Source organism: Anabaena sp. 90, assembly GCF_000312705.1.
Classification (GTDB): Bacteria; Cyanobacteriota; Cyanobacteriia; order Cyanobacteriales; family Nostocaceae; genus Dolichospermum; species Dolichospermum lemmermannii.
Window position 1 is genome coordinate 1,266,943 of sequence record NC_019427.1, and the last position, 45,558, is coordinate 1,312,500.

The following is a 45,558-nucleotide window of genomic DNA, read 5'->3' on the forward strand; positions in this document are numbered from 1 at the left end:
AACGACAATGATTAATTTTTCATTGGGACTAAGTTTTGCGGTAGCTTCGGTAAGTAATGTTGATAAATCAGCATTTTCAACATTTGTTAATTCATAGCGGTTAATCAGTTGTTGACGAATGCTTTCCAGAAATAATTCAGGACTATTACGATTTTCTTGTAAGTTGTTGAAATAACAAATTGTTTTATGTTCAAAAACGTATTTTGCAGCGATGGTACTTTTGCCCATTCCCGCATCACCAATAACTGTAAAATAGCCTTTTTTATTGTCGTTGATGAAGTTTTCAAAGGCATCAAATACAAATTTGCGACCGCAGAATAATTTGATTTTTTCGGTGATTAGTGATTGAAATTCTGGTGGATATGTAAATGAATCTGTGTTTTTGTTTTGATTACGAAGTAATTCGTCTAACTTTTGACTGATTTCCTCAATTTTTTGAATACTGTATGATTCTAATGGCTTACCACTTTTTTTTACTAATTCTATAAAAATATCTTTAAATTTCTCTAACTCTTGATTCCAGTCAATATTTAATTCTTGTATTTTCTGTCGTAGAGTATTCCAATCTTGTTCTTCCCACACAACACAAGCATCTATTTCTCCTTTAACAATTTCATAATTTTGTGTGTGAAAACTCTTGTCGAAAGCTTTTTTAATTACATCTTTTAGAAAAAGTTCTGCTAGTATGTCTGAGTCATTCCATTGATCTTCAGTTTTAGATTGGTCATATTTAATAACAGCACAAGCATAAATAATATCAAAATTCTGTTGTGGATGTTCTGTTTGATCAAAGTTAAAATCCTTTAACATCCTGATAATAGCAGGATTGCTTCTAATCTTATTAACAGCAATAGGAGCAGCAGCGCCAAAAATACGAGCAATTGCGGTCACAAAAGGTTGACTAGGGTTAAAGTTCATACTATTTCTTTAATCTATATTCAACTAGACATGATTATACTTTATCATCCTGTAAACATTACCCTTTATTTTTAAACATTTATTAAGTATTTATCAAGATCCTTCATGCAAAATTGGTAAGGGTTTAGCATTGCTAAACCCCTACGACAACACAATATTTTTTATCTCGTATATCTCGTTCCCAGGTCTCTGACTGGGAATGAATAAGATAAGGCTCTGCCTTCAATGAGATAAGATGGAGGCAGAGCCTCATCAACTGCATTCCTAGTCAGAGACTAGGAACGAGATAAAGATTTATTATTTTCAGTTATTATTTGGTATATACCCTATAGAATTATGTGTTCCCCGCACTGTTATGGAAAATCAACTGGGATTTTTGCTGAAGCTGCTATTATTTTCGACTTTGCTATCAGTATTAATTAAATATGCTTGTCCGTTTTTAGGGATTCCAGCAACGGTGACAAATGTGCTGATTATGATTTTATCACCAACTATAATTATGGCCACTGTTCTCCTGTGGCGAATACCAAGACAAAAGCAAAATTAATCAAAAAAATATAGGTAATGTTGCTAAAATCAGCTAATCTAACTGCATTGTCATCAAAAAGCATTTTACCAAGCTGGGAGTCTTGCTTGTGAATCTTGGTCAATGGATAGGCTTAATTGCTTTAGTTATATCTTTATATATATTGTGGCAACTTAGGGACGTTCTGCTACTAATATTTGCTGCTGTTGTTTTAGCGACGACTTTAAATCGTCTCGCGCGACGCTTTCAAAGTTTAGGAATAAAACGAGGATTATCAGTTTTATTAGCTGTAGGGATTTTCTTTGCGGGTGTTGTCTGTTTTTTCTGGTTAATTGTCCCACCTTTTGTCCAGCAATTTCATGAACTTACTTATCGAGTTCCCCAAGGATTTGGGCGTTTTAATAGTTGGATTGATGTCCAAAGAACTCATATTCCTGCACAATTATTACCTTATATACCGGATCTGAATAGTTTAATTGAACAAGCTCAACCACTATTTAATCGCCTATTAGGTAATTCTTTTGCTTTTGTTTCTGGATCTTTAGAAGTTGTTCTCAAAATTTTATTAGTCCTGGTGTTAACAGGAATGTTTTTAGTTAATCCTGATGCTTATCAAAAAGTATTTGTTCGCATATTTCCCTCTTTTTATCGGCGACGGGTGGTGGGAATTGTAGAACAGTGCGAAGTTTCTTTAGAGGGATGGGTGACTGGTGCTTCTATTGGTGTTTTTGTAGTTGGGTTGATGAGTTTGGTGGGTTTATCAATTTTAAGGGTGAAGGCTGCATTGGCTTTGGGTGTGTTAGCCGGATTTATGAATTTAATTCCTAATTTGGGTCCGACTATGAGTGTAGTACCGGCAATGGCGATCGCTCTTTTAGATAATCCCTGGAAAGCTGTTGCTGTTTTTGTTCTCTACTTTTTTATTCAACAGGCTGAGAGCAATTTTATCACACCTGTAGTTATGGCACATCAAGTATCTTTACTACCAGCAGTTACTTTAATTTCTCAGTTATTTTTTGTGACATTTTTTGGATTTTTAGGATTATTTTTAGCACTTCCTTTAACGGTTGTTGTCAGAATTTGGGTGCAAGAAATATTGGTTAAAGACGTGTTAGATAAATGGGGTAATTATGCAGAAGATAATACCGAATTAGTGATAGTGGAGAAGTATTCAGATATCAATGATGAAGTGGAATAGTTTAGGAGGGTACTTTTGTATAAATAAATTCATAAATACAGTTACTTCTGATCAGATTTTCAATTTTTGAATATTTTATACTTATTAAAAGTATAAATAAAATTATAATTGTAGTATTATAAACTTCATTTTTTCTCAGAAATAGCTTAAAAAACACCCTCTAAGGAATGATTTATTTTTTAATTTTAATTTCATCTATATTTGTGCTGTTAATTACGACATCAATTATTTTTCAGATATAAAATGTGTTTCTACGCAATTTGTAGGCACATACAGCGGTTTCCGCTCTTATGAGGTACAAAGTTGAATCATGAAACTCTTGTAGTGCGGGCATCTTGCCCGCTAGATATGTACCTCATAACACCGGGAAGTGCTGTATATTTTTAATGATTGTGTAGCTACCGTTTCAAAAGTAACTCTCAAAAGTATTTTTTACCATTTTAGGTATTGATAATGACTTACAACTCAGAGGAAATGCAGCAGATTCTTGAAGTAGCTTTTAGACGAAAGCAACAGGGAGAATATACAAGAGAACAAATTATAGAAATAGCCTCAGAATTAGGTGTTTCTTCAGAGTCGCTACAAGCTGCGGAACAAGAATGGTTAAAAAATAATATAGAAGTGAAACAAGAGCAAATGTCTAATAGTCAACAACGGAAAGGATTCAAATCACACCTATTTGCTTTTCTGGCAATTAATGGTTTTTTGGTGCTGTTAAATCTGGTGGTAAGTCCTGGATATTTTTGGGCAATTTATCCCATATTAGGATGGGGATTAGGTTTATTATTGCATGGAATCAAGGTTTATATCAGTAATACCTAAAAGAGATCCCCGAATTCTTGAAGAATTCGGGGATCTTATCCCCTTTTAATTTAAGATTTACTACAGCGTCTTTTTGGGCTTGATAATTACTCAACTATATTCACTATTTCAGAATTAGCTAATGTTGGTGCGGTGAAAATTTGCGAATACAAATTTGTAGGTTGTTGACGAGCAACAATTGGTAAGACTTGACGAGCATGAGCCGCAACTTCCACTGTTTTCACATCATAAGCTTGTGTGATCATCTTAGGATAAAAACCAATACCAATGATGGGAATTAACAAGCAAGCGGTGATAAACAATTCACGAGGCTTAATATCAAGAACTACAGCATCTAAATGTAGGTCTTGATGTTGATTACCGTAGAAAACTTGACGCAACATGGAAAGTAAATAAATGGGTGTCAAAATCACGCCAACTGCTGATAGAAAGATGACTACAATTTTGAAGCTGGAACTGTAAACATCGCTAGTAGCAAAACCTAAGAACACCATCAATTCACCGACAAAACCACTCATACCGGGTAAAGCCAGAGAAGCCATTGAACCTATAGTAAAGAGAGCGAAAGTTCTGGGCATTACTTTAGCTATACCGCCCATTTTATCCATTACTAAGGTGTGGGTACGTTCGTAAGTTACACCAGAAAGGAAGAATAAACTAGCAGCAATTAAACCGTGAGAAACCATTTGTAATACAGCACCGCTAATCCCGATTTCTGTATAAGATGCAATGCCAATTAACACAAACCCCATGTGGGCAATTGAAGAGTAGGCCAAACGGCGTTTGAGATTGGTTTGAGCAAAGGCACAACAAGCGCCGTAAACAATATTAACTACACCTAAAATCGCTAAAACTGGCGCAAAGGCAACATGAGCATCAGTTAACATTTCTACGTTGAAGCGAATTAGGGCATAACCACCCATCTTTAACAAGACACCGGCTAAAATCATTGAACCGGGTGCAGATGCTTCACCATGAGCATCAGGCAACCATGTATGTAACGGGAAAATTGGTAGTTTGACACCGTAAGCGATTAAGAAACCTGCATATAGTGCTAGTTCTAAAGCTTTGGGATATTCTTTCATTCCCAATTCGGTCATGTTGAAGGTGAAGTTATCACCATAGAAAGCCATTGCAAAACCAGCTACCAGTATAAATATAGAGGCTGCGGCGGTATAGATAATAAATTTGGTAGCTGCATAACGGCGGTTTGCGCCTCCCCAGATGGCAATTAGCAAGTAAACGGGTACTAACTCTACTTCCCACATCAAGAAGAACATTAACAAGTCCTGGGAGAGGAATACACCTAACTGAGCGCTGTACATAATCAACATCAACGCATAAAATAAACGCGGCTTGGTGGTTACTTTCCAAGCCGCGAATACTGCGAGTGTGTTAATGAAGCCCGTTAGAAGTATCAGGGGCATTGATAAACCATCAATGCCTAGCGACCAGTTCAAGCCAAGTTGGGGTATCCAAGGATAGCTTTCTGTCATTTGCAGGGCTGAACTTTGAAAGTCGTAACTCTGCCACAGGGCAAAAGTCATGAATGCAAAGTCTAATAGTGCCACTCCCAAGCCGTACCAGCGGACGGTTTTACCCTCTTTATCGGGAATGATGGGAATTGCGAGGGCTGCCACTAAAGGCAGGAAGATTATGGCTGATAACCAAGGAATTTCTATGGCATTCATCACTGTTGACAATATGTTTTTGGTTTTGCTTTTGTTTACATTATATTAAGGAATCGTTACGTCTGTAAACGATTTCTTATGAAGATTTCCAATTTGGAGGACAGATAGTCATAAATACTTACTAAATTATGCCGCGAGTCCATTCTAAATGTAAATTTTTGCAACGTCAACAAAAAAACAGCGACTAATATCGCTGTCTTTAGTTATAGTGAACAGCTTGAGGATAAATTAAATTTTTATCAAAGTTATCTCTGTTTCTTAGACAATACGGTTGACAATCATCCACACTTCTCCATCTGATCTTACGAAAGGGACAGAAATGGTCTTAAAGCCTGTAATGAAAGGTTTGTAGTAAACTTGCCAATACATGGGACTAAGTTCATCAGCACAGGTTTTGAGGAGTTTAATTTCCTTTGCTAGTTCCCAAGCTAGTTCATTAACTCGTTCAGCATGAATTTGAGCAATTTTTTTGGCTTCTTCTAGCTGTTCTTGCTGTTGGGATATGCGAATAGACATAGGTAAATATCTATTGAGATGGGCTTTCTTTTGTTGTATTTGCTTTTCTAGGTAATATAAGGCATCGTCTATGCCTTTAAGTTCGGCGGACAATTGAACGTTTTCCCTAGCTTGACGACGGTAAGCTTCCACTATGGCTAGGGGTGAATCATTTTCCGGCGTTACATGATGATTAGTCAGTGCAGCGCGTTCTTGTTGGAGTGCTTGAATTTGAGATTTCAGTGCTGCTATTTCTGACTGGATTTTTTCCATATCCATATATATATGATGATTGGGGGTAAGTGAAAAAGCTGTTACTTCTTCTGGGCGATCGCTTGACAATCAAAATAGTCACGGCAAGAACAGCACTCTGCTTGCAGCAGTGCTACGCGATCGCATTAAGTTGTTGGCTGAATTTGTTTGTTAGCTTTTGATATTTCTTGCTTCTCAATTTCATGTAACTTTTTGCCGGAAGAATCCATTCCTTCAATCCGTTTGCACTACGCCCCATTATTACATTTGCTGCTGCTGATGGGCTACTAAACAACCAATCGGATTTAAAAACAAGTTTGTCATCTACTTGAACAATAATTTCATTCTTGATAAGTTCATTCCTTAGTTTGTCAAGTCCTCTTTCACGATAAGACTCTACCGTTTCAGTCGCAATCTCAGAGTTACGAAAAACAACAAATCCATCTGATGTTCTTTTACCTTTTGCGTTAGCACCACTAGCTGCATTTATGTATAGGTTCTCATCATCATTGTTATTGACTGGCTCTTGCTTTATAAGAGGATCAAAAACTTTAAAGCCCATCGTATTTATGAGAATTTTGATATACTCAATAAACTCTTCCATTTCTGCTTTGTCAGATTCAGAAATAGAACTTTTTGTTGGAGTATTGCTGTTTTGTACATCATATCTAGATGCCATATTCGCCATTTCAAACAATCTGGACTCCAGGTATTTTATATGTGCTTTATTAAGGTTATCATCCTTACTAATAAATACGACTGCTTCATTCCAAAATTCTTTTTTTGATACATGGTCAACAAGTCTAGAATAAGCATTTTCAGCCTCACCAATGTATACTTTAGCCTTATCAGTCAATGTCTCAGGTTTTCCAAACAATAAGTAAACTGTAGTGCTTCTAAGGTCTTCTCTGTCAGAGCAATCTTTTACTTTGCCTCTAGGAATTCTGTAAGCTTTTCCTGTCCAATTAGATAGTTCACAGGCTATTCTTCCATCTGGATCTGAATCCATCAAGAAAAGTTTTATTGTTTTTCCATATTTACTTGTATACATAAGATTTACTCGAAAAAGCTAAACAGTTGAATTAAGCGATAAGCGATTCTTACGAAGTGCTGGCACTATTGCATCTAATAATATCACGGTTTTATCCGCTCTAATGATATTTTATACATTAATTACTTGTCAATTAGTTGTGTGTGACAATCGCTTCACACTCCATAGACATCACACAAACAATGACTTAATCAATTAGGTAAATAATGAATATCAAGAACTTCCTCCAAAGAATAAGGACATTCTGCGGGAAAATTTACAGTAAAACCTGTTTTTTCTTGAACATAACCCAAAGCGTCCTCATAAATAGTTGTAAAAATAGAATTCAAATAATTATATAAATTAGATGTTAATCTATCTTTTAACTGTACTCGAAAACTTCTAATTTCTGAACGCCAATAATTTTTATTTCTGTCATATTCTTGTGTCCAAAACTGCAATAATAAAAGATGTCTAATTACTTGTTCTAGTAGGCTTTTAACTTGATGCTTATCTCTTTTTGCCAATGATTCCAACTCCTCAATTAAATTTTCTAAATCTAACTCATCAAAACGACTTTGTTTTAATAATTTAATAGTTTCTAATAACCATAAATGGTCATCTATTTCATAGATCTGCTGCAAATTAGTAATAACTGTCATAACTTCACCTTTTGTTATTTATAAATTACACATACAATCAATATATATTGTAAGGTGCATCGGACTCGATAATTTAATGTTAATCAACAAAATGAAATGTTTAAAGTAGGGGAACACTTCTGTTCCCTTCCCATGACTTAAGTCACACTACGTTATCACCGATACGTTCTCAACTCAAATAGGATTGCTATAGATGTTTGGTGTTGCTGCATTTGTAATTATCTATTACAAAATAACCGCCCCTTGCCGATCCAGGGTAAGCGATCGCACAACTGAGTTCAGACCCATTGCAGTCCAGGCATTTGCCATTGCTGTTTCTACGGATTTGGCATAACTTATATCTACTAAAGCCAAAAGTGTGGGGCCTGCACCACTAATTACCATGCCATAAGCACCAGCAGCCACAGCAGCCGCATTCACAGTATCATAACCAGGAATTAAAGCTTGGCGATAAGGTTGATGTAATTTATCTTGCAAGGCGGCTATTAACCATTCTTCTCGATTAGTTGCTAAACCGCGCAACAATAAACCCAAATGAGAAATATTGAAAATTGCATCAGCACGACTGACTTCTGTGGGGACAACTTTTCGCGCTTCTGAGGTTGATAACTCAAAATCAGGAATTGCTACGACTGCAACTATATCTCGATGCCAGAGAATATCACAAATTTCCCAACCTTTTTTGCTGGTAGCAGCCAGACGACAACCACCTAATAACGCTGGTACTACATTATCAGGATGTCCTTCCATGGCGATCGCTAATTCCATCATCTGTAACTCAGACAACGGTGAACCAGCCAACTCATTGGCAGCAACTAACCCCCCGACAATAGCAGTCGCAGAACTACCCAAACCTCGCGCTAAAGGTACACCCAAGTTAATTTCTATTTTCACCGCTGGTGGTGTTTTTTCTATATATTGGTATAATTTGACAAACGCCTGATATAAAAGATTACTCTCATCAGTTTGTACCTTTGCGGCTTCCGAACCAGAAACTTGAATAATTAACTCACCTGCATCAACAATAGTAAACTTAAATTCGTTATACAGCTTTAAAGCTGCACCTATACAATCAAACCCTGGACCCAAATTCGCCGTCGTCGCGGGAACTTTAACAGTAATGCTAGAAACTACAGACATTGAAGTTAATTTAAAATTCCAATATGAACTACCCCATTTTACTTCCTTATACCAAATTAAGATATGGAATAAGATATCAAGAATTATTAAACGCAGATGAACGCAAATAAACGCAGATAAATTCGGATGAATTGATGGATTGGATGATTCTGTGCAGCTTCACATAAAAATCACAATAACCTAAAGTCTTTGTCTAATTTTCATAAAAGCCGCACCCGTCACTAAAGCCGCAAATTGTCCCCAATAACTCACACTAGAGAAGGAACTACCACCCGTCATATTTAAACTCCCTATGCCATAAAATGACTGCTGGATAAACCACCAAAATAAATATAAAATAGCTGGAACTTCCACAGGGATATACAAAACCAATAAAGTCAAAACCGAATATATTTTTGCCTGGGGAAACTTGATCAGATATGCACCTAAAATAGATGCAATAGCTCCATTAGCACCGATAATTGGTATTGTTAAATCGGAGGATAAAATAATTTGGACTATACCAGAAAAAAAGCCAGCAGTTAAATAAAGTAGTAAATATTGTTTATGTCCTAAAATACTTTCCACCGTTTTTCCAAATACCCACAGAAACAGCATATTTCCTAAGATTTGGCTAAAACTGCCATGGAGAAACAGGGATACAGGTAAAGAAAGTAGCCGCCAAAATACAATTACCCAAGCCGCAGAATTGTAAAAAAAAGCGTTAGCAATCGAGATATTTATTTGAGATGGAATAATTCCCCAATTATTAATTAGATTTCCTAATTCATTACTCCACTCTAATTTTATTTCCCAGAGAAATATGACTACATTAATGCCAATCAACCAATAATTAATAATAGGCTTTTGCCAACTGCGAATATTATCATCTATAGGAATCATCTTAATTTTAACATTTGAATTACTAATTTTTAACTACTAATTAATATTTTTTTCCATCTCCTCATTTTTGTGTGGCAAGATTATCATAATGTAACACAATATTCAAATAGGCTCAGGAAATGCTAGGAAACACCCTTGTAGGCAGATACCAAATCACCAATTACCTGGGAGGTGGCGGATTTGGTGAAACTTATGTTGCTAATGATACTCAATTGCCAGGCTCACCCCAGTGTGTAGTCAAGAAACTCAAACCTCAATCTACTGATATTACCACTTTAGAAATAGCTCGGAGGTTATTTGACACAGAAGCCCAAGTTTTATATAAATTAGGAAATCATGATCGCATTCCGCAACTTTTAGCCTACTTTGAAGAAAATGCCGAATTTTATCTGGTTCAGGAACTAATTATTGGTAATGATCTCAGTCAAGAATTAAAATCTGGTGTCATCTTTACTCAAAATCAGGTAATGTCTTTATTACAAGAAATTTTAGAAATTTTGGACTTTGTCCATCAACAAAAGGTAATTCATCGTGATGTCAATCCTCGGAATATTCTCAGACGAGAACAAGATAATAAATTAATTTTAATTGATTTTGGTGCAGTCAAACAAATTACGACAAAATTAGTAAATTCTCCAGACATTACCAAATCTACTGTTGCTATTGGTACACCCGGTTATACTCCTGGAGAACAAGCACAAGGAACACCAAAATTTAGCAGTGATATCTATGCTTTGGGAATTATTGCTATTCAAGCTTTAACAGGATTATCACCAGATCAATTAGAGAAAGATGTTGAAACTAATGAAATTATTTGGCAAAATTTCGCCACTGTATCTCCAGAATTTGCCCAATTTTTAAATCAAATGATCTGTTATGATTTTCGCCAACGTTATGCTTCAGCAACAATAGCATTACAAGCTTTGCAAGAATTAAATAAAAATACATCGGGAACAATAATTATTTCCCCTGCTACTTTACCAAATCAAGTAAAAAATCCCCAAAAGACAAAAGGGATATTTTGGAAATTGCTATTAGGAATATTTGGATTGGGTATTAGTAGTTTCGGCGCAATATTTATGCTCAATCGCCTGAATAATAAAAATGCTATAGAATTATATAATCAGGGTAATACTCTCATTCAATTACAACGCTATCAAGAAGCTTTAGCAACTTACGAAAAAGCCATAGATATCAAACCTGATTATCCTCAAGCTTTATATGGACAAGGTAAAGCATTATTTCAATTAAAGAAATATCAAGAATCTTTAATAGCTTATGATCAAGCCATTCAAATTCAACCCAATTATTTAGAAGCTTGGACTAATCGAGGTTTTGTTTTAGTCAGACTCAAACGTTATTCAGAAGCAATTGCCACTGTAGATAAAGCTTTACAACTAAAAAATGATGACCCCCAAATTTGGCAACTTAAAGGTGATATTTTTATAAAAATCAGCCAATATAATGATGCAATTAAAGCTTATGAACAAGCAATTAATTTCCAAGCTGATAATCCTGAATTATGGTACAAAAAAGGATTAGCATTCCAAAATCTTAAACAATATGAAGAAGCAATTACAGCTTATAAAAAAACTGTAGAATTAAAACCTGATCATGAATCAGCTTGGTACAATTTAGGTAATTGCTTGGTTAATTTAAATCGTTATGAATTTGCTTTACAAGCTTATGATCAAGCCGTGCAGTATAATCAAAATAACTCCGCAGCTTGGTTATCAAGAAGTAATATATTAATGACATTACGCAGATACTCAGAAGCAATTGATTCCTTTACCCAAGTAATTAAAACCAATCCTCAACAATATCAAGCTTGGTATAATCGAGGTTGGGCATTACATCAAGTTAAACGCTATGGAGAAGCAATAGAATCTTACAAAAAAGCTATTAGTTTAAAAAGCAATGATTATTTAGTATGGTATAATTTAGGGAATACACAATATAACTTACAAAAATATCAAGAAGCGATCGCCTCCTATAATAAAGCCACCCGTTATAAACCCAATCATTATGAAAGTTGGTACAGTAAAGGCAACGCTTGGTTAAATTTGCAACAATACCAACAAGCGATCGCCTCCTACGACAAAGCCATAGAATATAAACCAGACTACCAACAAGCCATACAAGCTCGCACAAAAGCCCAAAATACTCCAAAATTCCCCATCAACTTCTGATCCCTGATTTCGGATAAAATGATTCCATTCCGAAAACTCCTTCTCTTTGCGCCTCTGCGTGTTAGCGAAGCGGGGCGAAGCCTGAAAAAAATTATCTTAATTAATCAGCAACACCACTTATGGACGTATTAGAACTAAAACGCGAAATCGAAACATTGTCTAGCCGCCTGGGTAAAACCCAGGACTATCTTTGACGTACCCGCACTCAAAGCCAAAATTCACGACTTAGAACAAATATCCGCCCAAACAGAATTTTGGGAAGACCAAACCCAGGCACAAAACACCCTGCAAGAACTCAATGATCTAAAATCCCATTTAGATCAATATTACAAATGGCACGCCAACTTAGACGATACCAGAGTAGTAGTTGAGTTATTAGAACTAGAAACCGACACAGCACTATTGGAAGAAGCGGAATCTACCATTAGCAAACTCAATCATGACCTAGACCAATGGGAACTACAACAACTCCTTTCCGGCACTTACGACGATAAAGGCGCAGTCCTGACAATTAACGCCGGTGCTGGTGGCACAGACGCACAAGACTGGGCATTTATGCTCATGCGGATGTATACCCGGTGGGCAGAAGATCATAGTTATAAAGTCACCCTAGCCGAAGAATCAAAAGGTGAAGAAGCGGGAATCAAATCAGTCACCCTAGAAATCACCGGACGCTATGCCTATGGTTACTTGCGTTCCGAAATGGGGACTCACCGTCTCGTGAGAATTTCCCCCTTCAACGCTAACGGCAAACGGCAAACCAGCTTTGCCGGCATCGAAGTCATGCCGCAAATAGATAACACCGTCAAATTAGACATACCAGAGAAAGATTTAGATATTAGCACCACCCGTTCTGGCGGTAAAGGTGGGCAAAACGTCAACAAAGTAGAAACCGCAGTCCGCATAGTTCACCTCCCCACCGGTCTAGCAGTCCGGTGTACAGAAGAACGTTCCCAACTACAAAACAAAGAAAAAGCGCTCGCCCGTCTCAAAGCCAAACTGTTAATCATTGCCAAAGAACAACGCGCCCAAGAAATTGCCGAAATTCGCGGTGATATGGTCGAAGCTTCCTGGGGTAATCAAATCCGTAACTATGTATTTCATCCTTACCAAATGGTGAAAGACCTGCGGACAAACATCGAAACCACAGCCATTACCGATGTCATGAATGGAGAACTTGATATGTTCATTCAGGCTTATCTCAGACAAGAAAACCAGATAGTTGACGCATAATCAAAAATGAAGGGAGAAATTTTCTCCTTTCTTCCTTTCTTCCTTTGCGTCTTTGCTCCTTTGCGTCTTTGCGCGAAACAAAATTAAGAAGTGTAACTCCCATTCCTCCACAATCGGTTACAGTGATAAAAGAAATGATAATCAATGAATTATGGACAAATCTCCTGCCACAGAACCTCAACCCAGCTATGTCAAACTCGCCATGCGAAACATGGTCAGAAAAGGCGGCACTTCCCTCAAACACTTTGCCTTAACTGCTGTAGGACTATTATCTGTCCTCGTGGGTTTAGCATATCTTACCCGCTAAGAGAGGAAAACTCGTGTCTCTACAGGTAGAGTTATATTTAGAAAATTGCTTTGATGACTCTTCCCCAATTCCTTCCGCAACTTGGGAAAATTGGTTTGAGCAATGGTTAGAAATTCTTGAAGATTATTTACCAACTGCACCTAGTTACGAAGTCAGTTTGCGGTTGACAACCGATACAGAAATTCAAACTCTCAATTGCCAATATCGTCAACAGGATAAACCCACAGATGTCTTAGCCTTTGCATCTCTAGAAGCCGATTTACCACAAAGCGAAGAAATGCTGGTTTCTATGCCTTTGTATTTAGGTGATATAATTGTCTCTATAGACACGGCACAACGTCAGGCAGAACAGCAGGAACATAGCTTATCTACAGAGTTGGCTTGGTTAACGGCGCATGGTTTACTACACTTGTTAGGTTGGGATCATCCTGACGAAGAGAGTTTGATGGAAATGTTAACCGAACAAGTTGTATTACTGAAGAAAATAGGTATTATTATTAACTTAGAGTCGTAAATGTATGGTGACAATTGCGAATTTTGGTAATAACTTTATAGTTGAGATATTTAAAATAGCCTACAATGCCCTCACAGTTGATCTAGGTGGGGGAGGTAGAGGGAGTAGGGGAGGTAGAGGGAGTAGGGGAGGTAGAGGGAGTAGGGGAGGTAGAGGGAGTAGGGGAGGTAGAGGGAGTAGGGGAGGTAGAGGGAGTAGGGGAGGTAGAGGGAGTAGGGAGTGAAGAGTAAAAGAGTAAAGGAGGTGAGAAAGAAGATGATTGGTAACTTAGACGAATCAAACTCAATATCAATGGTTAAATTTCATAGAGATTTGGGAATTTATCAAATTGCTTTTGAAGCAGCAATGAAAATTTTTGAGTTATCAAAAAAATTTCCTGTTGAAGAAAGATATTCTCTAACAGATCAAATTCGTCGTTCTTCTCGTTCTGTTTGTGCGAATATGGCAGAAGCTTGGCGGAAACGTCGTTATGAGGCTGCTTTTGTTGCTAAATTAAATGATTGTGAGGCTGAATCTGCTGAAACTCAAACATGGATAGAATTTACAGTTAAGTGTAATTATTTAGATATTGAAACAGGACGTAAACTTTATGGTAATTATAATCAAGTTTTATCTGGTTTAGTGACTATGATCAATAACCCATCACGCTGGTTAATGAATCATAAAAACCATAAATAAACACCGTAAATATTAATCTTCCCCAACTCCCCCACATCCCCAACTCCCCCACATCCCCCACATCCCCTACATTCTTTTGTCTATGTCCCCAAAAGTTTCGTCATCACCAACCAATAATAGCTTACCAACGCTTGTGTCCAAAGATAGGGAACTTTCCTGGCAAATTGCCTCTAATTTATTTGTTAGTTTTAAGTATGCTTGGGCTGGAATTACTTACGCTTTTCAGACTCAACGGAATTTTCGGATTCATGTAGCCGTCTGCGCTTTAGCGATTGGTTTAAGTGTATTTTTACGGTTAGAGACAGTGAAAGTATCCATAATTGCTGTTACCAGCGGTTTAGTTTTAACCTTAGAGTTAGTCAATACTGCTATTGAGTCAATTGTAGATTTAACGGTAAAACAGTCTTATCATGAGTTGGCAAAAGTTGCTAAAGACTGCGCTGCTGGTGCTGTACTTGTCTCAGCTTTAGTCGCATTATTGATTGCCTCTACACTAATATTGCCTCCTTTAGCAACATTAATTCTGTCTACTTTCTAAATGGTAGATTGTGAATAGTAGAGACGTTTTCAGGGAACATCTTTGATATTTTTAAATGAAATTAGGTAAAAATTGTGATATTAGTCATTGATAATTACGATAGCTTTACGTATAACTTAGTACAATATCTGGGAGAATTAGCAGTAGATTTCCCAGTTGCTAATGACCTGCAAGTGGTGCGAAACGATAAGATTACTATAGATGAGATTAGGACATTAAACCCCGATGCAGTGGTGATTTCACCAGGTCCTGGTCGTCCAGATGATGCGGGAGTTTCCCTGAATGCGATCGCCCAATTAGGAGATAAACTCCCAATTCTAGGCGTGTGCTTAGGACATCAAAGTATTGGTCAGGTTTTCGGAGGTAAAATTGTTTCCGCCCCAGAATTGATGCACGGAAAAACCTCTTTGGTATCGCACACAGGCATAGGAATTTTTCAAGGTTTAGAAAATCCTTTAACCGCTACCAGATATCATAGTTTAGTTATTGAGCGCGAAACTTGCCCAGAAGTATTGGAAATTACGGCTTGGGTAGAAGATGGCACAATTATGGGCGTGAGACACCGGAACTATCCTCACATTCAAGGAGTCCAATTTCATCCGGAGAGTGTCCTAACTGCTTTGGGTAAGGAATTACTGAGAAATTTTCTGCGAACTTTGTAAAGCGAGTATTTTTATGAAACGACGACAATTGATAGGCTACGCTGGGGCGGGTTTAGTGACGGCTGTAGTGACTAATTTGGTTGATCCAGTTCCAGTAAATGCTCAATCTAGTGGTGTATCAATTCAGTGGTTAGGACATACTTGCTTTTTATTAACCAATGGTAATGTCAAAATTCTCATCAATCCCTTTAGTAATTTGGGCTGTACAGCTAAATATCGTCCCCCAAAGGTTGCATCAGATTTGGTATTAATTAGTAGTCAATTGTTAGATGAAGGGGCAATAGACAAAATACCAGGAAATCCTAAATTAGTTTATCAGCCCGGTGTTTATGAGTTTCGCGGCGTTAAGTTTCAGGGAATTACCACAGACCATGATCGTAAAAATGGACAACAATTTGGGAAAAATATAGCTTGGAAATTGAACCAAGGTGGAATTAATCTGCTGCACTTAGGGGGTTCTGCTGCACCAATTACCCTAGAACAAAAAATTCTCATGGGTCGTCCTGATGTGTTATTTATTCCCGTGGGAGGCAGTGATAAAGCTTACAATGCCCAAGAAGCAAAGGACGCTATTGCAGTATTAAATCCTAAGTTAGTCATTCCCACCCATTACCGCACTCAAGCCGCTGATGCTAAAGAGTGTGATATTACCCCAGTAGATGATTTTCTGACTTTGATGCAGGGTGTTAATGTTCGCCGGAGTAATAATGATTCTGTAGCGATTAATTCTAAGAGTTTGCCGGAAAATACGGAAATTCAGGTTTTGACTTATAAGTTTTGATATCAATTCTAACCCGCTACTAAAAAGCGATCGCTATCTTTGATTTCTAGGAAAGCGATCGCTGAATATAAATTCAGAAAGTCTTAGTAAATTGATAATAGACCAATTACCAATTACCAAATCAACCTGTATACCATTCTGGAGTCAGCTTATCTGCATCAGAAACAGGAGTTTCAGTTGCTAAAGTTCCATTCATAGTCCAGATTTTATCTGCGGATGTTTGTTGATCTCTCCAGTAAATATCAGTCTTACCATCACCATTGAAATCACCTAAAGATGCTGTCAAACCAGGAGTATTGCTAGGTAGGAAAGCTTCAGAACTGACCGCTGTACCATCCATCAACCAAGCTGTATTTGCCCCACTAGCCGCATTGTGCCAGAAGATGTCAGTTTTACCATCGCCATTGAAATCGCCAATTCTCGCACTCCAATCTGTACCCAATGTGCTAACAACACCTTCAGTCACAAAAACGCCATTCATTGTCCAAATCTTATTCTCGCCTGTAGCGGTATTGCGCCATAAAACATCAGTTTTGAAGTCGCCGTTAAAATCACCAAGAGTAGAAGTCCAAGAAGCATCTTGAGATTGAAGATCATACTTGGTGGCTTGGCTGCCATCCATAAACCAAGCGGTATTTGCACCTGTGGTAGGATTGCGCCAGAAGATGTCACTCTTACCATTACCATCAAAATCAACAATGGTTGCAGTCAATCCTGGTGCTGTAGTTTCTAAAACAGTTGCACTAACTACTGTTGTTCCATCCATTTGCCAAATAGCATTTTCACCAGTAGTGGCATTATTCCAGAAAATGTCAGTTTTGCGATCGCCATTGAAATCGCCAATACTAGCAGTAAAACCTGGATCAACTCGATCTAAAGCTAGGAAACTAGAGACTTTTGCGCCATCCATTAGCACAATTACATTTTCACCAGTTGCTTTATTGCGTAATAAGAAATCAGTCTTATTATCGCTATTAAAATCAGCAGTTTTATAGTCCCAGGTATTTAAGTCATATTTACCCAAAGAAGCTTGTTCTAAAACTTGTGTTCCGTTCATCAAGCGAACTAAAATTTCACCAGTTTGAGCATTTACCCAAAGTTTATCTGTTTTACCATCACCATTAAAATCAGGAACAAGGGCTGCACTAGTTAAATAAGGATTAGGATTGGGGTTAGCACTGCCTCCAATTGGCAATGTAGGTAATGGATTTGTTGGAACTAATGGATCGGCTAATGCAGAAACAGAAGAACTTCTAACGCTAAAAGATGAAGTATTTAAATCTTCAAGAGGTGATGCTTGCTCGATTTTATTTTGAGCTTGTAAACCGTAATTTCTTGTATCTAAAGATAATTGATCAGGCATGACTTGTTTTTATGAGTTATTAACATCTATTTTTAATTTGATTTATATGAAGATTCTGTAAATAACAAACATTTGTTTAATTATTTTGATTTAATGTCATTATTTATAGACATTTTCATAATGTTCATCAACACTAACTTTTAATTTTTAAAGTCATATCTAAACAATCAAAAAATATTTTATATTCTGTTTATCAATGTCATCATTTAAAAATGAAATCCTGTTTTGTTGACAATCTCATCCCTAAAAGTCCTCATGGATTGTCAAGGAAATTAAAAATTGGTTAAAATAACTAAAATTAACAATTTTCCTGACAACATTTATCAGTAGTCTATAATTGTTAAAGCCAAAAACAACACTATCAATAAATCAACTATGCAAACAGAATATCGGCAACGTCGTGAGCAGTTAATGGCGAAAATAGGCAGCGGTACAGCGATTTTTAGAAGTGCGCCAACCGCAGTAATGCACAACGATGTCGAGTATATTTATCGTCAAGATAGTGATTTCTTTTACTTAACTGGCTTTAACGAAGCCCAAGCAGTCGCAGTATTAGCGCCACATCATCCAGAACATCGGTTTATCTTATTTGTCCAACCCAAAGACCGAGAAAAGGAAGTTTGGAGTGGTTATCGTTGTGGAATAGACGCAGCTAAGGAATTTTATGGTGCAGATGTAGCTTACCCCATTGCGGAGTTAGATGAAAAGTTACCCCAATATTTAGAAAAAGCCAATTGTATCTATTATCATTTAGGACGCGATCGCAATTTCAACGACAAAATTCTCCAACATTATCAAAACTTACTGCGAACCTATCCCAAACGCGGTACAGGACCAACTTCTATCACAGATCCTGGTACTGTCCTCAACAATATGAGGCTATATAAAAGTAAAACAGAATTAGATTTAATGCGTCAAGCTGTAGAAATTGCCGTAGAAGCTCATAATTATGCTTTGCAAACCACCGCACCAGGACGTTATGAATATGAAATCCAAGCCGAAATAGAACATATTTTCCGGTTGCGGGGGGGAATGGGACCAGCTTATCCTTCCATTGTCGCATCAGGTACAAATGCTTGCGTACTGCATTACATCGAAAACAACTGTCAAATGCAAGCCAATGATTTACTTTTGATTGATGCTGGTTGCGCTTATGGTTATTACAACTCTGATATTACCCGAACATTTCCCGTTAGTGGTAAATTCACACCCGAACAAAAAGCATTATATGAAATAGTATTAGCAGCACAAAAACAAGCAATAGCAGAAGTAAAACCGGGTAATTCCTTCCATGCACCTCATAATGCAGCGGTGCGAATCTTAACAGAAGGATTAGTCGAACTGGGTTTACTCAAAGGAGAAATTGATAAATTAATCGCAGAAGAAAAATATAAACTCTTTTATATGCACCGCACCAGTCATTGGTTAGGCTTAGATGTCCATGATGTCGGAATGTATCAAGATGGAGAAAACCCCCAAACCTTACAACCTGGACAAGTGTTAACCATAGAACCAGGACTTTATATTGTACCGGATACCAAACCCGCCGAAGACCAACCGGAAATTGACCCCCGTTGGGTAGGAATTGGGATTCGCATTGAAGATGACGTATTAGTTACTGAAGAAGGAAATGAGGTTTTAACAGCGGGAGTTCCCAAGGAAATCAAGGATTTAGAAAAATAGTGGCAAAGTATTTTGTAGGGTGGGCAATGCCCACCCAATCATGATTGAGAAGGTGCAAGACGTGAACCAATCGACATCTTCATCTACATTCTGAGGAATGTGAATTAAATAAAGTGCAAAAGTAGGGTGTGTTAGCGACAGCGTAACGCACCATTTCAGGTTAAGTCAGAATTGCAGGTTATTAAATTTGCGTTCCTGAGTTAAGGCATCTAAATCTTGACCTTCAAGTATTGTTCCTGTAACATTCGCCCCTTGAAGATTCGCCCCTTGAAGATTCGCCCCTTGAAGATTCGCCCCTAGAAGTTTCGCCCCTTGAAGATTCGCCCCTTGAAGTTTCGCCCCTTGAAGATTCGCCCCTAGAAGTTTCGCCTTATAAAAATCTTGATAAATGAGAATACAGTTCTGCAAATCTAAAAAACTTAAACAATTTAAACAAAGTAGATCATCATAATTAACTCTTTGTCCACGCAAGCGAGAAATCCAATTACCAAAATCTGTAAAATATTCTTTCTCTGAAGAATGCCATTTAATTTGGGAAACTTTCTCTGTCACCCTAGCACAAGCATTCAAAACCGCTAACAATGCTTCCTCCCCATTCCTGGCTTGACAATTTGCTTCTTGAAAAGTGCTAATTGCTAATCTTTCCATTGGCATACCATGTTTTAACATATAGCTAATCAAGTCACACATCGTCTGCTGCCATGCACCAATATCAACATTATAATTATCTTTTTGCCAACGAATTTCATCAACAATAAACTTAAAAATATATTCATCCATTGCCGTCAAACCGCAGATTTTCGCCCAATTTTCTAACGCTTGTTTTTCGTCCCAGCCTAAATCAGAATCTTCTTGATTTTGTTGTAACTGTTGATGTATCAGCTTCAATTGCCGAACAATACCTTTAGCTGCTAAATATTCCCCAAAACTCTTATGTGTAAATTCAAAAGTCTCTTCCCGGTTTTTAACTCCATGTTGCCGAAAATAAAAAGCAGTTAACAACCGAGTAAAACTAGCTTTTTTATCTTGGTTAAAAATATTTAAAATCCTGTCTATAATCTTGTTATCACAATATTTTTCAATTTCAGATAAAGTTGTAACTCTAATATCTCCACCATGCCAAGCCGCAATGGCAATACTTTCTAAAATGCGAACAAAATCTTGTTCTTTCACTCCCTGAATTTGGGGATTGTGATTCTTTCCCCAAACTCGTTGATAAACTTTGCTAATTAAATCTGCATAAATTTCATTGAGATTGCTGTTTTCTGTGAATTTAACAGTATTCTTTTCATAGCTTAAAGCCACAAGATAATTCAGCAAAGGTTGAGCAGTAATTTCTCTTAAATTCCCTCTATCTAACTCATCTGGTAATTTACCATAACCACAACCCTTAGCTTTCCCATAATATTCCCACCAAATCTGCCTTTGGTCTATTTGTAATAACTTATTATCATCAATAAAATTCCTGTTTTCTATTTCTTCTTGATCTACAAAATAAGGTAAAATATGAAGAATCTGCTTAAATTTACGAAATTCACTTTCATTTCTTTGAACTACTATTTCTCGTCCACCAATTAAAGCTAATAAATGAGTTTTACTCTGATTAGATAAATCAACCAATCTTCTCACTTCACTAATAAACTTTTGGGCAACTCTTTCCGCCATTTCCCCCTGCATTGCCAATTCATCCAACCCATCAAAAATAATCAATAATTTATCAACTTCATTTTCTCGTTTCAAAGGATTAGCTGGCAAAGGCATATCGCGCATTGATTCAATAAATTTACCAATTGCCTCAACTACATCAGCCTCTGGATTAAACAAATGCAAAGGAATAAATAAAACTGGTATTTTTCCTGTTTCTGCCAATGTCGCTGCCAACATTTTGGCAAAGGAAGATTTACCGCTACCTGGTCCACCACTAATCACCCGCATAGCATCAGTTTTATCAGCTTTATCTAACCAGGTTTGTAGTTCATCTTGTAAATTAACCACATACCGCTTCACATTCTTCTCTACTGATTGATATCTTCTATTAGAGACACCAAAATCATCATCATCGCTTTCTATTTTCTCCTCATAAAAAGCCCTGAGAGGAACATAAACCTGTTTCAGTCCAAATGCTTCATCAAACATTCTTTCTTCTACTTGTTTTTGCAGCCATGCCGAATAACGCCGCCATGAAAGTTCCTTTTTAGCTTCTTTTTCAACAGCTTTACTAAAAGGATTATCTAATGCTGTTTGCAACTTGGCATACTTATCAGAATGTTGATCAAATTCTGAATATACAGCATACAAAAATTCATTAGGCAAGCGATTACTAATTGTTTCTGCTGGTGCTGGATTTAGATTAAATTCTGCTTGTAGCCACTCAGCAAAAGGGGTTTTAATTTCTGCAACAACGGCAAAATTTTGGGGACATTCAAAAAAATCTTGATAAATAGGAATTTCTTCAGTTTCTAGTTTTTCTAAACACTGATTGAAAAGCTGTTCCAAAATTTCCCGCAGTTTATCCTCTTTTACTTCTTTCCCCTGACTTGCTTCCTGTAGTAAATCTTGATTATCTCCTATGAGATTCACCATTGCCTGTGTTAAAGCCGAAGAGACTAACAACCAAGCAATTTCTCCCGGTTCTTGTGCTACTCCAATAGCCGCACCAATATCAACAAAATTTTCTGGTACATTACCAATGTTACCAGTCAACGCATTTGCCCCAACCTTGATTATTCCCACCCCAAAATCCCGCCAATTCACATTAATCTCTCTTTGTCCCAGCGCAACGGGTTTTTTGAGAATAATTCCAATTCCAGGTCTGTTATTCATAGATATTGGTGTGTTTATCGTAATACTTAAATTTCAGGCATATAAACACCCATATTTTAACCTATAACGTTACGCACTTACACAACATAAATCACAGTGCGTTAGCTAGTAGGTTGGGTTGACGCAAGGAAACCCAACATTTCCTATAATCATAATTGTCAGAATCAGGATATCCAGGATGTAAGGATTTACATGATTTGATTTTTTGCTAAACGCCTATAATGGCTGAAAAAGAAAATCTCTTCCTTCTCTTCTTTGCGTCTTTGCTCCTTTGCGTCTTTGCGCGAAATACATTGTCAGAATCAGGAACCGATTAAAGGATTGACAGGATTTTGTGTGAAGTCTGATTTTTTGGGATGTAAGGACTTTTGGATATTACCTGAATTATGATGTAGGAAAGATATGATAGTCCATCAAATAAAAATCCTAAAAATCATCAAAATCCTAAAAATCACAGTTTAGACAGTGGAGATATCAATTAAAAAACGCCGTGCCGCTGTATTATCGTAATTACCAATATAACCACTCACAAATCGGGATGACAGGATTCGAACCTGCGGCATCCTGCTCCCAAAGCAGGCGCGCTACCAAGCTGCGCTACATCCCGTAAAGTCACAGAAACCAAGTTCCACATAAATCAAATTATGTTTTTTTGGTTTATCTCGACTATCATATCACAAAAAAGAATAAATGCAAACCCAATAATCCAGAAAAATCAGATTTAGGGAAATATACTTAGTTCCCTAATCCCCAAACCCCAGCCACGTTTATCATTGAGGATACCAATACATTCCTTTTATACCTTCAGGATCTGACATAAAGCCCATCGTCTTATAGAAATCTACAACATGAGGGTCAGCAAAAAGAGTAACATTACTAATTTCTTCACTCCTGAGTTTTTTAAGGACATATTTCATTAATGCCTTACCTAGACCTCTACTTTGAAAATCAGGATGAACGACTACATCCCAAATAGTGGCATTAAAAGCATGATCTGAGGTAGCACGGGCAAAACCAATCAAACGCTTTTTATTTCCTCGTACTTGCCACATAGAGGCTACGAGAAAACTATGCTCAATCGCTTTTTTTACTTTTCTCAGGGGGCGACGTGACCAGCCAACTGCATCACAGAGTTCTTCGAGTTCATAAAGGTCAATATCTCTTTCCGTACTGAAAACGATTTGATCCTTACCTACACTAGAATTACCATCAACTTCCGCTGTATGCTCATTAACAGCAGTGTTTTTATTTGCCGCTAAAGATTCAGGAGTGCTAAACCAAGTTTTCCAAAAACCCATGCCAATGCAGTTCGGGTAGTATGACTAAAATTGGTTTCCACTTTTTAAAAGTGTTGATTCACATTTAACATCACTATGATCATTGCTTGCCAATCCACTAGAAATATTCTAGGTGTTTTAGCGGTTTGTAATACTCACAGCTAGTTATCAGGTGTTTCTTCCCAATCACTTTCAACTCTAGCATTTTGTTTTCACACTACTCCATAAAACTCACCCAAAGGCAAAAATTTTCCGAAATTCAAGTATCTTTCCCGCTTGAGTGACAATTTTACCCGCTACTGCTTTTATAAACAGACAATGATGGACTGTAGTGTGAGCGTCTCGCTCACGCGGGCAAGATGCCCGCACTACCAAAAACCTGTATTGAGTCGCACCCACTATTGAGGGGACGATATTTAATTATGGCAACAATAGAAATCTTAGGCGTTCCACATACTTATGAGCTAACGGCTCCCACATCATGCCCCCATACTTTAGTATTTATCCACAGTTGGCTAAATAGTAGCGTATATTGGCAACCTGTGATTTCTCGTCTATCGGTAGATTTACAGTGTTTATCTTACGATTTGCGAGGGTTTGGTGAATCACAGTCCCAGGTGACATCAGATATAGAACTGACTGCTACAGACTCTAGTATGGTTAGTTTGTCTTTGGATTCTATGTACTCTCCATCTGCTTATGCTCGGGATTTGGCTGTGCTTCTCCAACACCTGAATATTTCTAGTGCTTGGCTAATTGGTCATTCTTTGGGTGGCACTATTGCTCTATGGACAGCGACTCAATTACCTGATTGTGTTCAAGGTGTAATTTGTATTAATGCAGGCGGTGGGATTTATCTGAAAGAAGCGTTTGAGCAATTTCGTGCGGCTGGGCAAAAATTCTTACAAGTCCGTCCTCGTTGGCTTTCACAAATGCCTTTGATTGATTTGTTGTTTACTAAAGCTAGTGTATTACATCCTTTAGACCGATATTGGGCGCGTCAACGACTGATTGATTTTATTGTTGCTGATTCAGAAGCTGCTTTGGGAACTCTTTTTGACTCGACTACGGAAGCAGAAATTAACTGTTTACCCCAATTAGTCTCAAAATTAAAGCAGCCAGTCTATTTTTTAGCTGGCGCTGACGATAAGGTGATGGAACCCAAATATATCCGCCATTTAGCAAGTTTTCATTGGCTTTTCCAATCCGTTGGCGATAATGTGATTGAAATTCCTGATTGTGGACATCTAGCTATGTTAGAGCAGCCAGAAGCCGTAGCTGAACATATTCGGTCAATTGTCAGTTGTTAGTTGTTAGTTGTCAGTAGGGGCGAAGCATTTGGAAGATAAATTATCGGTCATTGCCAAAAATAGTTCTGCAAATGCTTCGCCCGTACAGTTGTTAGTTGTAATTGGTAACTGTCTTTCTTCCTTCTTCTTTCTTCCTCCTGAATTCCTGATAGCGAAGCGTGGCGTTAGCCATACTCCTGAATTAATTTTCGTATAACTGCATGACTTGGTTCAGTGAGAGCCGGGAATGGACTCCTAATGTGAGTGGGGAAGTTCTGCCACGTGATAGGTGTTCAACGGCTGCACAGCCAATCATGGCGGCATTGTCGGTGCAAAATTTTAGGGGGGGGAATAGAACCCGCAAGTTATGTTTACTGGCTGCTGCTTGTAAATGCTTTCTCAGCCCACTATTAGCTGCTACGCCACCACCTACAGTAATGGTATCTAATCCATAGTTCCGAGCGCAGGCGATCGCTCTTTTGGTCAGCGATCGCGCTATAGTATCCTGGAAACTAGCCACTACATCGGCAATTGGTACTTCTTTGCCCTCTTTCTCCAACTGCTGTACTAAACGTAATACTGCTGTCTTTAATCCGCTAAAACTACAATCGTAGGGATGATAACCCCCACCTGGTAAAGAAATTTTGCCCTCCGGTAATGCAAAGGCTTGGGGATTGCCAGTTTGTGCCAGTTTGTCAATTATTGGTCCACCGGGATAACCCAGTTTCAACAACCGCGCCACCTTGTCAAAAGCCTCACCCGCCGCATCATCACGGGTTTCTCCCAGGGTTTCGTATATACCATAATCTTTCACATAAATCAAGCTTGTATGACCGCCGGAAACAAGTAAGCTAAGAAAGGGAGGATTTAAACTTGGCTCGCTCAAGTAAGTCGCGTAAATATGACCTTCCAGGTGATGCACTCCCAAAAAAGGCAAATCATGGACAATTGCCAGGGTTTTGGCAGCCGTTAATCCTACCAGCAACGCTCCTACTAGTCCAGGCGCACAGGTGGCAGCTATCCCATCAATCTGACTCCAATCTAGATGACTAGACTCCATTGCTTGCTCTATTTCATAATTCAGGGTTTCTAAATGCTGACGTGAGGCCACCTCTGGTACTACCCCACCATATTGTTGATGAATAGAAATTTGTGAAGCAACAATACTGCTACACACTTCACGATTCTTAATAATTGCAACAGCAGTTTCATCACAACTGGTTTCAATGGCTAGAACGGTTGTCATAGAATGGGTAATTGGTAATTGGTAATTGGTAATTGGTAATTGGTAATTGGCAATATACATTCTCTCATATCTCCCCCTGCCCCCTGCTCCCTGCTTCCTACCCTGCTTCCCTATCTTTTGATTGAGAAGCTTTAACTTTTGTTGACTTAAACTTTACTCAGTTCCCAGCCAAGAGTATGATAACTTCCTAGTTATCTAAAATAAAGACTGTACAAGCCGCTTCGTTTTGTACAAGAAACTTCTCGTTTTGTAATAAAAGGAAACAACTCCATGAGACGATTGTTTGCTTTGCTTTTGGTGATGACTCTTTGGTTCAATTTTGCTCCTGAAGCTAATGCACTAGGCGCAAACCTTGTTCCTTGTAAAGACTCTCCCGCCTTTCAAGAGCTAGCACTAAATGCCCGCAACACCACCACTGACCCCGAATCTGGCAAAAAGCGGTTTGAACGTTATTCTCAGGCGCTCTGTGGCCCTGAAGGTTATCCTCACTTGATTGTAGATGGCAGTCTTGATCATGCTGGTGATTTTTTAATCCCTAGTATTCTCTTCCTCTACATTGCTGGTTGGATTGGTTGGGTAGGCCGTGCTTATCTCCAAGCAATCAAAACAGGATCAGATGCGGAGCAAAAAGAAATCCAAATTGATTTGGGTATTGCTCTACCTATCATCACCTCCGGTTTTGCTTGGCCCGCAGCAGCAATCAAGGAATTGCTCTCCGGCGAATTAACCGCGAAGGATTCAGAAATTACCGTTTCGCCACGTTAATTCATTTGTTTTCAATCACTCATTCTGGAGACTAAATTCATGGCTGAAAAAGGTAACGAAACCAACTACTTGATTACATTCATTTCCACTGCTCCCGTTGCAGCAACTATCTGGTTGACAATCACAGCCGGGATTTTGATTGAATTTAATCGCTTCTTCCCTGACCTCCTTTTCCACCCCCTATAGGTTGAAAATCCGGTGCAGAAAAGCTAAGTAAATTAGCTTTTGCTTGTAGATTGTCTCATTGAGTTATCAAACCTAGTTAGGTGAAAATATCACTTAAATTAGCAATCTTCACTAATGTATGAAACTCGTCATGTTGTCCACTGTTTGCGGGTTTCATACTTTTCTAAATGAGAAAGTGGCAAAATTAATTTTTATGAAAAATGCTATCTTTCTCATTTAAAAGCGAGCAAACAACATAACTCAAGCAGTAAGCTCATCAAAAACCCACCTAGTGATCCAAGGAATCGAAAAGTTATGGCAATAGCAGCACGTGATCCACAAAAAGGCGATCTAGAAACCCCCATCAATTCCGCTCCTTTGGTGAAGTGGTTTATTAGCAACTTACCAGCTTATCGCCCCGGTCTCAATCCTTTTAGACGCGGTTTGGAAGTCGGTATGGCTCATGGTTATTTACTATTTGGACCTTTCCATAGATTAGGCCCTTTACGCAATGCCCCCAATGCTACCTTAGCTGGTTTGTTGGGTAGTATTGGATTGGTTGTAATTTTGACAGCTTGCCTATCCCTATATGCTAACAGCAACCCTGGTAAAGCTCTTGCTAGTATTGCTGTACCCAATCCTCCTGTTGATGCTTTTAACTCTAAGGAAAGCTGGAATAATTTCACCAGTGCTTTCTTGATTGGTGGTATCGGTGGCGCAGTAGTCGCTTTCTTCTTAACCAGTAATTCTGGATTAATCCAAGGTTTATTGGGTTAATTTAATTCTTGATAATGGGTAATAGTTGCTAATTTGGGCTATTACCTATTGTCGAGAGAAGTAAGTAGGTTGGCGTTGAAAATTGTCGTTATGGCAAGGGAACAGGGAACTCTTAACAGGGAACAGGAAGAGAGTTTTGGGCGATTTTACTTTTCTTCACATACCTTTAAATTTTTCAGTTCACCTACTTATATTAGAAAATAGATAATTATAATTTTACAAAAAACTAATTATAAAATACTAAATTATTCAGAGAAATAGGGACAACTTTTGCAGCATCAACAGAAAAATAAATTGTTTATTGTTATCTCATCTGTAGGGGTTTAGCACTGCTAAACCCTTACCTATAAAATCAGCTTAACTCAATTATTAATATGGCCAAGTCCAATCGCGGATTTCTGGCATATCTTCACCGTGTTTCTGAATATATTGCTTATGTTCAATCAACTTATCTTGCAATTTTTGTTTTACATAAGCTGCTTGAGAACCTAATTTTGGTACACGGTCAATCACATCCATAACTAAATGGAATCTATCTAAATCATTCATTACCACCATATCAAAAGGTGTGGTTGTTGTTCCTTCTTCTTTATAACCACGCACATGAATATTCTGATGATTTGTATGCCGATAGGTGAGACGATGAATTAACCAAGGATAACCATGAAAGGCAAAGATGATTGGTTTATCAGTTGTGAAAATAGTATCAAAATCTTTGTTACTTAAACCGTGAGGATGTTCACTTTTTGGCTGTAGAGTCATCAAATCCACAACATTAACAACTCGCACTTTTAAATCTGGGAAATTTTGCCGTAAAATATCCACAGCCGCTAAAGTTTCCAAAGTTGGAACATCTCCAGCACAAGCCATAACTACATCGGTTTCACTGTCTTGATCATTACTAGCCCATTCCCAAATTCCTAAACCTTTAGTACAATGTTTAATTGCCGAATCCATGTCTAAATATTGTAATGCAGGTTGTTTACCAGCAACAATCACATTGACATAATTACGACTTCTTAAACAATGGTCAGTTACTGATAGCAAAGTATTAGCATCAGGTGGTAGATAAACACGAATGATTTCGGATTTTTTGTTAATTACATGATCAATAAAACCAGGATCTTGGTGAGAGAAACCATTATGATCTTGTCGCCAAACATGAGAAGTGAGAAGATAATTTAAAGAGGCAATTGGTCTTCTCCAAGTAATATGCCGAGTTGTTTTCAACCATTTGGCGTGTTGGTTGAACATGGAATCAATGATGTGAATAAAGGCTTCATAACAGGAGAAGAAACCATGACGACCTGTTAACAAATATCCTTCTAACCAGCCTTGACAATTGGTTTCGCTGAGGATTTCCATAACTCGACCGTCCGGTGATAAATGGTCATCTTCCGGGAGAGTTTCCGCATCCCAAGCGCGGTTTGTCACTTCAAATAAAGGATCTAAACGATTTGAGGCAGTTTCGTCGGGACCAAAAACGCGGAAGTTGCGGCTTTCTTCGTTGAGTTTCATAATGTCACGGAGAAACTTACCAGCAACTTTGGTAGCTTCAGCGTTAACTGTTCCTGGTTTAAATACTTCTACAGCATAGTTGCTAAAATCAGGCATTTTCAAGTCACGCAGCAAAATTCCGCCGTTAGCGTGGGGGTTGTCTCCCATGCGACGCTGACCTTTGGGGGCTAGTTCTGCCAGTTCGGGAATCAGTTGACCGTTGGTGTCGAAAAGTTCTTCAGGTTTGTAACTTTTTAGCCAATCTTCCAGCAATTGCAGATGTTCCGGTTTACCAGCTATATCACTAAAAGGGACTTGGTGCGATCGCCAATAACCCTCTGTTTTCTTCCCGTCCACTTCCTTGGGTCCAGTCCAACCTTTGGGAGTGCGTAAAACAATCATTGGCCATTGCGGTCGTGCTTGGAAACCATGTACCCGCGCTTCTCTTTGGATACTTTGAATTTCACGAATGATTGTATCTAATACTGCCGCCATTTTTTGGTGAACTTCCGCCGGTTCAGAACCTTCCACAAAGTAAGGTTTATAGCCATAGCCGATAAATAGGCTTTCCAATTCCCCATGGGGTATCCGTGCTAATACTGTGGGATTGGCAATTTTGTATCCATTCAAATGCAGAATTGGTAAAACTGCACCATCAGTAACAGGGTTGATAAATTTGTTAGAATGCCAGCTAGTTGCTAGGGGTCCAGTTTCCGCTTCTCCGTCACCCACAACCGCCGCAACTATCAAATCAGGGTTATCAAATACTGCACCGTAAGCATGAACTAAAGCATAGCCTAATTCTCCCCCCTCATGGATAGAACCAGGGGTTTCTGGGGCGACGTGACTGGGAATACCACCAGGGAAGGAGAATTGCTTAAATAGTTTTTGCATTCCCTCTTCATCTTGGGAGATGTTGGGGTAATATTCGCTATATGTTCCTTCTAAGTAGGTATTGGCAACAATTCCGGGTCCACCATGTCCAGGACCAGCTATGTAAATTGCATTGAGATCGTATTTTTTAATAACTCGGTTGAAGTGGGCGTAAATCAAGTTTAGCCCTGGGGTAGTTCCCCAATGTCCTAATAGTCGAGGTTTGACGTGTTCTTGTTGGAGTGGTTCTCTCAAAAGAGGATTGTCAAGGAGGTATATTTGTCCAACAGAGAGATAATTGGCTGCACGCCAATAGCCGTTAATTTTTTGTAATTCTGTGTCTGTTAAAGGTTTTGTCTGTGAAATGCTGGTAATAGTCATTTAAAACTCCAGTCCAAAGTATTCGCACCAATCAGTTTTTTGACACTCCCCGGTCTAAAGACACGGGGATTCTTGGTTCAACGAGACCACTTAAACTAGACTCCTTGCGTTATCTAGCTCAGAGGTGGGACTCTCCCCAAGCGTTAACTTTCGGTCTGCCCGACCGTAGTTGCATTGCTGCAAGTCCTGTTTAGCTTGAAACGATTGTTTCAAAATTCTGAGTCGTCTAGCTCCTATAAATCTTTTACCTACTGCTAGGAGGAAACTAGAACAATGCAGTAGAACCGCATAGATTTAATTGTCAAGGTACAGAAAAGCCGTTAGGCAGTTAGGTTTTTAGACAGGTTGATTACCTTTCCTGTTGCAATTAGTATAACACAAGTCACTGGAGGCTAAAGCCTCTGGCTAGCTTTCATCCCTTGCCTAAAGGACAGTTGAATTTTTTCCGCCACGCTCCAAAAACTCAACTTCAAGGGTTTTCAGCCTAATTTCTTATAAGGAGAATGCCGAAAACCCTTGAAGGCGTGTCCGACTCAGCAGGACACACCTGTGCAACAGTTGCGGGATGAAGGCTAATTGCAGGATAAATCTTGCACTGACATTTTGTATATATTGTATAATAGACGATTTACAAAAAGGTAGGGGCGAAGCATTCGCTTATAAAAATTATGCGACCAACCGACAACTCAACAGCGCGAATGCTTCGCCCGTACGGCAACGGATTGAACACGCTAAGAAAATAGCGCGTAACGTATGCAGGTCTAATGTCAATATAACTGTGATGATTTGTTTGGGGGTAGAAACAGCTTGATAATTTCTACCCATAACTAGCCTTATGTTACTGTTTGTCCAAGTCTTCAATAAGTTGATCAACAAAATCCCTCAACCGTTGTTGCCAGTCAGGGACGGTTTTAATTTTTTCTCTGACCCCAGGCAACACCTTAAACTGCAAAGGTGATTTATCGTACGCTACCTGATTTTGTGGTTTAAATTTAATCCGAGGCATTGCCAAATCCTAATATGTCTGATATACTAGATATCATAGCACAACATTGAAGGTCGAGTCAATGCTTTTATCATTCAAAACTGCACTAATTCCAAATAACCGACAGATTACAGCTTTTCGCAAGGCTTCTGGAGTCGCTAGACACGCTTACAACTGGGCAAATGCTCAAATCAAGGATATTTTAGCTGCTCAAAAAGAAGGCGAAAAACTTAAATTACCATCAGCGATTGACTTGCATAAAAAGTTAGTTGCTGAGGTAAAATCTGAGCATATTTGGTATTACGAAGTTAATAAAAATATCCCTCAGAAGGCGTTAGCTGATTTACGCCAGGCTTGGGATAGGTGTTTTGTAAAAAACATCAAAACAACCACGATTCAAGAAAAAAGGACAACACGATTCTTTCTATTTAGAATCAGGAACTAAGGCGAAACCAGCGATTAAAAATGATGGTAAAAGAATTAAATTACCGTCAATTGGCTGGGTACGTTTAGCAGAACCTTTACCGATTACAGTAACTCATAATTGCGTGATTTCTAGACAGGCTGATAAATGGTTTATTTCTGTTAAATACGAAGTTGAAAAACCTCCTATACTTGCAGACAGACCGACCATTGGTGTTGACATTGGTATCAAAGAATTAGCAGTTTGCAGTAATGGTGAAGTATTCGAGAATCCTAAAGCCTACCGCCATAAGAGTAAACGCATGAAACGTTTACAGCGTAGTGTGAGCAGGAAAATTAAAGGCTCTAATAACCGTAAAAAAGCTGTGAGAAAATTGGCTAAATTACACGCCAAAGTTTCTAATATTCGCCAGGATTCTATTCACAAATTAACCTACTATCTAGCTAAAAACCACAGCATAATTAAGATAGAAGATTTGCACGTTAAGGCATTTTTGAAGAACCACAAATTAGCAGGTGCAATTGCAGATTGTGGGATGTATGAATTTAAAAGGCAATTAGAGTACAAAACTGAGAAATTCGGGAGTGAACTAATCCTTGTAGATAGGTTCTTTCCTAGTTCCCAAATATGCTCTAACTGCGGTAATCATCGTCATAAAATGCCATTAAAAAACCGCGTTTATATTTGTCCTGATTGTGGACATACAGAGGATCGTGACCTCAACGCAGCTAAGAATATTGACCGATGGTTTGCGGATATTTTTATCCCTGTAGCGTAGCGGTTCCTTTGAGGAACTACGGTCAGAAACGGTAAGTTCTACCGAGATAGCTTGTGGAGCGGACAAACCTCTTAGAAGTCATTCTAAGACCGTGATGAAGCAGGAAGTAAACACTAAGGTTATCGCTGTCCAGATGTGTCTAGACTTTGGTAATTTTGGGTAAGTTTTATAGAACGGAAGCTCTAATGGCTTCAACTATTGGAATAACAACTTTAAATTAGATTGGATATTTTTGCAATTAAACTTTACAAACAAAAAACATCAGTGAGCTTTAAAAGCCTATACTTAAAACCCTCCTAATGCACGAATATTATCAAGAATGGTAACTTCTCCATAGGCATCGCCCACAGCCCGCATTAAAGGTAAAGCTTGATTGTAAAAGACCAGTGCTTTTTGCTTTTCTCCTAAATCAGAGTAGACACCACCGATATTATTGAGAGTGATAGCTTCTACACGGCGATTCCTACGGAGCGCTTCGCTATCGCCTACGGACCTAAGTATGGGTAAAGCTTGGTTGTAGAAGTCCAGTGCCTTTTGCCTTTCTCCTAAAGCATTGTAGACAAGACCGATATTATTGAGAGTGGTAGCTTCTACACGGCGATCGCCCACAGCCCGACGTATGGGTAAGGCTTGGTTGTAAAAGACCAGTGCCTTTTGCTTTTCTCCTAAAGCAGAGTAGACACCACCGATATTACTGAGAGTGATAGCTTCCCCGCTGCGATTCCTACGGAGCGCTTCGCTATCGCCCACAGCCCTAAGTATGGGTAAAGCTTGGTTGTAATAGTCCAGTGCCTTTTGCTTTTCTCCTAAATCAGAGTAGACAAGACCGATATTATTGAGAGTGATAGCTTCTCCACCGCGATTGCCCACAGCGCGACGTAAGGGTAAAGCTTGGTTGTAAAAGACCAGTGCCTTTTGCTTTTCTCCTAAATCATCGTAGACACCACCGATATTATTGAGAGTGGTAGCTTCCCCACCGCGATTCCTACGGAGCGCTTCGCTATCGCCCAAAGCCCGATACAATAATCTAGCCTCCTGCCATTTTTGAATTGCTTGTCGCAAAGACTCTGCTGATCCTTGTTCATAAAGTGCCTGTCCCTCTTCCAAAAGCCGTTCTGCATTTTCCTTTGTTGCTGCTGGAGATTGAGCAATTTTCGAGGAATCATCTTTTGCCAAAACACGGCTAGAGTCAGTAACTGCACTCACACAACCAAACAACAGAATACTAATAGACAAAGTTATATAGCCGTTACCTACCAGTAACACCAGCCAATTATGTTGTTGTTTTCTATTTTTCATCAGAATTACTACTTGGTAAAATTACAAACTCTGTTTAGAATATCAGCTTTTTTTGATGATATTCTCAGTAAACAATATTTTATATAAGCGACCAGTATAAAAGGTTTTCATCTTTTCAAGAATTGTGAGCGGATTTCTGCACGTACACTCATGAGGATTTTACCGAGATGATTTTCTCCCGTATGATTTGCACCACAGCCCCAGAAACAGTCTGTAGGGGAATTTTCTATAAGCATTTCATCACCTGTGATTAATAATATTTCCCTAATATCAGCATGAGTGATAAATTTTTGTAGTACCCCAATCCGCATAACTTGAGTTTTCACCAATTCCCAATCTGGACGGAAACGACGAGAGGGACAACGCCCTAAAGCAGCAGCCTGTTCAGGACTAACAGCAGCGTGAATTAAAGGTATAATGGGAGCATCGGGACTACCAACAAACTTTTGTGCTTGATAATAATGCTCAACGGTTGGCCAGTCAGTACCGTCAATGTTAATACTGTGGGGAGAAAAGTTAGAAAAACAACCATAGGGCTGGGAAACTTGATAAAAGTAAATAGTCATTTGCAAAATTCTCTTTTATACTAAATTAGCTTTAGCAGTAATAATGTAAATGAATAGTAGATTGAGCCATTCTGTTTTATGACTACAGATGCTTTTGAACAAACAAATTGGGTGTGGGAATTTTCCTTATTCCAACAACAAGTAGGGGAATGGATAGAATACCAATTTTCCCGGTTTCAAAAAACTTTACCAGAATTACCGCCTGGTTGGTCAATCAATCCCTGGTTAGGTGAATTACTAAATATCCTATTTTGGTTAGGATTGGGTTTATTCGTGGTATGGATAGGTTGGCGATTATGGCAAGAATTCAATCCTTATATCTATGCTTGGCTAAATGCAATGAGTAATTCTCCAGGTTTTAGAACCAAAGCTGATTCTAGGGAAACATCAATTGCCTTACTGTTAAACCAAGCTCAGGAATTTCACCAACAGTATAATTACACAGAGGCTTGTCGTTGTGTGTATTTAGCAATGCTACAGCAATTGCATGAACAAGCGATCGCCCACCAACAACCTAGCCGCACAGACGGAGAATATCTGCAATTACTCAAATCCTCTGTCACTCTCATTCAACCATATCAAACATTAATTAACACCCATGAACAATTATGCTTTAGTGAGCATGAAATGTTAGCAGAAAATTATCAACAGTGTTGGCAAGCTTATAGAAAAATCCAGGAATCATTAGTCAGGAGTCAGGAGTAAAAGTTTCTTTTAAGGGACTTCCAAATAAAAATATGTCCCAAAACTAACGCAAAAACTCTCTCTATTTCTTCTCTCTCTGTGTTCTCTGTGCCTCTGTGGTTCTTTTGTTCATTTATTGGGATAATTTTTTTCTTGGAAATTCCTAATTCAGATAAATCATGAAACGCAATCAGCGCGTTGCTTGGTTAGGTGCGATAGTCTTAGCCGTGATTATTTTACTTACCACTATAGCAGCCCCCAATACCCAAATAACTAGTGGTTCTACTTATAACCGCAGCCCTGATGGCTATGGTGCGTGGTATGCTTTTATGCAAGATCAAAATATCAGTATTCAACGTTGGCAAAAACCATTTAGTGATTTACCAACAACAAAGAACCCTATTACCTTATTACAAGTTAATAGCACCCTTCAAGAAATAGAAATATATTCAGAACAAGAAGAATGGATAGCAAAAGGGAATAACCTAGTAATTTTAGGAATTAAAAAACCAGTAACCGCAGCAGCATTTAGTACACAGCAGCAATCAACCTTCGGAAAAGTCAAGATTGATACCCGCCGCCGATATAATATTTCCCAGGAAGAACAAATCACACTAGAAGACAAATTTGGGACAATAATTTGGCAGAAAAAGTTTGGTAAAGGCAAAGTAATTTTAGCAACAACACCATATTTAGCTGCTAATGCCTATCAAAACAATGACAGTAATTTTAAATTATTAGCAGATTTAGTCAGCAAAAATAGTCAAAAAGTATTTGTAGATGAATATATACATGGCTATAAAGATAAAGATATTCAGAAAAAACTAGGAGAAGATAGTATATTAAATTATTTCGCAAAAACTCCCCTATTACCAGCCTTTATCCAGCTAATTGTCCTATTATTGGCATTAACTTGGGCAGAAAATCGCCGCTTTGGTAAATCAGTAACCTTAAAAACATCCTTGATAGATAACAGTCAGGCTTATATTCAAGCTTTAGCGGGAGTTTTACAAAAAGCAGAATCTACTGATTTTGTTGTCGAAATGCTAGGGAAAGAAGAACAAATACAACTTCAGAAAACTTTGGGTTTGAGTCAAATTCCTTTAGACAATCAGGTTTTACTAAAAATCTGGGAAGAACAAATAGGGAATAATACAGAAAAACTTAATGCAGTCTTACAACTACAATCACAAAAACGTCGAATAAGTGAACGAGAACTGATAAGCTGGTTAGAGAAATGGCGTAATTTGCGAAAATAATTAAACGCAGATGAACGCAAATAAACGCAGATAAATACGGATGATTATGATTCTGTGCAGCTTTAGATAAATTTGGTATAGATCTTTTGATGAATATGATATTTCTCGAAATCTTTTTTTTATTCCTTTTTTTGTGAGTGATTGATAAATATGAGTGAAACTAATAATTCGGTTTTAATTAATCTGGGAAAAGCAATTAATCAAATAGTTGTTGGACAACCCGCTTTGATTAAACAGACATTAATTGCCTTATTAGCAGGTGGACATATTATTTTAGAAGGAGTTCCTGGCACAGCAAAAACATTGTTAGTTAAAGTATTGGCACAATTAATCCAATCTGATTTTCGCCGTATTCAACTAACTCCAGATGTTCTCCCGTCAGATATTACAGGGACAAATATCTTTGACTTAAATACCCGCGATTTCACATTAAAAAAAGGTCCCGTTTTTACAGAAATACTTTTAGCCGATGAAATTAACCGCACTCCTCCAAAAACCCAAGCTGCACTTTTGGAAGCAATGGAAGAAATGCAAGTTACCCTCGACGGTGAAAGTTTACCATTACCTGATTTATTTTGGGTAATTGCTACCCAAAACCCTTTAGAATTTGAAGGAACTTATCCCTTACCAGAAGCACAATTAGATCGGTTTTTGTTTAAGTTAATTGTAGATTATCCAGAACAAGCAGCCGAAAAACAAATGTTATTAAATCGTCAGTCTGGATTTACTGCAAAACGTGCAGATATTGCCAACTTAAAACCTATCACCACAGTAATTGATATTTTGCAAGCTAGACAAGCTGTAAAACAAGTTCAAGTATCAGAAACAATAGTTGATTATTTATTAGAAATTGTCAGAAAATCCCGTCAATATCCTGATTTAGCTTTAGGTGCATCTCCTCGCGCTGCGGGTGCTTGGTTGCAAACTTCTCAAGCCGCAGCTTGGTTATCGGGAAGGAATTTTGTAACTCCAGATGATGTAAAATCAGTGGCTTCACCCTTATTGCGTCATCGTTTATTATTGAAACCGGAAGCAATGCTAGATGGTTTACAAATTGATGCAGTAGTTGCAGCAGTAATCAATCAAGTTCCTGTTCCTAGATAACGAAACAAAAATCATGATTCCCTCCAAAAAAGTTTATTTTTTATTAATTGCGGGAATATTTATTTCCCCAATTTTATCTATGATTTTGGGAATTTATCAAACCATAATCATAACTTGTTTATTTGATATTACCGTTTTAATTTTAATGGTAGTTGACGGTTGGGGAATGAAAGCGAAGCGCGTAGAAATTACCCGCGAATTACCTTTACGTTTATCTATTGGTAGAGATAATTCAGTTATTTTAAAAGTTCAAGCTGGGAAAATTGATGCAGTTATTAAAATCCGCGATTATTACCCACAAGAATTTGCTGTTTCTACAACCACAGTTACAGCTAATATAAATGCTAATCAAAATCAAGAATCAACTTACACAGTTTACCCAAATCAAAGGGGAGAATTTTCTTGGGGAAATATGCAAGTGCGACAGTTAGGAATGTGGGGGTTAGTGTGGCATGATTGGCAAATTCCCCACAGTACACAGGTAAAAGTATATCCTGATTTAATAGGATTGCGATCGCTCTCCATTCGTCTCACATTACAATCATCAGGTTCTATCCGTAAAACTCGGCAAATGGGAATAGGCACAGAATTTGCCGAATTACGAAACTACCGCAGCGGTGATGATTTGCGGTTTATTGATTGGAAAGCTACCGCAAGACGTGCTTATGGTAATACAGGACCCCTAGTTAGAGTTTTAGAACCAGAACAAGAACAAACATTATTGATATTACTAGATCGTGGCAGATTGATGACAGCAAAAGTTCAAAGTTTGCAACGATTTGACTGGGGTTTAAATACGACATTATCCCTAGCATTGGCAGGATTGCATAGAGGCGATCGCGTTGGTATTGGTGTATTTGACAACAAACTACATACGTGGATACCTCCAGAACGCGGACAAAATCATCTCAACCAACTCATTGATAAACTCACCCCCATTCAACCAGAATTACTCGAATCTGATTATTTAGGTGCAGTTACCCACGTCGTCAAACAACAAACCCGCAGAGCGCTCGTAGTCATCATTACGGACTTAGTTGATATCACCGCTTCCTCCGAACTTCTCGCAGCCCTTACCAGACTCGCACCCCGCTATTTACCCTTTTGCGTCACCCTGCGAGATCCTCAAGTTGATAATTTAGCACATACATTTACTGAAGATGCCACACAATCTTATATTCGCGCAGTTGCACTAGATTTATTAGCACAAAGACAACTGGCATTTGCCCAATTAAAACAAAAAGGAGTATTAGTTCTTGACGCACCAGCAAATCAAATTTCCGAACAATTAGTTGATAAATATTTACAAATTAAAGCCCGTAACCAACTCTAAATTATTTCTCTCCGTGCCTCTGCGTCTCTGCGTGAGAAAAAATGTAGCTCATATTTTCTTCTTCCGACTACAATACCGCACCAAAACCACAAACAAACCCATCCCTACTAAATATTTAATTGGATTGGGAATAACCGGATTTGGTGAGAAAAAACCCTCAATTAAAGCAGCAACAATCAACATCACCACAATCCCAAAAACCAATTGTACAGCCAAAGAACCATAAAACTTCAAAGCATCCAGACGACGATATTTACCAGGAAATAAAATTGCCCTTGCCAGTAACAAACCTGAACCTCCTGCAAAAAATATCGCAGGTAATTCCAAAGCACCATGGGGAAATACAAAGGCCCAAAATGGATAAGCCAGATTGTTTTGAGCAACTAAAGCACCAATAGCGCCCATTAACAAACCATTGAATACTAATAAATAAGTCGTATATAAACCCGCCGTAATTCCCCCAGCCACAGCCCCAAAAGACACAGAAATATTATTCATCATAATATTACTAGAAGCTAATGGTTCAATCCCCACAATCGAACCCATCCATAATTCATGCTTATCTCGCACCAGGGAAATCAATCTTTCCGGTACTACCAACGACATAAAACTCGGATCTTGCCAAGCATACCACCAAGCAATTAAGCCTCCAAAAACAAACATAGCGGTGGCTGTGGCAATGTATAGGAACGTTTGCTGCACCACTTGAGGAAATCCCCATAGGTAAAATTCCTTAGCCGCTTGCCATTCCTGTCGCCGCGAACCCTGGTAAATTTGTGTATAGGCGCGAGTTGTCAAAGATTGTAAACTTTGAATTAAAGTTTTACCTACTTGCTGGGTACGCGCCCTAGCTAAATCCGCCGCCACGGAACGATATAAACTCGCTAATTCCCTAATTTCCGCAGAACGGAGAGACTTTAACCGTTTTTGTTCCACCTTCTTTAACAAAGCGTCTAAACGCTGCCAATTAGCCTCTCGTCTTCCTATCCAACGTTGAATATTCATAAAATTTCTAAATACTCTAAATACTTAGTACAGATTAGCTTAAAATAACTTCAAAGTAAGCGCCGTATTTTAGGAAAAAATTAACACCATGTCTGGAAATCTTAATTCTCCTAACCCTATTCAACCGTTAAGTGTAGGTAGTGTTGTCAGTGCGGGAATACGATTGTACCGTTCTCATCTTAAAGAATATTTTTTCATAGCTCTTAAAGCTTATGCTTGGTTACTAGTTCCCATTTACGGTTGGGTGAAATTTTATGCCCTTTCAGCCCTGATTTCTCGATTAGCTTTTGGGGAATTAGTTAACCAACCGGAAAGTGTTTCATCAGGTAAACGATTTGTCAATTCCCGCTTGTGGGAATTTTTTGTGAACATGATCCTCATGCTTGCCATTAGTATAGGAATTATGCTTGGATTTGTACTTATTGGCAGTTTATTGATAGGTATACCAACCGCATTACTAGGAGGATTACAGGATGCAAATCCAGCTAATATAGGTATTATCATTTTAATAACTTTGGTAGTCATGATAATCATTTTTACAGGTATTTTGTGGATAGGAACTAGGTTTTATTTAGTAGATGTTCCTCTAGCAATTGAAGATAATGTTAATGGTAGTTCAACCATTAATCGTAGTTGGGAACTAACAAAGGGAAATATTGGCAGAATTCTGGCAATTTCTCTTATTAGTGCTTTAATCACCATTCCCATCCAATTTATTATTCAAATCATCACTAGTATTATTCAGCTAATTTTCACACCTTTACTAAGGGAAGGAAATGTTGGTTTTTCAATGATATTTTCTCTGTTAATAATTGGACTAACTCTTGCTGGTTTGGCCTTAATTGCACCTTTTTGGCAAACAGTTAAAGCAGTTATTTACTATGACCTCAGAAGTCGGCGAGAAGGGTTGGGTTTACAATTACGTGACCACGATATTTAAATATAAAAAATGCACCTTTTTAATCGCATTAAATTCACCACACCCGAAAGTGTGGAAATAGAATTTACCCTGGCTGGAATTGGTAGTCGGGCTTTAGCATTAATGATTGACTATCTAATTTTGGCTTTTACTTTAGTGGTAATTGCGTTGATATGGTCGTTTATTTTTCAACAAATAACTGATGTTGGAGTGAGTATTTTTGGCTCTAATTTCGGCTTGTGGTTGATAGCCATATCTCTATTAAGTCTGTTCTTTATTTACACAGGTTATTTCGTCTTATTTGAAACTCTTTGGCAAGGACAAACACCAGGTAAACGTATTGCTAAAATTCGTGTTGTGCGAGATGATGGTAGACCTGTGGGTTTACAACAAGCAGCATTACGAGCTTTACTCCGTCCTCTTGATGAATCTTTATTTATCGGTGCTTTTTTAATTACTTTCAGTAATCGAGAAAAGCGTCTTGGTGATTTAGCCGCTGGGACAATTGTGATTCAATCAGAAACAGTTGTAAAATCATCAAGTTTAGCTATTTCTGAAGCAGCTAAATCTTTCCATATTCAGTTACGAGAAATAGCCGATTTATCATCTTTATTACCCGATGATTTTGCCATTATTCGAGAATATTTACAGCGACGGAGTGGAATGTCAAAAAAAGCCAGAATAGCACTTTCTTTAAAACTCACCCAACAAGTTCAATCTATTATTAACTTAGAAATTCTCCCAGGGAATATTGCTTCAGATGTATTTTTAGAAGCTGTTTATCTTGCCTATCAACAACCTGAATATTAGAGGCGATTTTCATCCATAATGGGCTATTTACGTGATAATTCATCTGAACCAGGACTTATGGCGAATGCCACATTTTTGAAGTGAATGTGGTAACATATCAAAAAATTGGTGAAACCGAAAAAAGCCACACCAACTTTAATGAAGCTATCCAACTATTCAACGAAATAGAAGCGCCCAAACAAGTTGAGAAAGTGGAAAAAGCAAAAATAGGAAATATCTCTTGATTAAAATTATTTATATGTGTCGAGTTTGTAGGGGTTTAGCACTGCTAAACCCCTACTATGAATTACTTAAAAATCCAAACTCGGCCAGTCTGGTTGACGATAATAGCGGATCATATTATCAAATTTTCGTAATTCCACCTTATTAATGAGAAAATCTGGAGTATCTAACGGCAATGATTGATTAAACTCACAAAACATTGTATTCAGATTTACCCGATCTAACTCTGGGGGAATTTCGCTAAAATACCCCAATGTTACATGAGCCGTAAAATGATAATGCTGCTCAATACCCAAGCCCATTAACGTGCGATTTTGATAAATTATCCGTCGGAACTGAATAATTTCCTCATAAGAACGTTTATCCTTTGGTACTAAACACACACCTACAGCCCTTGGCATCACAATCAACCCCAACATTTGCCAAGATATAGGAGATCCCTTTGTCATCAATTGTTGATATTGTTGAAACATCTCAGCCAACTGAGAATTCAAATCTTCAGCAAATTGGGGATTTTTTGTACAAGCATGATGAAAAGCACTATCCCAAATTAAATCTGCCACCGTCAGATGAAAACTCACAGCAGGAACAGGTACAATCAAATCACCACCAATGGGTAGCTCTAATAATTGCCGTTGATAGGCTTCTATTTGACCGTAGAAAGCAGCGTTTTTCAGGTCTTCTGCTGCTGGTGGGGTAATCAGCGTATAGCCTGGAAAGGGTGTAGCAACTCTTACTCCAGCATGAACCCGAAATTTAGAAGATTCCTGAATATGCTGAATCTGGGTTTTGTAAGCTTCTGGTAGCGTCATGTGTGCTACCCGATTTAAATAGATTTGGTAGTTGTCGTCCAATCTTGATCACCTTGCGCTCTTTTGATAGATTGTAGGGAGATTTACTCAATTTGACCAAATTAATTTTTAATTTTAAATTGCTATGCCAATATATGTTTACTGGGGGGAAGACGATTTTGCCATGGAAAAAGCCGTAGTAACTTTACGAGATCGCATCCTTGATCCCCTCTGGACTAGTTTTAACTATACCTCATTTCCCGCAGATCAACCCGATTCAATAGTCCAAGCTTTAAATCAAGCAATGACACCACCATTCGGGGCTGGTGGGCGTTTCGTGTGGCTCATTAACACCACTCTGGGGCAAAATTGTCCAGAGCCTATCCTAGCCGAATTACAACGCACTCTCAAAGTCATCCCCCCAGATTCCACCTTACTATTAACCAGTCGCAACAAACCAGATGAACGCCTTAAAAGTACAAAACTCCTCAAGCAATTTGCTACAATTTCCGAATTTCCCCTAATTCCCCCTTGGAAAACCGAACTTTTAGTCCAATCAGTTCAACAAGCCGCTCAAACTGTCGGTATAAAAATAAGTCCCCTCGTCGCCGAACTATTAGCCGAATCAGTAGGTAACGATACCCGTCTTCTCTACAATGAACTAGAAAAATTACGTCTTTATACAGAAGGTAGTGGCAAACCTTTAGATGTGAATACAGTATCGGAATTAGTCAGAAATACCACTCAAAACACCTTACAACTAGCAACAGCCATCAGAACTGGAGACACCCCAAAAGCCTTAGGAATCTTAGGTGATCTCAGCAATGCAGCCGAACCGGGTTTACGGATAGTTGCCACACTCATAGGTCAATTTCGCACCTGGTTATTAGTAAAAATGATGATGGACAGTGGTGAACGCAACCCGCAAGCGATCGCTCAAGGTGCGGAAATCTCTAACCCCAAACGCATCTACTTCCTACAGCAAGAAGTCAAATCTCTCCCCCTACAACAACTCATCTCTGCCTTACCACTGCTATTAGAATTAGAAGTCAGCCTCAAGCAAGGTGTATCCGAAACCTCAACCCTACAAACTAAAGTCATCGAACTTTGTCAAATATGTCGCCGCATTTAATAACCCCATCAATATCAATATATTGATTCAATCTTGCTTGACTGGAACTTCTAATTCAGAAAATAATTCAAACTTATGATCGATCACATTTCCTGTTTGTCCTTCTGTGTCACCTGTATTATATATGCTCACAATTTACAGTCTTCATTCAACCAAACGGTTGCAGCGAATTCTCTCTCAACCCTTGATTTTGGCAACTATTGCCACTGCAAGTCTGATATTCGGGACTTTCGGCTTCAATTCCCAAGGAATCGCTCAAACCTTAAACATCAACAATACAGAAGTAACTAACTATGCAAAAGCTGTATTGGGGATGGAACCAGTCCGTCAGCAAGCCTTTGAGGAAATAAAAAAACTCATCGGTAGCAAAGATGTTCCCCAAGTGATCTGTAATGATCCTACAAGTATCAATGCACTACCTGGCAAAGCCAAAGATATTGCCGGAAATTACTGCAACCATTCTCAAAAAATAGTCGAGGATAGTGGTCTTACAGTTGAAAGATTCAATAAAATCACCTTAGAAATCCAAAACAACAATAATTTAAAAAAGCAACTGTATAATACATTACTACATTTGCAAAAGGCTTCACCCTCAAAAACCTCCAAATAAGTAATCTCAAATACTATGATCAGGATGGCAAAAAGCCATGATTATCACTAAAAATCAGGGGAACATAGAGTTTAACCCCTTTATCGCCGATTGATTCCTTCGCTAACCTGCATGAGACCAAAAAGATAATTCCTGTTTTTTTACCAGACTGATAACTTAGAAAATAGGCTGAATCCCTATTTTCACAAAGATTTCAGCTATTATTTCCCCTGCCAAAAAAATATTTTCCCAACCCCCTTGACAAGAAAAGGAAGGATTGCTATATTAGTTAAGTGCCGGGGAGATAAAACAACTCACGGCAACTGAACCGAGAAAAAATAATACTTTGAAAGAATAGATTAAACCAATCCTCGTCGTCAAGATAATTTAAAGAGGATTCGAGATTTTAATTAATTTCGGAGCCGACAAACTCGAAAGAACCAAAATGGAGAGTTTGATCCTGGCTCAGGATGAACGCTGGCGGTATGCTTAACACATGCAAGTCGAACGGAATCTTTAGGGATTTAGTGGCGGACGGGTGAGTAACGCGTAAGAATCTACCTTCAGGTTGGGGACAACCACTGGAAACGGTGGCTAATACCGAATGTGCCGAGAGGTGAAAGGCTTGCTGCCTGAAGAAGAGCTTGCGTCTGATTAGCTAGTTGGTGGGGTAAGAGCCTACCAAGGCGACGATCAGTAGCTGGTCTGAGAGGATGATCAGCCACACTGGGACTGAGACACGGCCCAGACTCCTACGGGAGGCAGCAGTGGGGAATTTTCCGCAATGGGCGAAAGCCTGACGGAGCAATACCGCGTGAGGGAGGAAGGCTCTTGGGTTGTAAACCTCTTTTCTCAGGGAAGAAAAAAATGACGGTACCTGAGGAATAAGCATCGGCTAACTCCGTGCCAGCAGCCGCGGTAATACGGAGGATGCAAGCGTTATCCGGAATGATTGGGCGTAAAGGGTCCGCAGGTGGCATTGTATGTCTGCTGTTAAAGAG

Annotated in this window: 45 protein-coding genes, 1 tRNA gene, 1 rRNA gene and 2 pseudogenes (2 of these 49 cut by a window edge); 31 read left to right on the forward strand and 18 right to left on the reverse strand. The window is 38.4% G+C overall.

Translation table 11 applies throughout. The annotated features are described in order from the left end of the window. A protein-coding gene (locus tag ANA_RS27400; RefSeq protein WP_015079076.1) for a hypothetical protein crosses the window boundary here: on the reverse strand, positions 1-918 show its 5' portion. Its footprint begins 771 nt before the window's first position; 918 of the gene's 1,689 nt are visible here — the first part of the coding sequence; its start codon is at positions 916-918; the stop codon falls past the left edge of the window. Positions 919-1,273: 355 nt separating this feature from the next. Here ANA_RS27400 and ANA_RS24185 point away from each other — a divergent pair, with 355 nt between their 5' ends. The 3 genes from ANA_RS24185 to ANA_RS05565 all read left to right on the forward strand — a co-directional run bounded on the left by ANA_RS24185 (position 1,274) and on the right by ANA_RS05565 (position 3,464). Next, a complete protein-coding gene (locus ANA_RS24185; protein ID WP_083881432.1) occupies positions 1,274-1,465 on the forward strand; it encodes a hypothetical protein in 192 nt (63 codons plus the stop codon). A gap of 88 nt (positions 1,466-1,553) precedes the next feature. Continuing rightward, a complete protein-coding gene (locus ANA_RS05560) occupies positions 1,554-2,642 on the forward strand; it encodes an AI-2E family transporter (RefSeq protein WP_015079077.1) in 1,089 nt (362 codons plus the stop codon). Between the two features lie 453 nt (positions 2,643-3,095). Next, entirely contained in the window at positions 3,096-3,464 is a 369-nt protein-coding gene (locus ANA_RS05565; protein ID WP_015079078.1) for a 2TM domain-containing protein, read from the forward strand. Positions 3,465-3,550: 86 nt separating this feature from the next. Here ANA_RS05565 and ANA_RS05570 read toward each other — a convergent pair whose 3' ends face one another. The 6 genes from ANA_RS05570 to ANA_RS05595 all read right to left on the reverse strand — a co-directional run bounded on the left by ANA_RS05570 (position 3,551) and on the right by ANA_RS05595 (position 9,616). Then, on the reverse strand, positions 3,551-5,155 hold the full coding sequence (locus ANA_RS05570; RefSeq protein WP_015079079.1) for an NAD(P)H-quinone oxidoreductase subunit 4: 1,605 nt from the start codon (positions 5,153-5,155) through the stop codon (positions 3,551-3,553). Between the two features lie 258 nt (positions 5,156-5,413). After that, entirely contained in the window at positions 5,414-5,923 is a 510-nt protein-coding gene (locus ANA_RS05575) for a hypothetical protein (RefSeq protein WP_041458267.1), read from the reverse strand. 112 nt (positions 5,924-6,035) lie between these two features. After that, entirely contained in the window at positions 6,036-6,953 is a 918-nt protein-coding gene (locus ANA_RS05580; protein WP_015079081.1) for a GIY-YIG nuclease family protein, read from the reverse strand. A gap of 191 nt (positions 6,954-7,144) precedes the next feature. Beyond that, positions 7,145-7,594: a DUF29 domain-containing protein gene (locus ANA_RS05585; RefSeq protein WP_015079082.1), complete on the reverse strand. Its 450-nt coding sequence runs from the start codon at positions 7,592-7,594 to the stop codon at positions 7,145-7,147. 225 nt (positions 7,595-7,819) lie between these two features. Continuing rightward, positions 7,820-8,734, reverse strand: a complete 915-nt coding sequence (thrB, locus tag ANA_RS05590) for a homoserine kinase (RefSeq protein ID WP_015079083.1) — start codon at positions 8,732-8,734, stop codon at positions 7,820-7,822. 180 nt (positions 8,735-8,914) lie between these two features. Then, positions 8,915-9,616: a rhomboid family intramembrane serine protease gene (locus tag ANA_RS05595; protein ID WP_015079084.1), complete on the reverse strand. Its 702-nt coding sequence runs from the start codon at positions 9,614-9,616 to the stop codon at positions 8,915-8,917. A 119-nt stretch (positions 9,617-9,735) separates the two neighbouring features. Between ANA_RS05595 and ANA_RS05600 the strand changes: the two genes are divergently transcribed. From ANA_RS05600 to ANA_RS05630, 9 genes are all read left to right on the forward strand, one after another. After that, entirely contained in the window at positions 9,736-11,805 is a 2,070-nt protein-coding gene (locus ANA_RS05600; RefSeq protein ID WP_015079085.1) for a serine/threonine-protein kinase, read from the forward strand. 119 nt (positions 11,806-11,924) lie between these two features. Beyond that, positions 11,925-13,038, forward strand: a protein-coding gene (gene prfB / locus ANA_RS05605) for a peptide chain release factor 2 (RefSeq protein ID WP_148279026.1) whose coding sequence is annotated in 2 segments (ribosomal slippage) — positions 11,925-11,996 and positions 11,998-13,038 — 1,113 coding nt in all. Because the reading frame shifts where the segments join, the coding sequence is not laid out codon by codon here. A gap of 151 nt (positions 13,039-13,189) precedes the next feature. Then, positions 13,190-13,345 (forward strand): DUF3285 domain-containing protein, encoded by a 156-nt coding sequence (locus ANA_RS24190; RefSeq protein WP_015079087.1) that lies wholly within the window; start codon positions 13,190-13,192, stop codon positions 13,343-13,345. A 13-nt stretch (positions 13,346-13,358) separates the two neighbouring features. After that, positions 13,359-13,859 carry an rRNA maturation RNase YbeY gene (gene ybeY, locus ANA_RS05610; protein ID WP_015079088.1) on the forward strand — a complete coding sequence of 167 codons (501 nt, stop codon included), beginning with the start codon at positions 13,359-13,361 and terminating at the stop codon, positions 13,857-13,859. A gap of 86 nt (positions 13,860-13,945) precedes the next feature. Beyond that, positions 13,946-14,089 (forward strand): hypothetical protein, encoded by a 144-nt coding sequence (locus ANA_RS25655; protein ID WP_200863843.1) that lies wholly within the window; start codon positions 13,946-13,948, stop codon positions 14,087-14,089. Positions 14,090-14,114: 25 nt separating this feature from the next. Then, complete coding sequence (locus ANA_RS05615; RefSeq protein ID WP_015079089.1) at positions 14,115-14,537, forward strand: four helix bundle protein; 423 nt, start codon at positions 14,115-14,117, stop codon at positions 14,535-14,537. A gap of 82 nt (positions 14,538-14,619) precedes the next feature. Then, the gene (locus ANA_RS05620) at positions 14,620-15,075 is read left to right on the forward strand and encodes a diacylglycerol kinase family protein (protein WP_015079090.1); all 456 of its coding nucleotides are present in this window, start codon (positions 14,620-14,622) and stop codon (positions 15,073-15,075) included. Positions 15,076-15,149: 74 nt separating this feature from the next. Next, complete coding sequence (locus ANA_RS05625) at positions 15,150-15,737, forward strand: anthranilate synthase component II (protein ID WP_015079091.1); 588 nt, start codon at positions 15,150-15,152, stop codon at positions 15,735-15,737. A 13-nt stretch (positions 15,738-15,750) separates the two neighbouring features. Next, positions 15,751-16,518: an MBL fold metallo-hydrolase gene (locus ANA_RS05630; protein ID WP_015079092.1), complete on the forward strand. Its 768-nt coding sequence runs from the start codon at positions 15,751-15,753 to the stop codon at positions 16,516-16,518. A 121-nt stretch (positions 16,519-16,639) separates the two neighbouring features. Here the strand turns inward: ANA_RS05630 and ANA_RS05635 are convergent, their stop codons facing one another. Next, positions 16,640-17,881 (reverse strand): FG-GAP repeat domain-containing protein, encoded by a 1,242-nt coding sequence (locus tag ANA_RS05635; RefSeq protein ID WP_015079093.1) that lies wholly within the window; start codon positions 17,879-17,881, stop codon positions 16,640-16,642. A gap of 375 nt (positions 17,882-18,256) precedes the next feature. On the opposite strand from ANA_RS05635, the gene ANA_RS05640 reads away from it, so the two are divergent. Continuing rightward, complete coding sequence (locus ANA_RS05640; protein WP_015079094.1) at positions 18,257-19,564, forward strand: aminopeptidase P N-terminal domain-containing protein; 1,308 nt, start codon at positions 18,257-18,259, stop codon at positions 19,562-19,564. Positions 19,565-19,729: 165 nt separating this feature from the next. Here the strand turns inward: ANA_RS05640 and ANA_RS05645 are convergent, their stop codons facing one another. The 3 genes from ANA_RS05645 to ANA_RS05655 all read right to left on the reverse strand — a co-directional run bounded on the left by ANA_RS05645 (position 19,730) and on the right by ANA_RS05655 (position 23,685). Continuing rightward, positions 19,730-22,387 carry a pentapeptide repeat-containing protein gene (locus tag ANA_RS05645; protein ID WP_015079095.1) on the reverse strand — a complete coding sequence of 886 codons (2,658 nt, stop codon included), beginning with the start codon at positions 22,385-22,387 and terminating at the stop codon, positions 19,730-19,732. A gap of 533 nt (positions 22,388-22,920) precedes the next feature. Continuing rightward, a tRNA-Pro gene (locus ANA_RS05650) sits at positions 22,921-22,994 on the reverse strand. Between the two features lie 163 nt (positions 22,995-23,157). Further along, positions 23,158-23,685, reverse strand: coding sequence for a GNAT family N-acetyltransferase (locus ANA_RS05655; protein WP_015079096.1), 528 nt, complete (start codon positions 23,683-23,685; stop codon positions 23,158-23,160). 401 nt (positions 23,686-24,086) lie between these two features. Between ANA_RS05655 and ANA_RS05660 the strand changes: the two genes are divergently transcribed. Together ANA_RS05660 and ANA_RS24200 are read left to right on the forward strand one after the other, a co-directional pair. Then, positions 24,087-24,974 carry an alpha/beta fold hydrolase gene (locus ANA_RS05660; protein WP_041457743.1) on the forward strand — a complete coding sequence of 296 codons (888 nt, stop codon included), beginning with the start codon at positions 24,087-24,089 and terminating at the stop codon, positions 24,972-24,974. Between the two features lie 7 nt (positions 24,975-24,981). After that, positions 24,982-25,170, forward strand: coding sequence for a hypothetical protein (locus ANA_RS24200; RefSeq protein ID WP_148279027.1), 189 nt, complete (start codon positions 24,982-24,984; stop codon positions 25,168-25,170). Here ANA_RS24200 and tsaD read toward each other — a convergent pair. Then, positions 25,156-26,199, reverse strand: coding sequence for a tRNA (adenosine(37)-N6)-threonylcarbamoyltransferase complex transferase subunit TsaD (gene tsaD, locus ANA_RS05665; protein WP_041458271.1), 1,044 nt, complete (start codon positions 26,197-26,199; stop codon positions 25,156-25,158). The genes ANA_RS24200 and tsaD overlap by 15 nt on opposite strands. A gap of 270 nt (positions 26,200-26,469) precedes the next feature. Between tsaD and ANA_RS05670 the strand changes: the two genes are divergently transcribed. From ANA_RS05670 to ANA_RS05680, 3 genes are all read left to right on the forward strand, one after another. Beyond that, on the forward strand, positions 26,470-26,964 hold the full coding sequence (locus tag ANA_RS05670; protein ID WP_015079099.1) for a photosystem I reaction center subunit III PsaF: 495 nt from the start codon (positions 26,470-26,472) through the stop codon (positions 26,962-26,964). A gap of 39 nt (positions 26,965-27,003) precedes the next feature. Further along, positions 27,004-27,150, forward strand: coding sequence for a photosystem I reaction center subunit IX (psaJ, locus tag ANA_RS05675; protein WP_015079100.1), 147 nt, complete (start codon positions 27,004-27,006; stop codon positions 27,148-27,150). A 294-nt stretch (positions 27,151-27,444) separates the two neighbouring features. Further along, positions 27,445-27,906, forward strand: a complete 462-nt coding sequence (locus tag ANA_RS05680) for a photosystem I reaction center subunit XI (protein ID WP_015079101.1) — start codon at positions 27,445-27,447, stop codon at positions 27,904-27,906. A gap of 369 nt (positions 27,907-28,275) precedes the next feature. On the opposite strand, the gene ANA_RS05685 is transcribed toward ANA_RS05680, so the two are convergent. Next, on the reverse strand, positions 28,276-30,657 hold the full coding sequence (locus ANA_RS05685; protein WP_015079103.1) for a phosphoketolase family protein: 2,382 nt from the start codon (positions 30,655-30,657) through the stop codon (positions 28,276-28,278). Positions 30,658-31,222: 565 nt separating this feature from the next. Between ANA_RS05685 and ANA_RS26950 the strand changes: the two genes are divergently transcribed. After that, entirely contained in the window at positions 31,223-31,468 is a 246-nt protein-coding gene (locus ANA_RS26950) for a hypothetical protein (protein WP_041457747.1), read from the forward strand. A 27-nt stretch (positions 31,469-31,495) separates the two neighbouring features. Here ANA_RS26950 and ANA_RS26955 read toward each other — a convergent pair whose 3' ends face one another. Next, a complete protein-coding gene (locus ANA_RS26955; protein ID WP_168634134.1) occupies positions 31,496-31,663 on the reverse strand; it encodes a hypothetical protein in 168 nt (55 codons plus the stop codon). Between the two features lie 61 nt (positions 31,664-31,724). Between ANA_RS26955 and ANA_RS27405 the strand changes: the two genes are divergently transcribed. Both ANA_RS27405 and ANA_RS05695 read left to right on the forward strand, forming a co-directional pair. Then, positions 31,725-32,087 carry a helix-turn-helix domain-containing protein gene (locus tag ANA_RS27405; RefSeq protein WP_235081904.1) on the forward strand — a complete coding sequence of 121 codons (363 nt, stop codon included), beginning with the start codon at positions 31,725-31,727 and terminating at the stop codon, positions 32,085-32,087. Further along, positions 32,086-32,844: pseudogene (locus ANA_RS05695) on the forward strand (RNA-guided endonuclease InsQ/TnpB family protein); the annotation flags it as partial. The gene ANA_RS27405 and the pseudogene ANA_RS05695, both read left to right, overlap by 2 nt. Before the next feature lie 306 nt (positions 32,845-33,150). On the opposite strand, the pseudogene ANA_RS05700 reads toward ANA_RS05695, so the two are convergent. Beyond that, positions 33,151-34,143 (reverse strand): annotated as a pseudogene (locus ANA_RS05700) (tetratricopeptide repeat protein); the annotation flags it as partial. 107 nt (positions 34,144-34,250) lie between these two features. Continuing rightward, positions 34,251-34,709 carry an NADAR family protein gene (locus tag ANA_RS05705; protein ID WP_015079105.1) on the reverse strand — a complete coding sequence of 153 codons (459 nt, stop codon included), beginning with the start codon at positions 34,707-34,709 and terminating at the stop codon, positions 34,251-34,253. A 78-nt stretch (positions 34,710-34,787) separates the two neighbouring features. Here ANA_RS05705 and ANA_RS05710 point away from each other — a divergent pair, with 78 nt between their 5' ends. The 4 genes from ANA_RS05710 to ANA_RS05725 all read left to right on the forward strand — a co-directional run bounded on the left by ANA_RS05710 (position 34,788) and on the right by ANA_RS05725 (position 39,089). Then, entirely contained in the window at positions 34,788-35,414 is a 627-nt protein-coding gene (locus ANA_RS05710) for a DUF4129 domain-containing protein (protein WP_015079106.1), read from the forward strand. A 158-nt stretch (positions 35,415-35,572) separates the two neighbouring features. Beyond that, positions 35,573-36,652, forward strand: coding sequence for a DUF4350 domain-containing protein (locus ANA_RS05715; protein ID WP_015079107.1), 1,080 nt, complete (start codon positions 35,573-35,575; stop codon positions 36,650-36,652). Between the two features lie 150 nt (positions 36,653-36,802). After that, positions 36,803-37,756, forward strand: a complete 954-nt coding sequence (locus tag ANA_RS05720) for an AAA family ATPase (RefSeq protein WP_015079108.1) — start codon at positions 36,803-36,805, stop codon at positions 37,754-37,756. 13 nt (positions 37,757-37,769) lie between these two features. Further along, the gene (locus tag ANA_RS05725) at positions 37,770-39,089 is read left to right on the forward strand and encodes a DUF58 domain-containing protein (protein ID WP_015079109.1); all 1,320 of its coding nucleotides are present in this window, start codon (positions 37,770-37,772) and stop codon (positions 39,087-39,089) included. A 48-nt stretch (positions 39,090-39,137) separates the two neighbouring features. Here the strand turns inward: ANA_RS05725 and ANA_RS05730 are convergent, their stop codons facing one another. After that, positions 39,138-40,094, reverse strand: a complete 957-nt coding sequence (locus tag ANA_RS05730; RefSeq protein ID WP_015079110.1) for a stage II sporulation protein M — start codon at positions 40,092-40,094, stop codon at positions 39,138-39,140. Positions 40,095-40,182: 88 nt separating this feature from the next. Here ANA_RS05730 and ANA_RS05735 point away from each other — a divergent pair, with 88 nt between their 5' ends. The 3 genes from ANA_RS05735 to ANA_RS26445 all read left to right on the forward strand — a co-directional run bounded on the left by ANA_RS05735 (position 40,183) and on the right by ANA_RS26445 (position 42,047). Continuing rightward, positions 40,183-41,034, forward strand: a complete 852-nt coding sequence (locus ANA_RS05735) for a hypothetical protein (RefSeq protein WP_015079111.1) — start codon at positions 40,183-40,185, stop codon at positions 41,032-41,034. A gap of 9 nt (positions 41,035-41,043) precedes the next feature. Next, a complete protein-coding gene (locus tag ANA_RS05740; RefSeq protein WP_015079112.1) occupies positions 41,044-41,823 on the forward strand; it encodes an RDD family protein in 780 nt (259 codons plus the stop codon). 86 nt (positions 41,824-41,909) lie between these two features. After that, positions 41,910-42,047, forward strand: coding sequence for a hypothetical protein (locus tag ANA_RS26445; protein WP_158310507.1), 138 nt, complete (start codon positions 41,910-41,912; stop codon positions 42,045-42,047). 66 nt (positions 42,048-42,113) lie between these two features. On the opposite strand, the gene ANA_RS05745 is transcribed toward ANA_RS26445, so the two are convergent. Next, entirely contained in the window at positions 42,114-42,899 is a 786-nt protein-coding gene (locus ANA_RS05745; RefSeq protein ID WP_015079113.1) for a hypothetical protein, read from the reverse strand. An 82-nt stretch (positions 42,900-42,981) separates the two neighbouring features. Between ANA_RS05745 and holA the strand changes: the two genes are divergently transcribed. From holA to ANA_RS05760, 3 genes are all read left to right on the forward strand, one after another. After that, positions 42,982-43,968: a DNA polymerase III subunit delta gene (holA, locus tag ANA_RS05750; protein WP_015079114.1), complete on the forward strand. Its 987-nt coding sequence runs from the start codon at positions 42,982-42,984 to the stop codon at positions 43,966-43,968. 124 nt (positions 43,969-44,092) lie between these two features. After that, positions 44,093-44,578, forward strand: coding sequence for a DUF4168 domain-containing protein (locus ANA_RS05755; RefSeq protein ID WP_015079115.1), 486 nt, complete (start codon positions 44,093-44,095; stop codon positions 44,576-44,578). 421 nt (positions 44,579-44,999) lie between these two features. Next, positions 45,000-45,558: ribosomal RNA gene (locus ANA_RS05760) — 16S ribosomal RNA — on the forward strand; it runs 930 nt beyond the window's last position.

Bases quoted from the DNA above. Each gene is read 5' to 3' on its own strand.
- ANA_RS24185 (WP_083881432.1), top strand. From the start codon at position 1,274: ATGGAAAATCAACTGGGATTTTTGCTGAAGCTGCTATTATTTTCGACT.
- ANA_RS05565 (WP_015079078.1), top strand. From the start codon at position 3,096: ATGACTTACAACTCAGAGGAAATGCAGCAGATTCTTGAAGTAGCTTTT.
- ANA_RS05570 (WP_015079079.1), bottom strand. From the start codon at position 5,155: ATGAATGCCATAGAAATTCCTTGGTTATCAGCCATAATCTTCCTGCCT.
- ANA_RS05575 (WP_041458267.1), bottom strand. From the start codon at position 5,923: ATGGAAAAAATCCAGTCAGAAATAGCAGCACTGAAATCTCAAATTCAA.
- ANA_RS05580 (WP_015079081.1), bottom strand. From the start codon at position 6,953: ATGTATACAAGTAAATATGGAAAAACAATAAAACTTTTCTTGATGGAT.
- ANA_RS05585 (WP_015079082.1), bottom strand. From the start codon at position 7,594: ATGACAGTTATTACTAATTTGCAGCAGATCTATGAAATAGATGACCAT.
- thrB (WP_015079083.1), bottom strand. From the start codon at position 8,734: ATGTCTGTAGTTTCTAGCATTACTGTTAAAGTTCCCGCGACGACGGCG.
- ANA_RS05595 (WP_015079084.1), bottom strand. From the start codon at position 9,616: ATGATTCCTATAGATGATAATATTCGCAGTTGGCAAAAGCCTATTATT.
- ANA_RS05600 (WP_015079085.1), top strand. From the start codon at position 9,736: ATGCTAGGAAACACCCTTGTAGGCAGATACCAAATCACCAATTACCTG.
- ANA_RS24190 (WP_015079087.1), top strand. From the start codon at position 13,190: ATGGACAAATCTCCTGCCACAGAACCTCAACCCAGCTATGTCAAACTC.
- ANA_RS05615 (WP_015079089.1), top strand. From the start codon at position 14,115: ATGATTGGTAACTTAGACGAATCAAACTCAATATCAATGGTTAAATTT.
- ANA_RS05620 (WP_015079090.1), top strand. From the start codon at position 14,620: ATGTCCCCAAAAGTTTCGTCATCACCAACCAATAATAGCTTACCAACG.
- ANA_RS05630 (WP_015079092.1), top strand. From the start codon at position 15,751: ATGAAACGACGACAATTGATAGGCTACGCTGGGGCGGGTTTAGTGACG.
- ANA_RS05635 (WP_015079093.1), bottom strand. From the start codon at position 17,881: ATGCCTGATCAATTATCTTTAGATACAAGAAATTACGGTTTACAAGCT.
- ANA_RS05640 (WP_015079094.1), top strand. From the start codon at position 18,257: ATGCAAACAGAATATCGGCAACGTCGTGAGCAGTTAATGGCGAAAATA.
- ANA_RS05645 (WP_015079095.1), bottom strand. From the start codon at position 22,387: ATGAATAACAGACCTGGAATTGGAATTATTCTCAAAAAACCCGTTGCG.
- ANA_RS05655 (WP_015079096.1), bottom strand. From the start codon at position 23,685: ATGGGTTTTTGGAAAACTTGGTTTAGCACTCCTGAATCTTTAGCGGCA.
- ANA_RS05660 (WP_041457743.1), top strand. From the start codon at position 24,087: ATGGCAACAATAGAAATCTTAGGCGTTCCACATACTTATGAGCTAACG.
- tsaD (WP_041458271.1), bottom strand. From the start codon at position 26,199: ATGACAACCGTTCTAGCCATTGAAACCAGTTGTGATGAAACTGCTGTT.
- ANA_RS05670 (WP_015079099.1), top strand. From the start codon at position 26,470: ATGAGACGATTGTTTGCTTTGCTTTTGGTGATGACTCTTTGGTTCAAT.
- psaJ (WP_015079100.1), top strand. From the start codon at position 27,004: ATGGCTGAAAAAGGTAACGAAACCAACTACTTGATTACATTCATTTCC.
- ANA_RS05680 (WP_015079101.1), top strand. From the start codon at position 27,445: ATGGCAATAGCAGCACGTGATCCACAAAAAGGCGATCTAGAAACCCCC.
- ANA_RS05685 (WP_015079103.1), bottom strand. From the start codon at position 30,657: ATGACTATTACCAGCATTTCACAGACAAAACCTTTAACAGACACAGAA.
- ANA_RS26950 (WP_041457747.1), top strand. From the start codon at position 31,223: ATGAAGGCTAATTGCAGGATAAATCTTGCACTGACATTTTGTATATAT.
- ANA_RS26955 (WP_168634134.1), bottom strand. From the start codon at position 31,663: ATGCCTCGGATTAAATTTAAACCACAAAATCAGGTAGCGTACGATAAA.
- ANA_RS27405 (WP_235081904.1), top strand. From the start codon at position 31,725: ATGCTTTTATCATTCAAAACTGCACTAATTCCAAATAACCGACAGATT.
- ANA_RS05705 (WP_015079105.1), bottom strand. From the start codon at position 34,709: ATGACTATTTACTTTTATCAAGTTTCCCAGCCCTATGGTTGTTTTTCT.
- ANA_RS05710 (WP_015079106.1), top strand. From the start codon at position 34,788: ATGACTACAGATGCTTTTGAACAAACAAATTGGGTGTGGGAATTTTCC.
- ANA_RS05715 (WP_015079107.1), top strand. From the start codon at position 35,573: ATGAAACGCAATCAGCGCGTTGCTTGGTTAGGTGCGATAGTCTTAGCC.
- ANA_RS05720 (WP_015079108.1), top strand. From the start codon at position 36,803: ATGAGTGAAACTAATAATTCGGTTTTAATTAATCTGGGAAAAGCAATT.
- ANA_RS05725 (WP_015079109.1), top strand. From the start codon at position 37,770: ATGATTCCCTCCAAAAAAGTTTATTTTTTATTAATTGCGGGAATATTT.
- ANA_RS05730 (WP_015079110.1), bottom strand. From the start codon at position 40,094: ATGAATATTCAACGTTGGATAGGAAGACGAGAGGCTAATTGGCAGCGT.
- ANA_RS05735 (WP_015079111.1), top strand. From the start codon at position 40,183: ATGTCTGGAAATCTTAATTCTCCTAACCCTATTCAACCGTTAAGTGTA.
- ANA_RS05740 (WP_015079112.1), top strand. From the start codon at position 41,044: ATGCACCTTTTTAATCGCATTAAATTCACCACACCCGAAAGTGTGGAA.
- holA (WP_015079114.1), top strand. From the start codon at position 42,982: ATGCCAATATATGTTTACTGGGGGGAAGACGATTTTGCCATGGAAAAA.
- ANA_RS05755 (WP_015079115.1), top strand. From the start codon at position 44,093: ATGCTCACAATTTACAGTCTTCATTCAACCAAACGGTTGCAGCGAATT.